Genomic DNA, 55,450 nt, shown 5'->3' with positions numbered 1-55,450 from the left:
GCCTCGGCCCGGTTGTGCACCCGCCACCGCGCCCGCACATACGCCGCGAGATCCTGCCCGGTCAACGTGGACGCATCGATCCCGTCGAGCACCCCCGCCAGCTCGGCGTCCGGCTCACGACCGTCCAGCGCCGCCGCCAGCGCGGCGCCCAGATCGTGGTCGATGCTCACACCCAGAACGCTAGAACCGACCCCCGACAACCCCGGCCCCCAGAAACCCCCCGAGACCCCCACGCCAGATCACGGATCGGTAACGATCCCCAGCTCAGCGGCCCAACGGCCGGGCGGCTCACCGGTGATGAGAGCGCAGCTCCCCGCCCCGACCTCGCCCTCGCCGCGCCAAGCAAGGCAGCCAAGGCGTCACTCGCTGCCTGCCACGCAGCGAACGACGCCCTCGCACCCCGGGAAGCGGGCGAGCGCGAGCGTCCGCCGCTACCGAGCGGTCCCGGCGCGCACCGTCTCCGGCGACGCGGCCGCCTCGTCCTCCGAGGTCTCGTAGAGGTCCCGGCGGAAGCGCTCCCGGATCGTGATCACGGCCAGGAAGGTGAGCGCCGCCGTGCCGATGATGTACAGCGACACCGACCAGGACGCCCCGGTGGCCGCGAGCAGCGCGGTCATGATGAACGGTGCCAGCCCGCCCGCGAACACCGACGCGAACTGGTAGCCCAGCGACGCGCCCGAGTAGCGGACGTCGGCGGGGAACATCTCGGCGTAGAGCGTGGCCTGCGGGCCGTACATCGTCGCGTGGATCGTGAAGCCGACCAGCAGGGCGAGGAAGACCAGCGGCACCGAGCCCGTGTCGATCAGCCAGAACAGCGGGAACGCCCAGATCGCCATCCCGACCGTGCCGGCGAGGTAGAGCTTCTTGCGCGTGCCCATCCTGTCGGTGAGCGCGCCGAAGAACGGCATGGTGATCACCTGGGTGAGCCCGGCGCCCATCACGCACAGCAGGATCGCGGTCCGCGACATCCCGACCGTCTTGGTCGCGTAGTCGAGGACCCCGCTGATGAGGATGTAGAACGTCGCGTTGACGACGAAGAACGCCCCGGTCGCCTGGAGGATCTCCTTCCAGTACTTCCGCACCGCCTCGACCAGCGGCGCCTTGCGCAGCCCCGCCTCGCGCTTCGCCGCGGTCGAGCGCTCACGCAGCGCGGTGAAGACCGGGGTGTCCTCGATCCGCAGCTGCACGTAGAGCCCGATCAGCACGAGCACCAGCCCGGACAGGAACGGCACGCGCCAGCCCCAGCTCGTGAACTGCTCGTCGGTCAGCGTCGCGGTGAGGATCAGGAAGAACAGGTTGCCCGCGACGGCCCCGAGGACGGCCCCGGTCTGCACGAGGCTCCCGTAGAACCCGCGCCGCTCGACCGGGGCGTGCTCGGTGAGCAGCAGCGCCGCCCCGCCCCACTGCGCGCCGACCCCGAGGCCCTGCACCAGCCGGGCCACGACGAGCAGGACCGGCGCCCAGACGCCGATGACCGCGTAGTTGGGCAGCACGCCGATCGCGAACGTCGCCACGCCCATGACGAGCATGGCCGCCACCAGCGGGGGCTTGCGGCCGTACCGGTCACCGGCGTGGCCGGCGATGATGCCGCCGAGCGGGCGGGCGACGAAGCCGACCGCGAACGTCGCGAACGACGCCAGCGTCCCGGCCACCGGGTTCGACGACGGGAAGAACTGGGACCCGAGCACCAGCGCCGCCGCGGTGGCGTAGATCAGGAAGTCGAACCACTCCAGGGTGGTCGCGAAGACGGCGGCCGTCGCGAGCCGGCCCATGCGCGGCGGTGCTTCGGGACTGGTCTGGGTCACGGCGGCGCCCTCTCCGGTACACGAACGATCGTTCGTACCGTACGAGCGCGGTACCGCCCACCACAAGGTCAGTGCGCCAGCGGGCTCTCCAGCAGCGCGAGGGCGTACCGCGCCTGCTGCTCGGCGAGCTGGCCCCGCGACAGGCGCCCGTCCGGCCGGTACCACTGCGCCACGCCCGCGAGCCCGGAGAGCACGGTGCGGGCGGCGTCGTCCGGGTGCGGCGTGCGGAACTCCCCGGACGCCGCCCCCTGGCTGACGATCTGCTCGAACACCGCCTGCGTCGCGTCGCGGTCGACCACCAGGCGCTCGCGGTCCTCGCCGGCGAGGTAGCGCACCTCGTTGGTGGACACGACCATCGCGAGCTGGTGGTCCACGACGAAGCGGACGTACGCGCGCACGGCCTCGCGCATCCGCGACACCGCGTCGTCGCCGGCCTCGTCGACGGCCACGTGCAGGCGCGTCACCAGCTCGTCGTTGGCGTGCCGGAGCACCTCGGCGAGCAGGCGCGACTTCGACGGGAAGTAGTTGTAGAGGTTCGACAGGCTGGTGCCCGCACCCCGCGCCACGTCGCGCATCGAGGCGCCGTGGAACCCCTTGGCGCCGAACGCCTCGAGGGCGGCGTTGAGGATCGCGGCCTCGTTGCCCCGGCCGGTGTCCCCGACGAGCGTAACCGTCGAACGCGCGTTCACGTCCGCCAGCGTAGAGGCCCGCGCGGCCCCTGCTTGACGGCTCGAGGCGCCGGGTGGTGGATTGGAGCACGAACAGTCGTTCGTATGGAGGTGCCCGGGTGGCCGATCGCTGGTTCGAGGACTTCGTGGTGGGGGAGCGGTGGACCAGCCCGCCGCGCGAGGTCACCGCCGAGGACCTCGCCGCCTTCACGCGGGTCAGCGGCGACGACCACCCCCTGCACGCCGGACCCGACGCGATCCTGCAGGGGCCGTTCGGGGTCGCCGTCGCGATGGGGCTGCTGCAGGGGCTCGGCCTCCACGGCGAGGCGGTGCTCGGCCTGCTCGACACCCACTGGGCCTACCGGCGCCCGGTCCGCGTCGGCGACCTGCTGACCCTCGAGGTGACGATCGTGCGCGCCCGGCGCACCTCGGCCGGCGACCGCGGCGTCGTCACCCGGGCCATGGCCCTGACGAACCAGGACGGCGAGACCGTCCAGGACGGCACGACCGCCGCCCTGATCGCCGCCCGCGGCCCCGGGCCCGACCCGGACGGGCGCGCCTTCGGCACGGTCGGCTGGGCGGAGGCGCTCACCGAGAAGGCCGACCTCGCCGACGAGGTCGCCAGCTGGGACGGCACGGTGGGACTGCGCTGCGGGGACGACGAGGTGCACCTGCGCGTCTACCGCGGCCGGGTCATCGAGGTCGCCCGCCGCTCCCCGCGCGGGGCGACGTTCACCCTCGGCGCCGACGCGGCGACCTGGCTCGAGCTGGTGGAGGCCCCCGACAACCCGTTCATGCGCCTCGCGATGGCCGGGCGCTTCACCGTCACCGGCGACGGCTACGAGTACCTGCGGCTCACCTCCGCGCTCCACCGCCTCGCCGACGCCGCCCGGGAGATCGCCTGATGCGCGCCGACTACCTGCCGCTGGGCGGCAGCCTCGCCTTCGTCGAGCAGCACGGGGAGCCGGACGCGCCGCCGGTGCTGTGCCTGCACACCGCGGGCCAGAGCGGGGTGCAGTGGCGCCACGTCGCCCCGGCGCTCGCGGCCCGCGGGTACCGCGTGGTCGTCCCGGACCTGCCCGGCCACGGCCGCTCCGAGCCGGCCCCGGGCGGACCCGTCACCGACCTCGGCGCCTACGCCGACTGGTGCCTCGCGCTGATCGACCGCCTCGGGCTCGCGCGCCCCGGCGTCGTCGGCTGCTCGATCGGCGGCAAGATCGCCCTCGACGTCGCCGTCCGGGCGTCGGACCGGCTCGCCGCCGTCGTCGCCATGGCCGCCGACGCCCACACCGGCGGCCGCCCCTCGGTGCGCGGGCTGCGTCGCGAGCTCTCCGACGTCGCGGCGCCGAGCCGCACCGACCGCACCTACCTCGGCACACTGGCGGTCGTCGGCCGCGACGTCCCGCGCGAGCGCGCCGAGCTGATCGCGACCATGCACCGACGGGAGGACCCGGCCGTGTCCACCTCCGACCTCCTGGGCTGGGCGACCCACGACCTGCGCGACGCCCTGCCGGGCATCACCTGCCCCGCCCACCTCGTCGTCGGCGACGACGACCTCTGGCTCGACGTCGCGCGCGTGCGCGCGGCCGCCGCGAGCATCCCCGGCGCACGCTGCACGGTCCTGCCGGGAATCGGGCACTACCCGATGGAGGAGATCGCCGACTTCGACGCCGTCCTCGACGACTGGCTCGCCGAGCTCGGGGCGGTGCGGGCGTGAGCGACCGACCCACGGTGACCCCGCACCCCGTCGCCGCCTTCCCCGCGCCCGGCCCGCTGCCCGCCGACCTCCCCGACCTGCTCGGACGCCTGGCCCACCGGGACCCCGACGCCACCGTCGTCCTCGACACCGCCCCCGACGGCACCACCCACCCCGTCACCCGCGGCGAGCTGTGGCGCCGCGTGCGCGCGCTGGCCGAGGAGCTGCACGAGCACGGGATCGGCCCGGGCGACGCGGTGGCGGTGTGGATGCCGAACTGGAGCGACGCGCTGGTCTGGCAGTTCGCGGTCGCCGCCCGCGGCGCGCACGTGGTCGGCGTCAACACCCGCTACGGCACCGAGGAGTCCGGGCACGTGCTCGGGCGCGCCCGGCCGAAGCTGGTCGCCCTGGCCCACGGCTTCCACGGGCTCGACCTGCTCGAGCGCCTGCGCGCCGCCGTCGAGCACTCGGGCGTGGTCCCCGAGGTCGCCGTCGTCACCGGGCCGTTCGGCGCGGCGTCCGACGGTGCCGAGCCCGACCCGGCGGCCGGCGACGTCGGGGCCGGCGCGTGGACCCCGCGGCGCCACGACGGCCCGGAGCCGGCGCGCTGCGACCCCGCCGCGCTGGCGGTCGCGTTCACGACCTCCGGCTCCACCGGGCTGCCCAAGCTCGCCGCCCACAGCGGCACCGCGGTGCTCACCCACGCCGCGGCCGACGCCGCGGTGCTCGGGCTCGCCGAGGGCGACGTGGTGCTCGGCGCCCTGCCGCTCTCGGGGGTCTACGGCTTCAACGCGGTCATGGCGGGCCTCGCCGCCGGCGCCGTCGTGCTCCTCGAACCCACCTTCGACGCCGACCGCGTGCTCGACCACATCGCCGCCCACCGCGTCACCCACGTCGGCGCCGGCGACGACCTGGTGCTGCGGCTGCGCGAGGCCCACGAGCGCCGCCCGCGGGACCTGTCGAGCTGGCGCTGGTGGGGCGTCGCCGACTTCCAGGGCCGCAGCCACGAGCTCGCGGCGTGGCTCGGCGACGAGGCCGGGACGCAGGTGAGCGGGGTCTACGGCTCCTCGGAGGTCTTCGCGCTCACCGCCGCCTGGCCCGCCGACGAGCCCCCGCCCACGCGGTGGATCGGCGGGGGGCGGGTCGTGCACCCCGACATCGCCGTGCGCGTCGTCGACCCCGACACCGAGGCCGTCCTCGGGCCGGGACGCGAGGGCGAGATCCAGTTCCGCGGGCCCAACGTCGTCGACGCGTACCTGGGGGCCGACTCCCCGGACGTGTGGACCGCCGACGGGTGGTTCCGCAGCGGCGACCTCGGCGTGCTCGTCGACGACGGCGCCTTCGCCTACGTCTGCCGGCGCGGCGACGCCCTGCGCCTGCGCGGCTTCCTCGTCGACCCCGCCGAGATCGAGCTGCGCCTCGCCGCCCACCCCGACGTCGGCACGGCGAAGGTCGTCGGCGTGGAGGGCGCGGACGGGGCCACGACGGCCGTCGGTTTCGTCGTCGGCGCGGCGGGACGGACGCCGGCGGGGGACGATCTGGTGGCGTGGTGCCGTGCGGCGCTCGCGGGGTTCAAGGTGCCGGCGGCGGTGCACGTCGTCGACGCCATGCCCACGACGTCCGGCACGAACGGCACGAAGATCAAGGCGGCCGAACTGCGCCGGTGGGCGACGGAGTGGGCGCCCGAGAGGAGCTGAGGTGCGCGGCGTGTACCTGCCCGGCGGGCGCCGGGTCGACGTGCGCGAGGTGCCCGACCCGGAGCCCGGGCGGGGCCAGGTCGTGGTCGAGGTGCGCGCCTCGACGATCTGCGGCAGCGACCTGCGGGCGATCTACCGCGAGCACCTCGGCGAGGGCCCCGAGGCCTACCAGGACGTCATCGGCGGCCACGAGCCGTGCGGGCAGGTCGTCGCGGTCGGCACCGAGGTCGAGCGCATCCGCGTCGGCGACCGCGTCGTCGTGTACCACATCAGCGGCTGCGGCCAGTGCGACGAGTGCCGCCGCGGCTACCAGATCAGCTGCACCTCACCCCGGCGCGCGGCCTACGGCTGGCAGCGCGACGGCGGGCACGCCGACCTCCTGCTGGCCGAGGAGCGCGACCTGGTCCCGCTGCCCGACAGCCTGACGTTCCTCGACGGCGCCTGCGTGGCCTGCGGGTTCGCGACGGCCTACGAGGCGCTGTGCCGTGTGGCGCTCGCGGGCGGTGAGCAGGTGCTGGTCACCGGGCTGGGTCCGGTCGGGCTCGCGGCCGGGATGCTCGCGTCGGCCATGGGCTCGCCGTGGGTCGTCGGCACCGACCCGTCGCCGGAGCGGCGCGCGCTGGCCCGTGACCTGGGCGCCGTGGACGTCGCGGTCGAGGGGCAGGACGGCGAGCTGCACGAGCTCCTCGGGGACGGCGCCGAGGTCACCGTCGACTGCTCGGGCGCCGGCGTCGCCCAGCTGACCGCCCTGCGCCACACCCGCCGCCACGGCCGCTGCGCGCTCGTCGGCGAGGGCGGGACGCTGACCGTCGACGTCAGCGAGGTCCTCATCCACCGCCAGCTCACCGTCCACGGCTCCTGGGTGGCGCCGACCTGGCGAATGACCGAGCTGCTGGAGCGCCTCGCGCGGTGGGACCTGCACCCCGAGCGCGTGGTGACCGACCGGTTCGCCCTCGCCGACGCCGCCCGCGCCTACGAGGTCGCCGACGCGGGCGCGCGGGGCAAAGTCGGAATCGTCCGGGACTGAACCTGTACCGCGCGCACTCGCTCGCCTACGCTCCGTCGCGCAGGAGGCCACGACAGGAGGACCGATGAGTCAAGCTGCCGGGACGGCGAGCACCGAGCGCCACCAGTTGCCCGTGCGGACGCTCGTCGCCGCGAGCATCGGGAACGCGGTCGAGTGGTTCGACTGGACGATCTACGCAACGTTCGCGGTCTACTTCTCGTCGCAGTTCTTCGACAAGTCGTCGCCGACCCTCGCGCTCATCGGCACGACGAGCACCTACGCGCTGGCGTTCTTCTTCCGCCCGCTCGGCGGGGTGTTCCTCGGGCGCCTGGCCGACCTGCGCGGCCGCCGCTTCGCGATGCTCGTGACGATCCTGCTGATGGCCGGCGGGTCGCTGGTCATCGCCGTGCTGCCGACCTACCAGGCCGTGGGGTGGCTCGCGCCGATCCTGCTGCTGCTCGCCCGCATCGCGCAGGGCCTGAGCCTCGGCGGGGAGGTCTCCAACGCGAGCGCGTACCTGGCCGAGATCGCCCCGCCGAACCGGCGCGGGCGGTACTCCAGCTTCTTCTACATCTCCACCGGCACCGCACTGCTGGCCGCGAGCCTCCTGGGGCTGCTGCTGACCAGCACGCTCACCCGGCCCCAGCTGGAGTCGTGGGGCTGGCGCATCGCGTTCGTCGTCGGCGGCGTGCTGGGCCTCGTCGGGCTGTGGCTGCGCCGCACGCTGGCCGAGACCGAGCAGTTCGAGGCCAACGTCGAGACGGCCCGGGCCACGAAGAACCCGCTGCTCAAGACGCTGACGCACTACCCGAAGTCGGTGCTGCAGCTCTTCGGGTTCACCCTGCTCTCGACGCTGTGCTACTACACCTTCTTCAGCGCCCTGACCCCGTTCGCGGTGCAGTTCCGCGACGCCGCGGGCAGCGACGTGTTCCTGGCGCTGTCGATCGGCACCGTTGTGTTCATCATCGGCCAGTACCCCATGGGAGCCCTCGCCGACCGGTTCGGGCGCAAGCCGCAGATGCTGGTGTGGTCCGGGGCGTTCGTGCTGCTCACCGTCCCGCTGAGCCTGCTCATCACCGACCGGCCACCGCTGATCAACCTGATCATCGTGTTCGCGGTGGGCCTCGGGCTCTACTCGGTGTTCTCCTCGATCGCGCCGGCGATCATGAGCGAGATCTTCCCGACCGAGCTCCGGGCCCTGGGCATCGGCGCCTGGTACAACCTCACCGTCGCGATCTTCGGCGGGACCGCGCCGCTGCTCATCGCCGCGCTGTCCGGCGCCGGGCGTCCCGACCTCTTCTTCTGGTACGTGTCCGGCGGCGCGCTGATCGCCTTCCTGATCATCCTGACGCTGCCCGAGACGAAGGGCCGCGAGCTGACGTAACGGACGAACCACGTCGGCGGTGGCAGGCTGGGTGGCATGAGCCTGCTGCGGACCCTGCTCAACCTCGTCTGGCTCGTGCTGGCGGGGGTGTGGATGGCGCTCGGCTACGTCGTCGCGGGCATCATCTGCTGCATCCTCATCGTCACGATCCCCTGGGGGATCGCGTCGTTCCGGATCGCGCTGTTCGCGCTGTGGCCGTTCGGCAGCAGCATCGAGCGCCGGGCCGACGCCGGGGTGGGCTCGACGCTGGGCAACGTCGTCTGGTTCGTCGTGGCCGGGTGGTGGCTCGCGATCGGGCACGTCGTCACGGCGATCGCCCTGGCCGTGACGATCATCGGCATCCCGTTCGCCTGGGCCAACCTCAAGATGATCCCGGTGTCGCTCACCCCGCTGGGGCGCCGGATCGTCGACGTCGACGACCCCCGCGCGTTCGGCGTCGACGGGCACCGCGCGGCCCCGCCGGTCGGTGCCCGCCCCTGATCGACCCCCTGATCAGCCCCGCACCGGCAGGTCGTAGCGGCGCCGGATGCTCGACCCGAGCCTGCGGACGTCGACGCCGTAGACGTGCAGCGAGATCGTCGTGGTCGGCGCGGTGTTGGTGACCTTGTGGATGTCGCCGGGCGGGAGCAGGCCGGTGACCGTGCCCGGCCCGGCGACGTCCTCGCCGTCGACGACGAGGCGGTCGGCGACGCGCAGGTAGCGGGTCTCGTGCTCCTCGCCGGCGTGGACGCCGACCACGCACCACGAGAGGTGGTCGTGGATCGGGGTGGTCTGCCCGGGCAGCCACACCAGCGCGACCAGCGAGAACGCGCCGTCGTCGGCGACGTGCAGGAGGTGCTGGCGGTAGTGCTCCGGGTCGCCGACGCACTGGGCCGGCGACAGCAATCGTGGATCACCGAGGTACGGGGCCAGGGCCTCGCCGACGGCGTCGACCCGCGCGAGGCCCGGCGCGGACTGCCGGACCGCGGCGTCGAGGTCGGAGGTCAGCGCGGCCATCGGGGTGATGATCTGGGGGACGGGCGGGGTGGTCATGGCGGTCTCCTCGGTGACGGGCCGGTCGCTCAGGCGGCGACGAAGGCGGGGGTGCCGGCGCGCAGGTCGGCGGTGAGGGTGGTCTCGTGGCCGTCGGTCTCGACGGTCAGGATCGGCAGCACGGAGGCGAGCAGGACCCGCATGCCGGTGTTCACGGTCAGCACGTCGGCGACGAGGCGCGAGTAGCCCTGCTCGCGGCCCAGGACGGCGACGGCAGCGAGCAGCCGGCGTCCGATGCCCCGGCCCTGCCAGGCGTCGACGACCTCGATGGCGAGCTCCGCCTCCCGCAACCCCAGCCCGATGAGGCGGGCGATGCCGATCGGCTCGCCGTCCGGGCCGACGGCGGCGACCGCGATGTGGCGGCGCCCGTCGACGGCGGCGAGCGTGCGGCGCACGGCCCCGCGCAGGCGCGGCGTGGCGCCGTGGAAGCGCAGGTAGCGGCTGTGGTCGGACAGGCCGGCGAACACGGTGTCGAGGACGTCGGTCTCGTCGGGGCCCAGCTCGCGCAGGGTCACCCCGGGCGAGCGACCGCGGGGGCGGGACGTCGGTCTCTCGTCCGCCGGGGTGGTCGCGGTGCCGGGGACGAGGTGCAGGGCAGCCATGGTGGATCCCTCCGTGGAGCCGGACCCCGTGTCCGGCGACGTCACCGAGCGTGCTCCGCGCGGCGGGCCCCCTCGTCGGTGAGCGCTCCCCATCTCGCGCGCCGGCGGTACCTACGCCGGTCGCCGTGTCGGGAGGTGGGCAGGGCAGTGGCCCGGGATGGGCAGGCGACGCCGATCCGGCGGGCGTCCGGTCTCCCTAGCGTCGACGAGCACCGACGAGCAGGGGAGAAGACCATGGACGCAACCACGGACGTCGTCGTGATCGGCGCAGGTCAGGCGGGTCTCGCGATGAGCCGGTGCCTGACCCGGCGCGGCGTCGGGCACGTGGTGCTCGAGCGCGGCCGGGTCGGGGAGCGGTGGCGTCGCGAGCGCTGGGACTCCTTCACGCTGCTGAGCCCGAACTGGCAGACCCGCCTGCCGGAGCGCACCTACGCGGGCTCCGACCCGGACGGCTTCATGACCGGCCGCGAGGTCGCCGCGATGCTGGCCGACTACGCCGCGCACACGGGCGCGGAGGTCCGCGAGGGCGTCACCGTGCGCGCCGTGGACCGCGACGCGCGGGGCTGGCGGGTCACCACCGACCACGGTGAGCTGGTCGCCCCCGCCGTCGTCGTCGCGACCGGCGACCTCGACCGCCCCGCGGTGCCCGCGCTCGCCGCCGACCTGCCCCCGGGCGTCGTCCAGCTGCACACCCGCGACTACCGCCAGCCCGGCGCGCTCCCGCCCGGCGGGGTGCTCGTCGTGGGCGCCGGGCCCTCGGGCCAGCAGATCGCGGGCGAGCTCGCCCGCGCCGGACGGACCGTGCACCTGGCGGTCGGGCGCCACAAGTGCCTGCCGCGCCGCTACCGGGGCCACGACACCTACTGGTGGATGGACCGCATGGGCACCCTGTCCCGCACCCGGGACTCGCTGCCCGACCCGTCGGCGACCCGCACACCCAACGCGGTGCTCACCGGCGGCACGCGGGACCTGGACCTGCACCGTCTCGTCGCCGAGGGCGTCGTGCCGCACGGCCGGCTGGTCGGGGTGCGCGCGGGCGTGGCCGCGTTCGACGACACGCTGCCGGCGGTGGTCGCCGAGGCCGAGGACAACGCCGTGCGGTTCCGGGCGAAGGTCGACGGCTTCGTCGCCCGCACCGGGCTCGCGGCGCCGCCCGAGCCGGCCCGGCTGCCCCGCCCGGCCCCGTGGGCGCACGACGCCGACGCCACGCTCGACCTGGCGGGCATCGGCACCGTGATCTGGGCGACCGGGTTCCGCCGCGACTTCTCCTGGGTGCACGCCCCGGTGCTCGACGCGGCCGGCGAGCCCGTGCACGACCGGGGCGTCACCGCCGCCGAGGGCCTGTCCTTCCTGGGCCTGAAGTGGCTGCACCGCCGCTCGTCGAGCTTCCTCGACGGCGTGGGCGCGGACGCCGAGTACCTGGCCGATCAGCTCGCCGAGGCATCGCGGATCCGCTGGCGCACCCGCGCGGCCTCGCGGGTGAGGTGGTCGCGCTCGGGCACGCTGGCGGCGGCGCCCGCGGCCTCGGCGTAGAGGTCGGCGGCGCGGGCCAGGTCGCCGGCGTGCTCGTGGAGGTGGGCGGCGACCGCGGCGTGGCGGGGCACGTCGGGGGCGACCTCGGCGAGGGCCGCGAGGCCGGCCGCGGCGCCGTCGGCCTCGCCGACCGCCACCGCGCGGTTGAGGCGCACGACGGGGCTGTCGGTGATCGCCAGCAGCTCGTCGTACCACCCGACGATCTGCACCCAGTCGGTCTCGGCGGCGCTCGGGGCGTCGGCGTGCAGGGCGGCGATCGCGGCCTGCGCCTGGTACTCGCCGAGCCGGTCGCGGGCCAGCGCGGCCTGCAGGACCGCGACGCCCTCGGCGATCAGCCTCGTGTCCCAGCGTCCGCGGTCCTGCGCGGCGAGCGGGACCAGGCGCCCGCCCGGGCCGGTGCGCGAGTCGCGGCGCGCGTGGTGCAGCAGCATCAGCGCGAGCAGGCCCGCGACCTCGGGCTCGTCGGTCAGCGCGGCGAGCTGGCGGGTCACGCGGATCGCCTCGGCGGCCAGGTCGGTGTGGTCCGGGCTGTCGCCGCCGTAGCCCTCGTTGAACACGAGGTAGAGCACCCGGAGCACGGTCGCGAGGTCGCCGGGCTGGTCGAGCGGCAGCCCCGCGATCCGCTTCTTCGCCCGGCTGATGCGCTGCGCCATCGTCGCCTCGGGCACGAGGTAGGCGGCCGCGATCTGCCGGGTGGTCAGGCCGCCGACCGCGCGCAGGGTCAGCGCGGCCGCAGCGCTCGACGGCAGCGTGGGGTGCGCGCACAGGAAGTACAGGCGCAGGGTGTCCTCGGTGCCCGGGACCGGCTCGGCGGGCGGCTCGGCGTCGACGGCGACCTCGCGCCCCCGCCGCGAGGTCTCGGAGCGGGTGGCGTCGAGGAACTTGCGCCACGCGACCTGGACCAGCCAGCCCTTGGGGTCGCGCGGCGGGTCGTCGGGCCACGTCTCCAGCGCCCGGATGAGCGCCTCCTGCACCGCGTCCTCGGCCGACGCGAAGTCCGCGCCGCGCCGGCCGAGGACCGCGATCACCGCGGGCACGAGGTCCCGCAGCTCGGCCGCGTCGACGGGTGGGGTCACACGAACTTCCCCGGCGCGGCGGTGAGGAACGGCCGGACCTCGAGCCACTCCCGGATCGGCCGCCCGCCGGCCCCGGGCGCGGCGGACAGCTCGCCGGCCAGCTCGAGCGCGCGGTCCCACGACTCGACGTCGATGATCATCCAGCCGGCGATGAGGTCCTTGGTCTCCGCGAACGGGCCGTCGGTGACCGGCGGCCTGCCCTCGCCGTCGTGGCGCACGAAGGCGCCCTCGGCCGACAGCGCCTGGCTGTCGACGAACTCCCCGGTGTCCTGGAGCCGGCGGGCGAAGTCGGACATGTACTGCATGTGCGCGTCGACCTCCTCGGGCTGCCACTGGTCCATCGGCGTGTAGTCCATCCCCGGGTGTCCGGGGCCGCCCTGGTAGTGCTTGAGGATCAGGTAGCGCATGTCGGTCTCCTCCGTCGTCCGTGCGGTTCCTGCCCCGGGGACGGAGCCGCCCGCGCGTTCTCGACAGCTTCCCGTCACGAATCCCGGAATCTCCGCGCGGCCTCCTCCCGCGAGCCGACGCCGAGCTTGGCGAGCACCGCCGAGACGTGGTGGTCGACAGTGCGCACGGAGAGCACGAGGCGGTCGGCGATCTGCGCGTTGGTGAGCCCGTCGGCCACCAGCGCGAGGATGTCGGCCTGGCGCGGGGTCAGGCCCTCCGGGTGGGCGCGCGTCCCGGCCTGCGGCCCGCGCGGGATCCGCCGCACCCCCAGGGCCTGCAGCCGACGGCGCGCGTGGCGGGCGGCCGGCGCCGCGCCGAGGTCGTCGAGGATCCGCAGCCCCGCGGTCACCGACTCCTCGTCGTCGCCGTCGACGAGCTCGAGCGCCTGCTCGTAGGAGCCCGCGGGCCACGCCGCGGCGGCCCCGCGGTGGTCGCCGGCGAGGGCGAGCGCGTGGCGGGGCCACAGGTCGCCGACCGGCTCGTCGGTGGCCACCGGCAGCCCGGCGCGCAGGCCCTGGCGCAGCAGGTCCCCGCGCGCCCCGGCCAGGCCCGGGCGCCGCGAGCGCGCGAGCAGCGCGCGGATCCGGTCGTGCTCCCGCGAGCCGTCGCCGGCGAGCCACGCCTGCTCGGCGAGGCCGGCGGCGGTGGTCAGCAGCACCGGAAGGCTGTCCGAGCGCGTCGCGAGCTCCCACGCCCGGGCGAGGACCGCATCGGCGTCGGGATCGCCGCGGCGGGCCAGCAGGCGCCCGAGGGCCGGCAGCGTCTCGCGGGCGAGGATGCCGGCCTCGGGCACGGTGTCGACGAGCCGGCGCAGCCCGGCCTCGGCGGCGTCCCAGCGCCCGTCGTCGACCATGAGCTGCAGCCCGAACGCCTCGAGCGAGTAGCCGTGGGACAGGAAGTCGCCGGAGCGCGTGCTCTCCAGCCCCTCGGCGACCACGGCGGCGACCTCGTCGTCGCGGCCGAGACGGCGCAGCGCCTTGACCAGGCTCGTCCAGCCGCGGGCGGCGTGCTCGCGGTGGCCCGCGGCCCGCGCGGCGTCCAGGCCCGCGCGCACGATGTCCGGGCCGTCGGCGTGGCCGAGGAACGCCCGTCCGAGCCCCCGGTAGACGGTGCCGAGCGCGGTCGGGGGCGCCGCCGCGAGCTCGGCGAGGCCCGCCTCCTCGTCGTCGGCCAGCACGCGCAGGACCCCGCGGTGGGTGTGGGCGAGCGCGTCCCCCGGACCCAGGTCCACGGCGCGGTCGAGCGTCGCGACGGCGTCGGCGACGTCGCCGCGGATGTAGAGGTGGCGCGACAGCCCGACCAGCGCGCGGACGGTGGCGGCCGGGTCGTCGCCCGCCTCCCGCAGCGCCACGGCGTGCCGTGCGGTGGCGACGGCCTCCTCGACGCGGTGCGCGGTGTAGAGCTCCCAGGCGTGCTCCTCGGCGATCGCGGCCTGCTCGGCGGGCGGCAGCATCGCCGCGTGCGGCGCGAGCTGGGCGTACCAGGCGAGCGACTGCTGGTGGGCGCCCGCCGCGGCGGCGGCCCGGGCGGCGGCCGGGGCGTGCGTGAGCACCGCGTCGACGTCGCCGCAGCGGGCGGCGTGGTGCAGGATGCGCGCCCGGTCGGGCGGGTCGTGCGCCAGCAGCGCGGCGAGCACCGCGCGCTCCAGCCCGAGCCGGCGGATCGGCGGCAGCGCCTGCTCGACGGCCTGGCGGGCGAGCTCGTGGCGGAAGGCCACCGTGCCACCGTCGAGGCCGCCGGTCAGGCCGACGATGCCGCGGCGCTCCGGGACCTCGACGTCGTCGCGCCACGCGGGGCGCAGCGCCTCGAGCAGGGCGGCGTCCGCGTGGCCGGGGATGACGGCGAGCAGCTCGAGCAGCTCCCGGGCGGGGCGCGGGAGGTCGGCGACGCGGGCGAGGACGGCGTCGCGCACCGACACCGGCAGGCCCTCGCTCTGGGCGGCGAGGAGCTCGGTGACGAGGAACGGGTTGCCCAGCGTCGCCGCGTGGACGCGCAGGCCGGCGGCCCCGGCGAGCTCGGTGACCGCCCCGACCGTGAGCGGGCGCAGCTCGGGGCGCCGCGTCGAGGCGGCGGGCAGGCCGCCGAGCAGGCGCTGGAGGTGCGACCCCGGGTCGACCTCGTCGTCGCGGTAGCTGAGCACGAGCACCGCGGGCAGCCGGGCGACGCGGCGGGCGGCGACGGCGAGGACGTCGAGGGTCGCCTCGTCGGCCCAGTGCACGTCCTCGACGACGAGGACGGTGACGTCGTGGGCGAGCTCGGCGAGCACCGCGTCGTACACCGCGTCGGTCCCGCCCGCGGCGAGCGCGGCCCGCAGGTCGGGCGCGTCGAGCGCGGCGTCGTGGAAGGGGCCGAGGGTGCGGGAGGTGACGAGGTCGTCGCAGGCCCCTTCGAGGAGCCGGACACCGGCCAGCCCGGCGGTCCAGGTGCGCAGCACGGTCGTCTTGCCGAGCCCGGCCTCGCCGGCGAGCAGCACCGTGCGGCCCTCGCCGGCGCGCGCGGCGGCCAGCGCGGCGTCGAGCTCCGCGAGGACCTCGCCGCGCTCCAGCACCCGCCCCACGAGACCACGGTAGGCCGGTGGGGCGCTCATCAGGCGATCGTGCGCGCGCTGTCGAGCAGGTCGAGCGCCAGCGAGAGCCGCCGCCCGAGCCGGCGCAGGTCGTCGACGCGCGGCGTGCCGGTCCGCCCGGGGTCCGGGCCGGCGTGGTCGAGCTGCCAGTGCGTGGCCAGCAGCGCGGCGAGCCGGGCGCGCTCGGTGGGCAGGGGCGGGACCAGGGCCAGGGCGTCGACGACCTCCGCGGCGTCGGCGGCGACGTCGCGGCCCACGGCGCGCCAGTGCAGGCCGCGGGCGACGTCGAGGGCGTCGGCCTGGCTCAGCCGGCGCCACAGGAAGGCGGCGGTCGCGTACCGGCGGACGCGGTCGGTCTCGGCGGCGTCCAGGACGCCGAGGCGCAGGCCGAGCTCGGGGTCGGTGATGGCGTTCACGGTGGTCTCCTCAGGCGGCGAGGCTGGTCGGTGGGTCGAGGGCGCGGAGGGCCTCGACCTCGGGGCGCATCGCGCGGCTGAGCGCGGGCAGCAGCTCGCGCAGCTCGGCGAGGTCCCAGCGGTAGGAGGCGATCCGCTCGGTGAGGGCGGCGAGGTCGGCGGAGAGCCGGTCGCGGGTGTCCTGGTAGTCGCGCAGGGCGTCGGCGCGGGTGCGGTCCGACGAGCCGAGCAGCGCGCGGGCGAGCAGCTCGGCGTCGCGCAGCGCGTCGGTGATGCCGTGCGCGGTCAGCGGGTCCTTGAAGTAGCCGGCGTCCCCGACCAGCGCCCACCCCGGCCCCCCGGCGGTGCGGACGAATCCCGGGACGCCGGGGAAGCCGCGGACGCGCAGCGGGCCCGGCCCGAGCTCCACGTCGGGGGCGGCCTCGGTCAGCAGGGCGCGGTAGCCGCCCTCGAGGTCGCCGCGCAGGGCGTCGAAGCGCGCGGTCGGCACGCCGGCCCAGACGCAGGCCTCCCCGCCGGTGGTGGGGATGACGCCGGCGGTGAGGCCGGGCCGGTAGTGCCAGCGGTACCGGTCGTCGGGCAGCTCGGGCACGTAGGAGTAGAGGACGGCGCTCGACGCCTCGCCGGCGTGCTCCACCGGGGCGTCGACGTCCTCGGCGACCGTGGAGCGCCGCCCGTCGGCGCCGACGACGACCGCGGCGTGCGCGCGCACCGGGGTGCGGGTGCCGCGCTCGACGTACTCGACGCCGGTCACCCTGCCGCGCCCGTCGCGCAGCAGCCCGGTCACCCGGGCGCCGAACACGATCTGCGCGCCGGCGGCCCGGGCCGCGTCGGTGAGGATCGGGTCGAGCACCGTGCGGCGCGGGGCGCGCAGCGGCGTCGTCCCCGGGCGCGCGGCGACGCTCACGACGTCGTCGCCGTAGTGGAACTCGGTGGTGGTGACGGCGGGTGCGCCGGCGGCGACCACGGCGGGCAGCAGACCCCAGCGCTCGAGCTGGACGACCGCGCCGCGCATGAGCGCGTGGGTGGACAGGGTGTCGGTACCGGGGCGGGCGGACTCGAGGACGAGGACGTCGTGGCCGCCGCGGGCCAGCAGCATCGCGGTGGCGGCGCCGGCGGGGCGGGCGCCGACGACGATCGCGTCGCGGCGCCGGAGGGGGGTGCTCATGGGTGTCTCCTGGCGGTGGTGGCCGCCGGGGGCCGGGCGGATCGCGTCCGGCCCCCGGGCGGAACTCCGGGGCGGGGGCTCAGTCCGTGACGACCTCGACCGACACCGGCACGCCGCGCGTGATGCTGTCGAACACCACGGAGCGGTCGGTGCCGCGCGCGACGACCTCGCGGAGCTTCTCCGGGGTCGCCTCGCCGGCGATGTGGACGGTGATCCGGATCTGCTCGAAGCCGTTGCGGATGCCGTCGTCCAGGCCCATCGCGCCCTGCACGTCGAGGTCGCCCTCGAGGGTCGAGGAGACCGCGGTGAGCTTCACCTTGCGGGCCGCGGCGGCGTAGACGAGCGAGGTCGTCACGCAGGCGGCCAGGGCGTGCAGCAGGAACTCGGCCGGGTTGGGGCCGTCGTCCTCGCCGATCAGGATCGCGGGCTCGCCGGCGTCGAGGGTGAACGCCGCCGCGCGGGAGGTGTCCTCGCCGCCCGCCGCGTAGAAGTCCTTGATCGTGCTGCGGTTGTGCGAGCCGCCCATCCACTGGTTGCGGGCGCGGAAGCGGAACCGCGCGAGCTCGGGCTGGGCCTTCAGCACGTCGAGGGTGGCGAAGAGGTTGGTGGTGTCCACGCCGTTGCGGACGGTGTGGGTGATCGTCTCGGTCATCGTGTGCTCCCGGTGTCGGTGGGCTGTTCGGCTCCACCACGGTCGGCCGCGGGCACCGGTCGCGGCATCGGCAGCGCATGCCCAAGCCGGGCCGGCGGCTGCCCAGGTCGCCCACCCCGGTCACCGGGGCCGACCCGCGCGGGCACCGGTGGTCACGGCGCTTCACCGCGGCCCGCGACCGGCCTGCCGTCGTGCGCGGGGGAGTGCGCGATGGGCGGGGACCTGCTGGAACGCGCGGCTGAGATGGGCACCGGGGGCACCCGGGATGGGCAGGCGGCGCCGACGCCGGCACGCCCCCGCCGTTCCTAGCGTCCGGTGCGACACCGACCGGACCAAGGAGGCCACGGTGAGCACCACCCCCACGGCCAGCTCGACCACGGACATCGTCACCCGACTCATGGACCTGTGGTCGACCCCGCTGCCCGACGACGACGCCGCCGCGCTGGCCGCGTTCGCCGGGCTCTACACCGACCCCGTGACGATCAACGGCACCTCGGTGTCGCTCGCCGACCTGCTCACCCGCGCCCGCGGCGTGCAGGGCGCCTACGGCGGGCTGGACCGGGAGATCCTCGAGCAGGTGGAGGCGCCCGGCAAGGTCGTCGTCGCGTTCCGGATGCTCGGGACCCACACCGGCCCGCTGGCGACGCCGCTGGGCACCGTGCCCGCCACCGGCGGCCCCGTCGACCTGCGCGTCATCGACGTCCTGACCCTCACCGACGGCCGGATCAGCGGGATCGTCATGGTCGCCGACGAGCTGGGGAACCTGCACCGCCTCGGCGCGCTCGCCCTCGTGACGGGCGACGACCGGTGAGCGCGGCGCTCGAGGACCCGCGGAGCCCCCGGGTGGGACAGCGGGCCGGCCGGTCCCGCACGGTCACCTCCCGCGACATCGAGCTCTTCACCGCGATCTCCGGCGACCGCAACCCCCTGCACTACGACGAGGACTTCGCCGCGGCGACCCGGTTCGGCGGCGTCGTCGTGCAGGGCGGGGTGACCACGGCCGTGCTCAACGCCGTGGTCGCCGAGGACCTGCCCGGGCCCGGCAGCGTGTTCCTGCAGCTCGACCTGCGTTTCCTCGCCCCGGTCCGGCCCGGTGACGTGATCACCGGGTCGGTGGAGGTGACGGCCGCGCGGACCGACAAGCCGATCACCACGCTCGCGGTGCGGGTGACGCGCGACGACGGCGTCGTCGCCGTGGAGGGCACGGCGGTGTGCTGGACCGAGGGTCGGCCCGCGGCGGCGGACGTGCGGCGACCCGTGTCCCGCGGGCACGGGGAGCGGGAGGCCGGCTAGCCGGTCGGGTCCTGCCGCTCGGACTCCGGCTCGCCCTCGGTCTCGGCGCCGAGGTCGGGGATCGCCGGGCCGACCAGGTCGTCGGCGTCGACGATCCGGTAGGCGTAGCCCTGCTCGGCGAGGAAGCGCTGGCGGTGGGCCGCGTACTCCGCGTCCACCGAGTCGCGCGCGACCACCGAGTAGAAGTGCGCCTGGCGTCCGTCGCCCTTGGGGCGCAGCAGGCGCCCGAGGCGCTGGGCCTCCTCCTGGCGCGACCCGAACGTGCCCGACACCTGGATGGCGACCGAGGCCTCGGGCAGGTCGATGGAGAAGTTCGCGACCTTCGACACGACCAGCACCGGGATCTCGCCCCGGCGGAACCGGTCGAACAGGACCTCGCGCTCCTTGTTCTTCGTCGAGCCCTGGATGACCGGGGCGTCGAGCGCGACGCCGAGCTCGTCGAGCTGGTCGAGGTAGGCGCCGATGACCAGCGCCGGCTCGCCCTCGTGGCGGGCGAGGATGCTCTTGACCACCGGCATCTTCGTCTTGGCGCAGGCGCAGAGCCGGTAGCGCTCCTCGGCCTCGGCGGTGGCGTAGATGATCCGCTCGTTGTCGGTCATCGTGACGCGGACCTCGACGCAGTCGGCCGGCGCGACCCAGCCCTGGGCCTCGATGTCGCGCCACGGGGCGTCGTAGCGCTTGGGGCCGATGAGCGAGAAGACGTCGCCCTCGCGGCCGTCCTCGCGCACGAGCGTGGCGGTGAGGCCGAGCCGGCGGCGCGACTGCAGGTCGGAGGTCATGCGGAACACCGGCGCGGGCAGCAGGTGGACCTCGTCGTAGATGATCAGGCCCCAGTCGCGGGTGTCGAACAGCTCGAGCGCCCGGAACTCGCCCTTCGTCCTGCGGGTCATCACCTGGTAGGTCGCGATGGTGACCGGGCGGATCTCCTTGCGCTCGCCGGAGTACTCGCCGATCTCGTCCTCGGTGAGCGACGTGCGCGCGACGAGCTCGCGCTTCCACTGGCGCCCGGCCACGGTGTTGGTGACGAGGATCAGCGTCGTCGCGCCGGCCCTGGCCATCGCGGCCGCGCCGACCAGGGTCTTGCCCGCGCCGCAGGGGAGCACGACGACCCCGGAGCCGCCGTGCCAGAACCCCTCGACGGCGTCGGCCTGGTAGTCGCGCAGCTCCCAGTCGGACTGGTCGAGCTCGATCGGGTGCGCCTCGCCGTCGACGTAGCCCGCGAGGTCCTCGGCGGGCCAGCCGACCTTGAGCAGCGCCTGCTTGAGCCGCCCGCGCTCCGAGGGGTGCACCGCGACGGTGTCGTCGTCGATGCGCTCGCCGAGCATCGGGGCGATCTTCTTGTTGCGCAGCACCTCCTCGAGCACCGCGCGGTCGGTGGAGAGCATGACCAGGCCGTGCACGGGGGAGTTGGTCAGCTGCAGGCGCCCGTAGCGGCCCATCGTGTCGACGACGTCGACGAGCAGGGCCTGCGGGACCGCGTAGCGGGAGTACTGCACCAGCGCGTCGACGACCTGCTCGGCGTCGTGGCCCGCGGCGCGCGCGTTCCACAGCGCGAGCGGCGTCACCCGGTAGGTGTGGACGTGCTCGGGCGCGCGCTCGAGCTCGGCGAACGGCGCGATGGCCTGACGAGCGGCGGGGGCCGCCTCGTGGTCGACCTCGAGCAGCAGGGTCTTGTCGGACTGGACGATGAGCGGTCCGTTGCCGGGCTGACTCAACCTCTCGACCTCCGGGCGCGTCGGCGGGTGGTCCGTCCCATTGTCCTCCGGGGGACCGACACGCCGTCGGGCGGAGCAGGGACACCGCTCGGGGAGCGCTGCAGGCGCGCCGGGCATTCCCCGTCACCGGACGGCTACAGTGGGCCCGCTCGACCCCGCCCTGGAGGAGTGACCACCGACCCGCTCGAGCCCACGCGTCCGCGCCTGGGCTCGCCCGCCGCGACGTCCCCGTGGACCCGCGCCGACCGCTCTGGACACCTGACAACGCTGATGCGCTCGCCCGCCAAGCTCCCCGATCGTCGGACCGACGTGTCTCCGCGTGGCCGCACGGTGTCACCCACGTGCCTTCCCGCGGACCGGACGGTCGCGACCCTAGCCCATCCCTGGTCACCGAGCGTCGACCAGGGACGCGTTCGGCGTGGGGCGACGCCGGGCGATGTCCGACCGACCGGCGGAACCGGGAGGACCCGTCCGTGACCACTCCTGAGCGAGCACCCGAGCGCACGCCGGTGCGGTACCACGATCCGCAGGACGGCCGCCCCGGTCCGGACGACCGCTCCGGCGGCGACTGGACCGAGCGGCTGGCCCTGCGCAACTGGAGCCTGCCGGTCAAGCTGACCGCGGTGCTGCTGGTGCCGACGATCTTCGTGCTGACCCTCGGCGTGCTCCGCATCGTCGAGCAGACGCAGGAGGCCGCGTCCTACGACAGCGTCCAGCAGGCGGTGGCCCTGGAGGACAGCACGGCGCGCGTGCTCGGCGACCTCGCCGACGAGCGCTCGGCCGCGGCGGTCTACGTGGCGGCCAACCGCGCCGGCGGCTCCGGGCCCGTCGAGCAGCGCATCGATGCGACGCGCGACGCGACCTCCGAGCTGCGCCGCTCGGCCGGCGCGGCCGACTCGCTCGACCAGCAGACGATCACGGCCTTCGACCAGGCCGACGGCGAGATCGACCAGCTCGACCGGCTGCGCGACGACGTCATCGACGGCCGCGTCGACGCCGCCGGGGCCATCGCGCGCTACACCGAGACGATCGACACCCTCGAGGTCTTCGACCGCTCGCTCTCCCGCGAGGCCGCCGACCCGAGCGTCGCGGGGCTCTCCTCCGGGCTGTACTCGCTGTCGGTGGTCCGCGAGGAGGACGCCTACGTCCAGGCCGTCGTCGCGGCCGGGATCGCCGCGGGCCGCATCGACGCGCCGTCGATCGACCAGGCGCGCAACGCGACGCTGCGCCGCTCGATCGCCGTCGACGACTTCCGCTCGGCGGTCGGCACCGACAACGCCGCGCTCGCCGACGCCGTCGTCGGCCCGGACGTCGACAACCGCGACCTGCTGGCCCAGGTCGTGCTCGGCCGCGGGGCGGCGGGCCTCCCGCTGCAGGTGGCGGGCCCGGACTGGGAGCGCGCGTCCGCCGCCGTCGAGGACCGCGACGCCGCGACGTCCGAGCAGCTGCGCGGCCAGCTCCAGGAGCAGGCGGGCGCGCTGCAGGCCGCCGCCCGCAACGGTGCCGGCGTCGCCTCGGTGATCCTGCTGCTGGCCCTGATGGCCGGCGCCGCGGTGGTTTTCTTCGTGACCCGCTCGCTGCTGCGCCCGCTGCGCCTGCTGCGGCGCACCGCCCTCGACGTCGCCGAGCGACGGCTGCCGCAGGCCGTCAAGAGCCTGCGCGAGGGCGAGACGCCCGACACCACGATCGTCCCGACACCGATCAACACGCGCGAGGAGATCGGGCAGGTCGCCCGCGCCTTCGACCAGGTGCACGAGCAGGCGGTCCGCCTGGCCGCCGAGCAGGCCGGTCTGCGCTCGGCGTTCAACTCGATCTTCGTCAACCTGTCCCGGCGCTCGCAGGCGCTGGTCGAGCGCCAGCTGCGGCTGATCGAGCAGCTGGAGAACTCCGAGGAGGACCCGGAGGCGCTCTCCAACCTCTTCCAGCTCGACCACCTCGCGACGCGCATGCGCCGCAACTCCGAGAACCTCCTGGTGCTCTCGGGCACCGACCTCTCGCGGCGCGGCAGCCGTCCGGTGCCGCTGGTCGACGTGCTGCGCGCCGCCGCCTCGGAGGTCGAGCAGTACCAGCGCATCGACCTCGCGCCGCCGCCGCAGGCCCAGCTGCTGGGCCGCACCGCGAGCGACGTCGTGCACCTCGTGGCCGAGCTGCTCGAGAACGCGACCACGTTCTCGGCACCCGACACCCGCGTGCGGGTGCAGGCCACGCAGAACGGCGACGGCTCGGTGCTCGTCGAGATCCTCGACTCCGGCGTCGGCATGAGCGAGGACGACCTGCACGAGGCCAACGTGCGGCTCGACTCGCCGCCGACGGTCGACGTGTCGGCGTCCCGGCGCATGGGCCTGTTCGTGGTCGGCCGCCTCGCGACCCGCCACGGCATCACCGTGGAGCTGCGCAACCGCGACGACGGCGGCGTCGCCGCGACGGCGCTGGTCCCGGCGTCGGCGGTGCTCGCAGGCACGACCGAGGGCCGGCCCGCGCTCGGTGCCGGGTCCGCGCCGCGCCGGCCCGAGGCCCCGGCCGGCACCGGATCGGTCCCCGAGCAGGCGCGCGGCACGAACGGCCTGCCCCAGCGCGAGCGGCGCACGGCCGGCGCACCCGGGGCGTTCTTCGCGCCCGGCGGCGACCCCGCCCCGGAGCAGGGCCGCCCGCCGGCCCCCGACGGCGGGTCGGAGCGGCGCCCGATGCTGCCGCGGCGCGGGGTGGCGAACGGCGCGCCGGCCGGCAACGGGCACGGGGGCAACGGGCACGGCAGCAACGGGCACGCGGGCCCCGGTGGCCCGGGTCTGCCCGGACGCCCGGGCGGTCCTGGCGGCCCGGCGGGCCCCGGACGGCCGCCCGAGCGCGGACCGGTCCCGGAGCCGGCCGACGGCGCGGAGGAGCCCGCGACCGTGCAGGGCGAGGCCGCCGACCAGCGGGCGACGGCGTTCGCCGGGTCCCCCGCCGACGCCGACGGCCAGCAGGCCCCCGAGCAGGAGGAGCAGGGCCGCCACGGCTTCGTCGGCGGTGCCGCGGTCGCGGGCGGCGCGGCCGCCCTGATCGGCGCGGCCGCCGCGCGCCGGCGCAGCCGTCGTGCCGAGGAGCCCGGCGACGACGGGGTCCCCGCCGAGCCGGTGGAGCCCGCCGAGCCGGTCGAGCCCGTCGACGAGGACGAGCCGGTCGACGAGGACGACGAGGACCTCTCGTGGAAGCGGGAGGACGCCGAGGGGCCCGAGGAGGCCCCCGACGCCCCGCAGGACGGCCAGCAGCAGGGTCAGCAGGGTCGGCCGCCCCGGCAGGGCCGGCCGCAGGGTGCGCCCCACGGGCCGCTGCCGGGTCTGCCCGGCCAGCCCGGGGGGCCCGGAGGCATGGGCGCGCCGACCGGACCCGGAGGCTTCGGCGGTGGCGGCGGCGCGACCACGCCCGGCGCGCCCGGCCGTCCCGCCGGCCCGGTCTGGGGCCCGCCGCCCGGCGGCCCGGGTGCTCCCGGCCCGGTGCCGCCCCCGGGATGGCGGGGTGCCCCGCCCGGACGCGGCCCCGCCGGGCCGTACGGCCCGTCGCCCGGTGGCCCGCCGCGCGGGCCTGCCGCCGGCCCGCCGATGTGGAACGGCGCGCCCGTCGTGCCCCCGCCCGGGCCCGTGCCCGGCGAGGAGACGGCCGACGAGGTCGAGGAGCGCGCCGAGGACCCCGCCGTCGAGGCGCCGGCCGAGGACGTCGTCGCCGACGAGGTCACGGAGGAGCAGGCGCCGGAGCAGGACGAGGCGCCGGCCCCGGAGGCGCTGCCGAACCGCCGCGGCATGCTCCCGCTGCGCCCGCGCGTGGTGCGCCCGCAGGCCCGCCCGGCGTGGCCGGCGGGGTCGCCGGAGAGCGCGTCGTCGGCGACACCGGAGGCGCCCGCCGCCGACGAGCCCGTGGCGAGCACCTCGGACACCGCGACCGAGGCGCCCTCGGTTCCCGAGGTCGCGGAGACCGAGGTGCCCGAGGGCGCGGAGACCCCGGAGACCCCGGAGACCCCGGAGCAGGAGTCGCCGCAGGCCCCGGGCGAGCCCCGCGGCATGCGGCCCTCGGGTCGCCGCCTGCCGCCGACCGGGGCGAGGTTCTCGCCGGGGACGGCGCCGCGGCTGCGTCCGCGCCGCACGACCGGTGAGACGGACGAGGCACCGGAGACCGTCGAGGCCCTCGAGCCCGCCGACGCCACCGAGCCCGCCGAGGCCACGGAGGTCACGGAGACGCCGGTGGCGTCGGAGAGCTCCGAGGTCGCCGCGCCGGCCGAGCCGGTGACCCCGCCCGAGCCGTCGGCACCGCAGGCCCCGCCGGTCCCGGACGCGCCGCAGCGTCCGGCCGCGGGCCCGCAGAGCCCCGGCGCCCTGCCGCGGCGCGGTGCACCCCAGGGCCCGCAGCGTCCCGGCCCTCCGGGCCCGGCCGCGCCGCTGGTGCCCGCCGGCGCCGCGCCGGGCGGGCCACCGGACCGCCTCTTCGACGCGACGCCGCCGGCCGAGGGCAACGGGCACACCCGCAACGGGGGCGGCGGTGTCGGCGCGCCCGCGCGGGCGGTGCCGGAGCGCCTGCCCACCCGGGCCGGACGGCCGCAGCGGGAGCGGACGCCGATCTACGACGAGGTCGCGTCCGCGTGGTTCCGGGAGGCACCGCCGGCGGCGGGACCGGACGAGGCGGAGTGGGCCTCGACCTCGGGCGACGAGGGCTGGCGCGCCGCCGCGGCGACCGCCGACGCCCTGGACGCCGGGGTGAGCCCGGGCGGCACGACCGAGGCGGGCCTGCCGAAGCGCCGGCCGCGCGCGCAGCTCGTGCCGGGCGCCGCGCGTCCGGGCGAGGGCCCGACGACCGCGGGGCCGGCCCCGCGGCGCAGCGCCGACGCCATCCGTGGCCGTCTCGCGAGCTATCAGCAGGGCGTGGCCGACGGGCGGTCCACCCGCCGCGGCCGGCCGGGGGAGACCGAGGGCGCGCCGCAGGACGCTCGCCCCGGGGATGAGGAGGAGCAGTGACCGGAGCCCAGTCGCAGCCGAGCCGCTTCGGCTGGTTGGTCTCGAACTTCGCCGAGCGGGTGCCGGGGGTGGCGCACGCGGTCGTGGTGTCGGCCGACGGGCTGCTGCTCACGGCGTCCAACCGCCTGCCGCGTGACCGCGCCGACCAGCTGGCAGCGGTCGCGTCCGGCCTGGTCAGCCTCACGCAGGGCGCCGCGCGCTGCTTCGAGGCCGGCGACGTCGTGCAGACGGTGGTGGAGATGGAGCGGGGCATCGTCCTGCTCATGTCGATCAGCGACGGTTCGTGCCTCGCGACGCTCGCCGCCCCGAACTGCGACATCGGCCTGGTCGGCTACGAGATGACCCTCCTGGTCGACCGGGTCGGGCAGCTGTTGACCCCCGAGCTCCGCGCCGAGCTCCAGGGGTCGGCGGTGCGATGACGTCACGAGGGGGTGACGACCGGTGAGCGATGACTCCGGCGAGTCCTTCGCCGACGTCCTCAACGGCATCAGCGGTCCGGTGAAGCCGCGCGGCGAGCGCCGCGGGCTCTTCCGGCGACGCCGCAACGCCGAGGAGCCGGCGGAGACGTCGCCGCCCGCCACGCCGGCGCCCGGCGAGGTCGGCCCGCCGACCGAGGGCGCCGTCGCCCCCGACGGTTACCTGTACGGCGAGGGCGTGCCCGACGGGGCGCACGCCCTGGCGCCCGGGGAGCCCCAGACGGCCCCCTACGGCGTGCCCCAGCCCGGTGGCCCGCCACGGCACGAGCTCCCCGAGCCGGAGCCGCCCGCCGAGCGCGCCGACGACGTCGCGATCGTGCGTCCCTACGCCTGGACCGGCGGGCGGACCCGCCCGGTCTACGACCTCGCCGTCGAGACCCTGGTCTCGGTCGGCACCGCGGGCCGCGACCCGTCGCGGATCCCCCAGTACGAGCACCGTGCCGTGGCCGAACTGTGCGCCGAGCCCCGGTCCGTCGCGGAGGTGGCGGCGATGCTGAAGCTGCCGCTCGGCGTGGCCCGGGTCGTGATCGGCGACATGGCGTCCCAGGGAACCGTCGTGGTGCACCAGACCGCCTCGACCTCGGGCGACGTCCCGGACATGGCATTGATGGAAAGGGTGTTGAGTGGACTACGACGGCTCTGACGCAGCGGTCGCCGAGCCGGTCCCGACCACCACCTCAGCCAAGATCGTCGTGGCCGGGGGGTTCGGGGTCGGCAAGACCACGTTCGTGGGCTCGGTCTCCGAGATCGACCCGCTGACGACCGAGGCCGTGATGACCGACGCCAGCTCGGGCGTCGACGACCTCTCGGCGGTGCCCAACAAGCGCACCACCACGGTGGCCATGGACTTCGGCCGCGTCTCGCTCGACTCCGACCTGATCCTCTACCTGTTCGGCACGCCCGGGCAGGACCGGTTCTGGTTCATGTGGGACGACCTCGTGCGCGGCGCCATCGGCGCGGTGGTGCTCGCCGACACCCGCCGGCTCGCCGACTGCTTCGCCGCGGTCGACTTCTTCGAGGACCGGCGCCTGCCCTACGTGCTCGGCGTGAACTGCTTCGACGGCGTCCTGCGCCACGAGCTCGAGGACGTCCGCGAGGCGCTGGCGATCGACCCGTCGGTGCCGATCCTCACCGTCGACGCCCGCGACCGGGAGTCGACGAAGCAGGCGCTCATCGCCCTCGTCGAGCACGCGATGCAGGTCTGGGCGGTCGGCGCGCGAGCCTGACCCGGCGCTCGGCCCAGCCCGGGCAGCCGTCAGCGGTCGGCGAGCACGCTCACCGAGGTGATCCGGTGCAGGGCGAAGGACAGGGCCGCGCCGCCGACCGGGGCGCCGTTGCTGTCGCCGTCGTCCTCGACACCCTCGAGCACGCCGCCGCCGACGCGCAGCGGGCGCACGACGCGCTGGGACGCGGTGCCGTGCGAGTCGACGTAGCCGATCCACACGCTGCGCCCCGTGCGGGCCGCCTCGGCGAGGACGGCGACGGTGGCCGAGGTGGCCGTGCGCCCCTGGCCGGCGCCGGTCGCGCGGCCCCGGGGCGCGGTGGCGGCGCGGTCGCCGGCGCGGAGCTGGGCCACGAGCGCGGTGATCTGGTCCTCGGAGAGCGTCGGCGTGGTGCCCACGGCGCGCTCGGGCCGCTTCGCCGGGGTGCGCCGCCCACGGGGGCGCAGGTCGAGCACCCCGCCGACCTCGTCCTCGGCGACGGGTGACAGGCCGGCGGCACGCAGCGCCTCGAGCACGTCGACCAGCGGCTGGGTGCTGACGAGCACGGTCGGCGCGATGCGGCGCAGCTCGAGGCGCTCGGCCTCCGGGTGCACCATCACCTCGGCGATGAGGGCCTCGTCCTCCGAGCGCAGGAACGCCGCCGCCGCCCCGCCGCGCAGGCGACCGTGGCGGCGGGCGACGTCGTCGACGAGGTAGGTCAGGCCCTGGGGCACCGGGGTGGCCGAGCGGGTCGCGAACAGCTCGTGCAGGTCGGCGGCGGTCTGCCCGAGGTCGAGGGCGCGCCGCACGGTGGCCTCGGTGATGCGGTACACCGACGCCGCCCCCGAGGACTCGACGTCGGCGACGCGGTCGAGCGCGGCGGCCAGCTCGGGCTCCAGGCGCCCGGGGGCGACCGCGGTGAGGTCGGCCTGCAGGAGCACGTGGTCGACGGGATCGGGCAGCGCCCGCCGCAGCGCCGCGGCGGCCGCGCCGTCGGGGTCGTCGCCGGGGCCGCGGGCGGGCACGAGCAGCTCGCGCGCCGCGGAGGTGATCGCGTCGTGGGCGACCAGGCCCATCACCGTCGCCTCGCGCAGCACCGTGCGGATCATCTCGTCGCGCCGGCTGCCGCCCTTGCGCGGCGCGCGCCACGCGAGGGACGCGACGAGGTCGTCGGCGCTGGGCGGGCCCGCGCCGTCGTCGAACTCGCGCAGCCGGTCGAGCACCCGGCGGCGCAGCGCCGGCGCCCAGGGCCGGCGGGCCTCGTCGGAGAGCGGGCCGATGAGCTTGTCGCCGACGTCGCGCGCCCCGACCAGCGACGGCGCGCGGGGCGTGTCGAGCCAGCCGCGGGCGAGCACCACCCAGCGCACGTCGGGCCCCGCGGCGAACCAGCGGTCGACGGTGACGGTCGGCGTCCACGTCGGGTCGCCGCCCTCCGAGACCGCGATCAGCCCCGCCCCCGCGAGCACCTCGACGAGCAGGGCCGCGTCGGCCTCGGTGAGCTGCAGGTCGCGGGCGACCCGGCGCAGGTCGCGCACCCCGAGCCCGCCGGAGCGCAGGACCGCGGGCGGGGTGTCCGACCACGACGTCAGCACGACCTCCGCGCGCCGCACCAGCTCGAGGATCTCGCCGGCGGCGGTCGCGTCGACGTCGGCGGGCGCCCGCACGCGGGGGGCCGGCATGGGGTCGGCGAGCGCGACGTCGCCGAGCGGGCGGTCGCCCCGCACGCCGAGGGCGGCCTCGCGGGTGAGCTCGACGGTCTCGTGGTCGACGCGGTGCAGCAGGCCCGCGGCGAGCAGCCGGCCGACCGGGCCGTCGTCGGGGCCCTGGGCACGGCTGCGCCCGACCGGCCCGTCGGCGGACAGCGCCTCCACCACGGCGCGCTCGTCGGCGGGCAGGGCGTCGACGACCGCGCGGAAGTCGTCGGCGGTGGCGATCGCGGAGAACTCCGGCGCCGGGCGGCCGAGGCCGCCGGGGTAGCGCACGGAGACGTCGCGCAGCGCGGGCACGGCGCGCAGGCCTGCGCGGGCGTCCGGGTCGGCGGTCGGCAGGTCCGGGTCGAGCGTCGAGCCGTCGGGCCAGCACAGGGCGCGGCTCTCGAGGTCGGCGAGCGCGGCGCGGCCGGCCCCGGCGCGGTCGGGACCAAGCAGCGCGAGCACGTCGCCGACGGCGACGGGCGCCTCGTCGGCGCGCATCACGAGCAGCGCGTCGACCACCTGCAGGGTGAAGGCGTCGAGGTCCTCGCACGCCCGGCCGACCGACATCCGCACGCTCGCGCGGGTGGCGACGACGCCGGTGTCGGCGGGGGCGGGCAGGGCCAGATCCGGGCGGGCACGCAGCAGCGCGCCCAGGGTGTCGTCGTCCTGGGCGCGCAGGTGGTCGAGGAGGGTCCGGCCGGACATCGACGTCCACGGTAGTCGGGCCTGGGGGCGCACACCCCCGAGGTGCGGCAGACTGGTGCTCCGCCGACCGGGAGGACAGGGAGAGATGGCCGACGACCACGCGACCGGAGCAGACCCGCAGGCCGGGGACGAGACGCCGCCGCGCCAGGATCCCTGGTGGCCCGAGGTCGAGGGCGGCCACCCGATCACGGAGCTGATGGCGCCCACGCAGGGGTCGCCGTCGCCGTTCGGCGAGACGGAGTTCCCCCTGCCGGCCGACCAGCTCGGCTACGAGCACCCGGTCACCGAGATCAACCGCTAGAGCCGGGACGCGCAGCGAAGCGGAGCCGGACCATCGAGAAGACGCGCAGCGAAGCGGAGCCGGACCATCGAGAAGGTCACCGCGGTCGCCGGCCTGCTGCTCGCCGCGGGCGGGGGGCGGCGGATGGGGCGCCCCAAGGCCGCCGTCGAGCTCGACGGCGAGCCCCTCGTGCGCCGCGGCGCCCGGGCCCTGCGCGAGGCGGGGCTCGCCCCGGTGGTGGTCGTGCTCGGCGCCGGGCTGCCCGACACGGCCGCCCTGCTCGACGACGGCACGCGCTGGGTTCCCGCGCCGGGCTGGGACACCGAGGGCCAGGCCGCCTCGCTGCGCGCCGGGCTGGAGGCGCTCGAGCCGAGCGACGCCGTGGCGGTGCTGGTCGCGCTCGTCGACACCCCGGGCATCGGGCCCGACGCGCTGGCGCGGGTCGCCGCGCGGGCCCGCGACCCCGAGGTGCTCGCCCGCGGCGCCGTCGGCGGGCGCCCGGGCCACCCCGTGCTGCTCGGGCGGGCGCACTGGAAGGCTGTGCACGCGGCGGCCAGCGGCGACGCCGGCGCGCGGGGCTTCCTGCGCGGCCGGGACGACGTGGTGGCCGTCGAGATCGGTGACGTCGCGGTCGAGGACGACCTCGACACCCCGGACGACCTGCAACGGTGGCAGGCACGAGAGGAGACCCCACGGTGACCGTCCCGGGACCCGGTTACGCGATCACGGCCCGCGTCGAGGCGCCGGCGAGCGCGACCGCGGCGGGTGACCTCGCCGTCGCCGTCGGGCGCGTGGGCGGCGTCATGACGGCGTTCGACGTCGTCGAGTCGCGCACCGACTCGATCATCATCGACATCAGCTGCAACGCCCTGTCCGAGGAGCACGCCGAGCAGATCACCGGCGCGCTCGACGGCCTCGACGGCGTCCGGGTCCGCAACGTCTCCGATCGCACCTTCCTCGTCCACCTCGGCGGCAAGATCGAGGTCACGGCGAAGGTCGGCCTGCGGACCCGCGAGGACCTCTCCCGCGCCTACACGCCCGGCGTCGCCCGGGTCTGCCAGGCGATCGCCCGACGTCCCGACGACGCCCGCAGCCTGACCATCAAGCGCAACACCGTCGCCGTGGTCACCGACGGCTCGGCGGTGCTCGGGCTCGGCAACCTCGGCGCGGCCGCGGCGATGCCGGTGATGGAGGGCAAGGCGGCCCTGTTCAAGCGCTTCGCGGGCGTCGACGCCTGGCCGGTGTGCCTCGACACCCAGGACACCGAGGAGATCATCCGCACCGTGGAGGTCCTCGCCCCGGCCTACGGCGGGATCAACCTCGAGGACATCGCCGCGCCGGCTTGCTTCGAGATCGAGGAGCGGCTGCGCGAGAAGCTCGACATCCCCGTCTTCCACGACGACCAGCACGGCACCGCCGTCGTCGTCCTCGGCGCCCTGCGCAACGCGCTGCGCGTCGTCGGCAAGGAGATGAACGACTGCCGGATCGTGGTCTGCGGGGTGGGCGCGGCCGGCTCGGCGATCATCCGGCTGCTGCTGCCGCTCGCGCCCGCCGACCTCATCGCCGTCGACGTCGAGGGGATCATCCACCCCGAGCGCCCCGGCCTGCACCCCAGCCTCGAGTGGGTCGCCGAGCAGACCAACCGCGAGCGGCGCACCGGGACGCTGCGCGACGCGATGCCCGGCGTCGACGTGTTCATCGGGGTCTCGGCGCCGAACCTGCTCCACGAGTCGGACATCGCCGCGATGGCGGACAAGGCCGTCGTGTTCGCGCTGGCCAACCCCGACCCGGAGATCGACCCGTCGCTCGCCCAGCGGCACGCGGCGGTCGTGGCCACGGGCCGGTCGGACTACCCGAACCAGATCAACAACGTCCTCGCGTTCCCCGGCATCTTCCGCGGGCTGCTCGACGCGCAGGCGCGGGCGATCACCGACGACATGCTGCTGGCCGCGTCGGCCGCGATCGGGGACGTGGTGGCGGAGCCGAACCCGCTGTTCATCGTGCCCAGCGTCTTCGACAACACCGTCGCCCCCGCCGTGGCCGGGGCGGTCCGCAAGACCGTGGAGCGCGCCCGCGAGCGCGGGACCGGGACCGTCGACGTCGGCGCCGCGCTGGCCCTCGGCGAGGAGACGGCGCAGGCGGTGGAGGGCGCGGATGAGTGAGAGCTCGGGGCTCACGCACGTCGACGCCACCGGGGCCGCGCGCATGGTGGACGTCGGCGACAAGGAGGTCACGCGCCGCACGGCGACCGCGACGGGCGTCGTGCGCACGACGGCCGAGGTCACCGCCGCCCTGCGCGACGACACCGTCCCCAAGGGCGACGCGCTGGGCGTCGCGCGGGTCGCGGGCATCATGGGCGCCAAGCGCACGCCGGACCTCGTCCCGCTGTGTCACCCGATCCCGCTCGCCGGGGTGACCGTCGACCTGGAGGTCGGCGACAACCACGTCGCCATCACCGCCACCGCCCGCAGCGCCGATCGCACGGGCGTGGAGATGGAGGCGCTGACCGCGGTCGCGGTGGCCGGCCTGACGCTGCACGACATGATCAAGGCACTGGATCCGGCGGCGACGCTGGACGCGGTGCGCCTCGAGCGCAAGGAAGGGGGACGCTCCGGTGTCTGGACCCGGCCCGAGGGCCGCTGACCCCACCCGGCGGGCGCGCGTCGTCACCGCGTCCAACCGCGCCTCGTCGGGCGTCTACACCGACCGCGGCGGCCCGATCATCGTCGAGTGGCTGCGCGGGCAGGGCTTCACGACGCCCGACCCGGTGGTGGTGCCCGACGGCGAGCCGGTGGCCGCGGCGCTGCGCGAGGCCGTCGCCGACGGCGACCACGTGGTCGTCACCACCGGCGGCACGGGCATCTCGCCCACCGACGCCACCCCCGAGGCGACCCGCGCGGTCCTCGACTACGAGATCCCGGGCCTCGCCGACGCCGTCCGCCGGGCCGGGGCCGACAAGGTCCCCACGTCGGTGCTCTCCCGTGGCGTGGCCGGGGTCGCGAAGCGCACCCTGGTGGTGAACCTGCCCGGCTCCCCGGGCGGGGTGCGCGACGGCCTGGCCGTGCTCGAGCCGGTGCTGGCCCACGCCGTCGACCAGATCCTGGGAGGGGACCACACATGACCGCTCGGGTGCTCCGGGCCACCGTCACCGAGGAACCGATCAGCGTGGACGAGCACGCCGTGCTGGTCGACGACGCCGCCGCCGGTGCGGTCGTCACGTTCGCGGGTGTCGTGCGCGACCACGACCACGGCCGCTCGGTGACCGCCCTGGACTACGAGGGCCACCCGAGCGCCGCGACCGTCGTGGAGAAGGTGGCCGCCGAGGTCGCCGCGCAGTTCGCCGGTGTGCGGGCGCTCGCCGTGACCCACCGCGTCGGCGCGCTGGGGATCGGCGACGTCGCCCTGGCCTGCGCCGTCGCCGCCGAGCACCGCCGCGAGGCGTTCGACGCCTGCAGCGAGCTCGTCGACGCCGTCAAGCGCGAGCTGCCGGTGTGGAAGCGCCAGGAGTTCACCGACGGCACCGAGGAATGGGTCAACTGCCCCTGACCGGCTGACGGGCGGGTGGCGCGCCTGCCCGGGGGAGCGAGGGAGTCCCTGGGTGCGTGGGAGGCAGCGAGGGACGCCCTCGCTGCCTCCGTGGTCGGCGAGCTGTCGGTCTGCCCGGTCCTGCGCGAGCAGGTCGGCCGGGCGCCCGTGCCCTGCGCGGTCGTGACGCGCTCGGCGACCTGGGTCTGCCCCACGTGCTGAGGCGCTGTGACCCGGCTCCTCCCACACGACGGCCCCGGCTCCGCGAGGGGAGCCGGGGCCGTCGGGCGCGCGGACGCGGGATCAGCGCAGGGCGAGCTGCTGCCCGACGCTGAGGCTGTCCGGGTCGGCCAGCGCGTTGCGCTGGGCGACGGACTCCCAGGACACGCCGTTGGCGGCGGCGATGGAGCTCAGGGTGTCGCCCGCCGCGACCGTGTGGCTGGCGCCGGGGGCGGCCGGGGCCGCCGGCTGGGCCGGCTTCCCGGTCGAGGCGGAGGACCGCACGCCCTCGGCGTCCGAGGAGCCCGAGGAACCCGAGGAGCCCGAGCTCGACGAACCGGAGTCGGACTCGGTGTTCGCCGAGTCGTCGGTGTTGCCGGTCTTCTGGGAGCACGTCGGCCAGGCGTTCATACCCTGCTCGGCCTTGACGCGCTCGGCGACCTGGATCTGCTCGGCGCGGCTGGCGTCCTCCGGCTGACCCGAGCCGCCGAAGGCGCGCCAGGTCGAGTCGGTGAACTGCAGCCCGCCACCGAAGCCGTTGCCGGTGTTGATGCTCCAGTCGCCGCCGCTCTCGCACTGGGCGAGCTCGTCCCAGTCCGTGTCGGCGGACGCCAGGCCCGTGGTCAGGGCCATCGGGGTCGCGGCGACCGCGCCCACGAGGGCGATCTGGGCGGCGCGCCGTCCGAGGGCGCGCGCCAGCGACTGATCGGTGTTCCGAGCCATGACCTCTCTCCGTACCGCGCCGCGTGGGCGGGGCCTCGCGAGCGGGTCGACGACCGGTTCCACGCGGTCTCACCGCCCGTGGGTGCTCAGGGGGCACCCGGGGGCCCTGCAGTCCTCACGCCCGTCCGGTCCGCCACTTTCGTTTCGGGGCTGGTCACCCGGGAACGCTGGACGAGCGTCGGCGCGGCGGTCCCGGGGGTGTGCGGCCCTCGCACCGGTCGGTGCAGGAAGAGGGCCGCCAGGGACGGTACGGAGCACACGCGGTCTTTCAACCGGGCCTCATGCGACCGCCGTCACCGGCCCGTGACCGGTTCGTGATCGAGGAGTGTGCAGATTCCCTGCTCCAGGCCCGAGTCGATCAGCGAAGCAAGCGCTTTCGCGGCCGGTTGCGCAGATCCGATCTGTGCGTGGCCTCACGGTGTCAACACGGCCGTTCGGCCCAATACATCTCAGGCGCGCCCGCCGTCACATGGCCGCCCGGTGGCTACCCCACCGGCAGTGGGACATGCTGGACAGGTGAGCGTGACCACCGAACCCACCAGCCCGGACGACCTGGCGCGCGCCCTCGACGGCACCGGCTACCTCGCCGACGACGGCCTCGCGTCGGCGGCGTTCCTGGCGCTGCGCATGGGGCGCCCGCTCTTCTGCGAGGGCGAGCCCGGGACGGGGAAGACCGCGCTCGCCCACGCGCTGTCGGAGTCCCTGGGGCTGCCCCTCGTGCGCCTGCAGTGCCACGAGGGCATCGACGCCTCGCAGGCCCTCTACGACTGGGACTTCCCGCGCCAGCTGCTGCACCTGCGCGCGCTCGAGGCGTCCGCGAGCGCGTCGCACACCGAGCTCGACGTCGACGCCGTCGAGTCCTCCCTCTACGACCGCCGCTTCCTCCTGGCGCGTCCCGTGCTCCAGGCGCTGCAGGACGCGCCGTGCGTGCTGCTCGTCGACGAGGTCGACCGCGCCGACGACGAGTTCGAGGCGTTCCTGCTCGAGGTGCTCGCGGAGAACTCGGTGACGATCCCCGAGATCGGCGTCGTCCGCGCGAAGACGCCGCCGCTGGTCGTGCTCACCTCGAACCGCACGCGGGAGGTCCACGACGCGCTCAAGCGCCGCTGCCTCTACCTCTGGCTCGAGCACCCCGACCTCGCCCGCGAGACCGCGATCCTGCGCCGGCGCCTGCCCGATCTCCCGGAGGAGCTCGCCGAGCAGGTCGCCCGGGCCGTGCACGGGCTGCGCGGGCTCGACCTGCTCAAGCCGCCCGGGGTCGCCGAGTCGATCGACTGGGCGCAGGCGCTGCAGCTCGTCGGCGCCCGCCACCTCGACCTCGCGTCGGCGACGGCCACCCTCGGCGCCGTGCTGAAGTACCGCGAGGACGCGGACCGGGCGCGCGACAAGCTGGACGCCCTGCTCGCCTCATGAGCACGGGGGACCGCGGCGGGAGCAGCGACGGGCCTGCTCCCCGCCCGCACGCCGGCGCGGTGCTGGCCGGCGACGTCGTCGAGGCGCTCGGCGGGAGCCCCGTCCCCGACGGCGACGCCGTGCTCGAGGACTTCGTCGCCTTCACCCGCCTCGTCCGCAACGCGGGCGTGCCGGTCACCACCGACCGCGTCGCCGCGTACCTGCAGGCGCTGCGCCTGTCCGACCTGACCAGCGAGGTCTCGACCTACTGGGCGGGCCGGCTGACGCTGTGCGCCGACCCCGACGACGTCGTCCGCTACGACCACGCCTTCGCCGCCTGGTTCTCGGCCGACCCGCGCGACCAGCGGATGGGACGGCCCGCGCAGCCCAAGCCCCGCGTCTCGACGATGGCCGCGCTCACCGAGCCGCCGCCGGGCACCGGGGAGGGTGACGAGGAGGAGACCCCGGAGCTGCGGGTCGCCGCCTCCGGCGAGGAGATCCTGCGCGACCGCGACATCGCCGAGCTCTCGATCGGCGAGCGCGAGCACCTCAAGCAGCTGCTCGCCCTGCTGCGCCCGGCCCCGCCGAAGCGCCGGGCCCGGCGCCGCCGGGCCGCGCGGCGCGGCGAGCCCGACGCGCGGCGCACGCTGCGCGCGGCGCTGGCCAACGGCGGCGAGATCGGCGACCTGCGCCGCCGCGCCCGCCGCGAGCGCCCGCGCCGGCTGGTGCTGCTCATCGACGTGTCCGGCTCCATGAGCCCGTACGCCGACACGCTCCTGCGCTTCGCCCACGTCGTCACCCGGCGCACGCCGATGGCGGTCGAGACGTTCACGCTCGGCACGCGCCTCACCCGGGTCACCCGCGAGCTGCGCCAGCGCGACCCCGAGCGGGCGCTCACCGACGCCGGGCGCGCCATCCCCGACTGGTCGGGCGGCACCCGGCTCGGCGAGGTGCTGCGCGCGTTCCTCGACCGCTGGGGACAGCGCGGCGTCGCCCGCCGCGCGGTCGTCGTCGTGTTCTCCGACGGCTGGGAGCGCGGGGGTGCGGAGCTGCTCGGCGAGCAGGCCGCGCGGCTGCGGCGCCTGGCGCACAAGGTCGTCTGGGTGAACCCGCACGCGGGCAAGAGCGGCTACATGCCGGTGCAGGGGGGAATCGCGGCGGCCCTGCCGCACGTTGACCGGTTGCTGGCGGGCCATTCCCTGACGACGCTGGCCGAGCTGCTGGAGGTGCTGCGGGATGCGTGACGTGCTGCCGACCCTGGAGTCCTGGTGGGACGCGGGGCGTCCGACGGCGCTGGCCACGGTGGTCGGCACGTTCCGGTCCGCGCCCCGGCAGCCCGGCGCCTCGATGCTCGTCGGCGACGACGGGCAGGCCGTCGGGAGCGTGTCGGGCGGCTGCGTCGAGGGGGCGGTCTACGAGCTCGGCTCGGGGATCCTCGAGGGCACCGACGAGGCCACCCTGCAGCGCTACGGCGTCTCCGACGACGACGCGTTCGCCGTCGGGCTGACCTGCGGCGGCATCCTCGACGTCTACGTCGAGAAGGTCGACCGCGAGTCGTTCCCCCAGCTCGGCGCCATCGCCGCGGCCGTGCGCGAGCACCGCTCGGTCGCCGTCGCCACCGTCGTCTCGGGACCCGCGGACCGGCTCGGGCGCCGGCTGGTGGTGTGGCCGGAGGAGGTCGAGGGCAGCACGGGCTCGGCCCGTCTCGACGACGCGCTGCGCGACGACGTGCGCGGCCTGCTCGCCGCCGGCCGCTCCGCGCTCGTGTCCTACGGCACCGACGGCGAGCGCCGCGGCGAGGGCCTGCAGGTCTTCGTCGAGTCCTTCGCCCCGCCGCCCCGGCTCATCGTCTTCGGCGCCATCGACTTCGCGGCCGCCGTCGCGCGGATGGGCACCTTCCTCGGCATGCGGGTCACCGTGTGCGACGCCCGTCCGGTGTTCGCGACGTCGAGCCGCTTCCCCGAGGCGCACGAGGTGGTCGTCGAGTGGCCCCACCGCTACCTGGCCAAGGAGGCCGAGGCGGGGCGCATCGACTCCCGCACCTCGCTGGCCGTGCTCACCCATGACCCCAAGTTCGACGTGCCGCTGCTCGAGGTCGCGCTGCGCCTGCCCGAGATCGGCTACATCGGCGCGATGGGGTCGCGGCGCACGCACCTCGACCGCCGGGAGCGGCTGATCGAGGCCGGCGTCACCGAGGCCGAGCTGGCCCGGATGTCGAGCCCCATCGGCCTCGACCTCGGCGCCCGCACCCCGGAGGAGACCGCGGTGTCGATCGCCGCGGAGATGATCGCCCAGCAGTGGGGCGGACGGGGCACCCCGCTCTCGGATCGCGAGGGCCCCATCCACTCCGAGTCCAACGTCGAGCCGGCCGTGTCGGCGGCCTCGCTGCAGGCCACTCCCTAGGGAAGGCCTTAGACCACGCGCGCGGTCATCAGCAGGTACTCCCAGTCCATCGACCCGTCGCCGCGGTCGTGGCGCTCGGCGACGCCCGCGATGTCGGCGTCGAGCGCGGCCGTGCGCTCGGCGTCGTCGGCGACGTTGCGGTAGGCCACGATTGTCGGCCCGTAGGTCTCCTTCCAGTACGTGCGGAAGGTCGCGGGCGTGTCGAACGCCGACACCCGCACGGTCGCCACCTGCGTCTCGACGTCGGTGACGCGGTCGCCGAGCAGGTCACGGACGTGGCCCTCGTCGCCCCACAGCGGCGGGGGCTGCGCGCCCGGCGGCGGCGGCGGCGCGTAGGGCTTCATGGTCTTGAACAGGTCGCCGACGAAGCCCGACGGCGTCCAGCTGATGAGCGCGATCCGCCCGCCGGGGCGCACGACGCGCACGAGCTCGTCGGCGGCCTGCTGGTGGTGCGGCGCGAACATGATGCCCACGCACGAGGTGGCGACGTCGAACGTGTCGTCGTCGTAGGGCAACGCCTCGGCGTCGCCCTCCTCCCAGCGCAGCGTGACGCCCTGGCGCTCCGCGAACGCGCGGCCGGCGACGAAGAGCTCCGGGGTGAGGTCGGAGGCGACGACGTCCGCGCCGGCGAGCGCGGCGGGCACGGCCACGTTGCCGGTGCCCGCGGCGATGTCGAGCACGCGCTCCCCGGGACGGATGTCGGCGGCGGCGACGAGCGTCGGGCCGAGCTCGGCGATGAGCCGGGTGGCCACGTCCGGGTAGTCACCGAGGCCCCACATCGTGCGGTGGCGGGCCTTGAGGGCGGCGTCGGCGGCGGCGGCGTCGGTGAGGGGCGTGGTCGTGTCGGTCATGGAGGGTCTCCGTCCTGCGGGTCCGGCGCGGTCGCCGGTCCGTGTCCTGCGGTGTCGGGGAGTACGGTCCGCTCACCGAGAGCGCCGGTCATCGGGAGGACCTCCCTACGTTTCCCGGGACGACTGGGCCGTTCGGGACGTTCCGCGGCTGAAGTCGATCACGTAGTGTCACGGAGATGGGCCTGCTCGAGCGAGAGGACGAGCAGCGCCTCCTCGCGCGCGCCTGGCAGGAGGCGCGCGCCGGCGCGGGCTCGGTCGTCCTGCTCGCGGGGGAGTCGGGCATCGGCAAGACCTCGCTGGCGCGGGAGTTCGCCGCCGAGGTCACCGGCGGCCCCGATGACGCGCAGGTCCTCTGGGGTGTCTGCGACCCGCTGCGCGTGCCCCGGCCGCTCGGCCCGCTGCACGACGTCGCGGCCGACCTCGGCGAGCCGATCGCCCGCCTGCTGCACGCCAGCGCGCCGCCCCACGAGATCCACCGGGTGCTGCTCGACGTCCTGACCGCGCGCCCGCTCCTGCTCGTCGTCGACGACCTGCAGTGGGCCGACGAGGCGACGATCGACCTGCTGCGCTTCCTGCTGCGCCGCATCGCGGGCACGCGGTCGCTGGTGCTCGCCACCTACCGGGCCGACGAGCCCGACCCGCAGCCGGCGCTGCGCGCCCTGCTCGGCGACGTCGCGCGCACCCCGGCCGCGACCCGCCTGGAGCTCGGCCCGCTCTCGGTCGCGGCGGTCACCACGCTGGTGGGCGGGCGCGCCATCGACGTCGCCCACCTGCACGCGCTCACGCGGGGGAACTCGTTCTTCGTCACCGAGGTGATCAGCCAGGGCGGCCCGGGTGGTGGCGGGGACCTCCCCGTCTCCGTGCGCGACGCGGTCCTCGCCCGCACCGCGGGGCTCGACGCCGAGGCCCGCGACCTCGCCGACCTGCTCGCCTGCGCCCCGGGCCCCGTCCCGGACACCCTGCTCCCGGCGCTGGGCGTGGGCATCGGGCCGCTGCGCACGCTCGACTCGGCGGGGCTCCTCGCGCGCGACCGCCGCGGCATCGCCTACCGCCACGACATCTGCCGGCTCGCGATCGCCGGCGCCATCCCGCCCGGCGGCGAGATCGCCCTGCACCGGCGCATGATCGACGCTTTGGAGACGCTCACCGACCCCGACCCGACCGTGCTCGCCCACCACGCGCTGGCCGCCGGCGACGACGGGCGCGTGTTCCGGTACGCGGCGCGCGCGGGCCGGGTCGCCGCCACGGCGGGGGCGCACACCGAGGCGGCCCGGTTCTTCACGACGGCCCTGGACCATGCTCCGCGGGACGCGCTCGGCGCGCGGGCCGGGCTCTGCGAGCTGCTCGCCCACGAGCTCTTCCTCACCAACCGCCTCGCCGAGGCGATCGCCGCCTGCCACCGCGCGATCGGCTGGCGGCAGGCGGAGGGCGACCTCGACGGCGTCGGCGCCGGGCACCGCTCGCTGGCCTCGTTCGAGTGGTACCACGGCGACCGCGAGCGGGCCGTCGCGCACGCGGCCACCGCCATCGAGGTGCTCGGGCCCCGGGCCGCCCCGGGCAGCCCCGCCGCCGCGCTGCTGGGCCACGCGCTGGCGGCCCGCGGGTTCCTGGCGATCCAGGACAACGACCTCACGTCCGCCCGCGAGCTCCACGCCCGCGCCCGCGCCGTCGAGACCGACGGGACGGACGACGCCCTCGAGGTCCGGCTCATGCTCGTCGAGCTCGTGGGCGCGATCCTGGAGGGCGACCCCTCCGCGCGGGACCGGCTCCTCGCCGCGCTGGAGGCGGTCGGCGACGCCGTCAGGGTCGAGCACTCCACCTGCTGGACCCAGATCGCGAACCTCGACGTCGAGCAGCGGCGCCTCGACGCCGCCGAGAAGGTCCTCGACCGGAGCCTGCCGCTGACCGTGCAGTGGGAGTACCCCATCTGCGAGCACTGGCAGCGCGGCGTGCGCGCCCGCCTGCGCACCATGCGCGGCGCCTGGGACGAGGCCGTCCACGACGCGCGCGGGGTGCTCACCGACAGCGGGTCGCTGCTGACCCACACCTGGCCCTCCCTGGTGCGGGGACTCGTCGCGCTGCGCCGCGGCGACGACGAGGCCGACACCTACCTCGAGCAGGGCTGGGACATCGCGGCGCGGTTCGGCGAGCCGCTGCGGCTGCTGCCCGCGGCGTCGGCGCTGGCCGAGCGGTGGTGGGTCACCGGTGCGCCCGACGCCCGCCTCGACGACGTGCTCGCGCTGCTCGCCGAGGTCGGCGCGCGCCCGGGCACCGAGTGGTCCGCCGCCGAGCTCGCCGTGTGGCTGCGCCGGCTCGGGGAGCCGGCCCTCGCCGCCGCCCGGCCGCCCACCGCGGCGCCCGACGGCCCGTACCGGCTGCTGCTCGACGGCGACCCCGCGGCGGCCGCGCGCCGGTGGGCCGCGCTGGGCTCGCCCTACGAGCAGGCCCTCGCGCTCGTCGACACCGGCGAGCCCGCCGAGGCGTTCGCCGCGCTGGAGCTGCTCGACCGCCTCGGGGCGGACGCGGTGGCCGCCAAGGTGCGCCGGGACCTGCGCGGACGCGGGGTCACCGGCGTGCCCGCCCGGCCCCGGAGCACGACCCGCACCAACCCGGCGAACCTCACCGCGCGCCAGGTCGACGTCCTGCGCCTGCTCGCCGAGGGCCTGACCAACGCCGGCATCGCGGCGCGGCTGTTCATCTCCGAGAAGACCGCCGACCACCACGTCTCGGCCATCCTCGCCAAGCTCGATGTGCCCACGCGGCGCGAGGCCGCCGCGGCCGGCCGGGCGCTCGGCCTCGTGCCCGACCGCCGGGTCGCGCAACGCACGTAGGCGCGTCCCTCGTCGCCGGGACGGCGTAGGCCCCGGGGCCGCCGGGGTGGGTGGCCACGGAGAGCAACATGGGGAGGCGGCACCGATGTAGGTGACCGGCTCCGGGCGGCACGGTCCTCCCATGTCCATCACCGTGCGTCACGTCCTCGGTCACATCTTCTGGGGAGGCGAGGTCCGGACGGCCGTGCGCGACCTGGCGCCGGTCGTCCTCGGGCTCACGCCCTTCGCGCTGCTCATCGGCGTCACCGCCGTCCGCTCGGGCGTCGGGGCCGCCACCGGGATCCTCAGCGCCCCGCTGCTCTACGGCGGCAGCGGGCAGCTCACCGCGCTCACGCTGATGGCCGGCGGCGCCGGCCTCGGTGCCGTGCTCGCCGCGGTCGGTCTGGTCAACGCGCGCTTCCTGCTCTACGCGGCGGCGCTCGAGCCGGGGTTCCGCGGGCAGCCGCGCTGGTTCCGCTGGCTCGCCCCCCACTTCGTCGTCGACCCGACCTACGCCATGGTCACCCGGCGGCGCGAGCTCCCCGGTGTCGACCTCGACGACCCCGTGGCGTTCCGCCGCTACTGGACGACCGCCGGCGTGGGACTCGGGGTGGCCTGGACCGCGCTCACCGCGGTGGGCGCCCTGCTCGCCCCCGTGCTGCCGGCCTCGTCGGCCCTCGACGTCGCCGCACCCGCGATGTTCCTGGCGATGCTCGTCCCGCAGCTGCGCGCCCGCCCCGCCCGGGCCGGCGCCGCGGCCGCGGCCGTCACCGCCGCCCTCACCTCGTCCCTGCCCGCCGGGCTCGGCCTGCTGTGCGGCATCGCCGCCGGCGTGGTCGCGGCGACCCTCACCGACCGGAGCGCGTCATGACCCTCCTCGTCTCGGCCGCCGCGACGTACGGCCTGCGGATCGTGCTGATCACCCTCGTCCCCGCGCACCGGCTGCCCGCCGTCCTGCGCCGCGGCCTGCCCCACCTCGCCCCGGCCGCGCTCGCCGGCCTGGTCGCCGTGGCCGTCGTGGCCCACGTCGGCCCGCAGGCGCCGGGCCCGGCCCACCCGGGCTTCGTCGCCGCCCTCGCGGTCGCCGGCCTCGTGGCCTGGCGCTTCCGCAACCCCGCCCTGCCCGTCCTGGCCGCCGTGGCGGTCGCGATCGTCGTGGAGGTCCTGTCGTGACCGGCACCCTGCTCGGGGTCTGGGCCCACCCCGACGACGAGACCTTCCTGTCCTCCGGCCTGATCCTCGCGGCGCACGAGCGCGGCGACCGGGTCGTCCTCGTCACCGCGACCCGCGGCGAGCGGGGCACCGACGACCCGGGCACCTGGCCGCCCGAACGCCTCGGGCGCCTGCGCGAGCGCGAGCTCGAGTCCGCGCTCGCCGTGCTCGGCGTCGACGAGCACCGCTTCCTCGGCCACGGCGACGGGACGTGCCACGAGGCCGCCGAGCCGCTGGCCGCGCGAGCGGTCGCGACGGTCATCGAGGACGTCCGGCCGGACACGATCGTGACCTTCGGCCCGGACGGCGTGACCGGCCACGCGGACCACCGGGCGGTCGGGCGCTGGGCCACCCGCGCGCGCAACACCGTCGCGCCGGAGGTGGAACTGCTGCGGGCCGTCCTCGCGCCCGGCTTCACCCGCCGTTTCGCGGCGGTCAACGCGCGGTTCGGCGTGTTCATGGACGACCCCGCCGAGGAGGTCGTCGACCCCGGCCTGCACCTGCGGCTCGAGGGCGCCCGGCTGGACCGCAAGATCGAGGCGATGCTGGCGCAGGACAGCCAGACCCGCCGCCTGGTCGAGGGCGTGGGTCTCGCGGCCTTCCGGAGCTGGTGGGCCGAGGAGGCCTTCCTCGTCGATCGCCCCGCCGCGGCCCGGGCCGCGTGATCGTGTGACCTGGGTTGCGACGTGCTCCGATCGGACGCGACCGAACCCGTCCGTCACCCTGCCGTCGCCCGCTGTCCCTCTGTAACGTGGGCTACATCGTCGTGCGGATCGGCCATTCGGCCGGTCGGCAGAGAGGGGGCAGCGTGGTCCTCGCCGACAGCGTGACCCGTGCCGGGGGGTCGGTCATCGCCCATCGGCGCTCGGAGGAGCCGGTGGGCGGGGCCGTCGCCCCGCCGCGGAGCCCGGCCGAGCGGGCGAGCACGCGGTCGCGCACGGGGACCCCCCGCCTCGCGAAGTTCCACGTCCCGGAGATCCTCTTCGGCCCCGGCTCCCTGTCCGAGGCGGCCCACGCCGCGGTGCGCCTCGGGGCGCGCCGCCCCATGCTCGTCACCGACCCCGGACTGTGCGCCGCCGGGTGGCCGACGCAGCTGTGCGCCCACCTCGCGGAGGCCGGCCTGCGCCCCACGGTGTGGGAGGGCGTGACGCCCAACCCCAAGGACCACGAGATCGCGGCGGGCCACGTCGTCTACCGCGAGCAGGGCTGCGACGTCATCGTCGCGCTCGGGGGCGGCTCGGTGATCGACGCGGCGAAGGGCATCGCCCTGCTGGCGGGCAACGGTGGGCTCATCACCGACTACGAGGGCGTCGACCGGATGGCGCTGCCCATTCCGCCGATGGTCATGGTGCCGTCGACGTCGGGCACGGGCGCGGACGTCTCGCAGTTCTGCATCGTCACCGACACCGCGCGCAACACGAAGATCACGATCCTGGGTCGCGCGCTGGTCCCGGACATGTCGATCGTCGACCCGCACCTGCTCACCACGATGCCCGACTGGCTGAACGCCGCCACGGGTCTCGACGCGCTCACCCACGGCATCGAGGCCTACGTCTCGCGCGCCCACAACCCGCTCACCGACCACCACGCGCTGCAGGCGATCGCGCTGGTCGGCGAGCACCTCGAGCGCACGATGGACCACCCGGCCGAGGAGGCCGCGCGCACCTGCATGGCGCAGGCGGCCCTCGAGGCCGGGCTGGCGTTCACCAACGCGATCCTCGGCGCCGCCCACGCGATGAGCCATCAGGTGGGCGGGCTGCTCGACCTGCCGCACGGCGTCATCAACGGGGTGCTGCTGCCGCACGTCATCCGCTTCAACGCCGAGCCCGACCCGCACCGGTTCGTGCCGATCGCCCAGGCCCTCGGCCTGCCCGGCCGGGTCGCGCCCGACTCGACCGCGGGTGCGGCCGAGGCCGCCGAGTGGGCGGCCGCGGAGGTGCGCCGCATCGCCGACGAGCTCGGCGTGCCCACGGGGCTCGGCGAGATCGGCGTGACGGAGGACGACGTGCCGCTGCTGTCGACGATGACCCTCGCCGACGCCTGCCTGTCGACCAACCCGCGCGAGGCCGACCAGTCCGACATCGAGACGCTGTTCCGGGCGGCGCTGTAGATGGGACGCGTCGCGCCGCGGAGCCGGACCGGGTAGAGCCGTGTCCGTCGACCACCACGATCTGGACCAGCTCACCGGCATCCGGTCGGGCAAGCCGTCCTTCTACATCGAGTACCTGGCCTCGGCCGAGCGGCTGCGGCGGGTCATCCACGCCCTCGACCGGATCTCCCGCGCGCTGGTGCGCACCACCGAGGGGCCGGGCACGCTCGTGCGCTCGGTGGCCGAGGCCGCGGCCGACCACCTCACCGCCCACTGGGTGGTGTTCGCGCTCGCCGACGGCGCCCTGCCCGAGGCCGCGCCGCGCCACCTGGTGCTGGGCCCGGCCGGCGACGAGATCGACGCCGCCGACCCCGAGCTGCCGCCGTGGGTCGTCACCCACCTCCAGGCGGTGCGCTCGGGCCGGGGCCACCGCCACGAGGACGGCGGCGCCGCATCGGCGGAGCGTGCCGACAGGGGCACGGACGTCGAGCACGACCCCCACCACCTGCACGTCCCGGTGCACCTCGACGGCGACGTCGTCGGCGAGATCGTGGCCTGGACCGGCGCCGACCGGGCCATCGACGCCACCGACGCGTCGGTGCTGCGCGTCCTCGCCGGCCAGACGGCGGCGGCGCTGCAGAACTCGGCGCTGCACCAGCGCACGATGCGCCTCTACGGCGAGACCAGCCGTCACGCCGAGGACCTCGCCGCGCGCAACGAGCAGCTCCAGCGCACCCGTGACGCGCTGACCGTCGCCCGCCAGCGCGAGGTGCTCGACTCCGAGCGCCACCGCATCGCGCGCGAGCTGCACGACTCGGTCACGCAGTACGCGCTCTCGGCCGGCATGCAGATCGAGGTGGTGCGCTCGGAGATCCGCGACGAGCGCCAGCGCGAGCGCCTCGAGACCGCCAAGGCGCTGACCCGGCGGGCCGTCGAGCAGCTGCGCAGCGCGATCTACGCGCTGAACCACTCCGGCGACCGCGGCCCGCAGAGCCTGCCCGCCATGCTCGAGGAGCTCTCGACGGTCCACATGCCCTCGGACCTGCGCGTCGAGGTGCGCATCGAGGGCCGGCCGGTCGCGCTGTCGTCGGCCGCCGAGCGCTCGCTGTTCCGGGTGGCCGGCGAGGCCCTGTTCAACGCCGCGGTGCACGCCGAGGCGAGCGTGGCCGTCGTCCGCCTCGCCTACCGCAAGGACCGCCTGGTGCTCTCGGTGTCCGACGACGGCACCGGCGACCCCGAGCACGTCCGCCGCTCGTTGCGCGTCGCCGCGGCCGGCGACCTCAACGGCTCCCACCGCGGCCTGGTCAACATGGCCGAGCGGGCCCGCGAGATCGGCGGCAGCCTGCGCATCCGCCGCGCGCCGCAGGGCGGAATCCGGGTCGAGGTCGGGGTGCCGCTGGGTGCCGCCGGTGCCTGCCCGGGGCCGGTGGCGCCCGCCGAGACCACCTCACACAACCCCGAGGAAGCCGGGAGCCGGTCATGACCGAGATCCGCGTGCCCGCCCGCACCACCGCCAAGCGCGGGGAGGTGCGCATCGTCCTGGTCGACGACCACGCCATCGTCCGGCAGGGCCTGCGCTCGGTGCTCGAGCGCGAGCCGCAGTTCGCCATCGTCGGCGAGGCGTCCAGCGCCGCCGAGGCGCTCGCGGTCGTCGCCCACCAGCGCCCGACCATCGTGCTGCTCGACCTCAAGCTCTCGACCAGCTCCGATTCCGAGGGCCTGCAGCTGTGCCGCCAGCTCACCCAGGCACACCCCGGGGTCGGCGTGCTCGTGCTGACGACCTTCCTCGACGACCGCCTGGTGGTCGAGGCCGTCCACGCCGGCGCGCGCGGCTACGTGGTCAAGGACGTCGACACCACCGAGCTGACCTCGGCGATCCGCGCGGTCTCCCGCGGGGAGTCGGCGTTCGACTCGCGCTCCGCGGCCGCCGTGGTGCGCTCGCTCAACGGCCAGCAGCCCCACGGCGACCCGCTGACCGGCCGCGAGCTCGACGTCCTGCGCCTGCTCGCCCGCGGCATGTCCAACCGCACCATCGGCCGCGAGCTGTTCATCTCCGAGACGACGGTGAAGTTCCACGTCGGCAACCTCATGCGCAAGCTCGACGTCACCCGCCGCGCCGAGGCCGTCTACGCCGCCTCGAAGATGGGCCTTATCTAGGAGATCGGCACGTCCCGGTGCGAGCGATGCGGCATCGCTGGCGTCTCACGCCAGGATCGCCACATCCTCACCGGCGCGACACGCCGGTTCACCCCAGCTCGACCTCCAGGCCGGCGAGCACGTCGGGGTCGGCGATCATCTCGATCGCCGCGATCCGCCCGTCCACGACGACGATGTCGAACGCCGAGAACACCCGCCCGCCCGGCGCGTACACGGCGCCGAGCAGGCCGTCGAGCAGCGCCGGCTGGGCGGCGCGGGCGCGCCCGCTGAACACGCGCGCCACGGCCTCGGCACCGTGCATCGACGCGGCGACGTCGGGGGCGCCGCGGTCGCGGTAGGCCTCCGCGGCGGCGACGGCGACGCGGTCGGCGCGCAGCTCCACGTCGGGGTCGAGGACGCTGAGCAGCCCGGCGAAGTCGCCCTCGCGCGCGGCGGTGAGGAAGGCCTCGACGACCTCGCGGCGCCGGGCGGGGTCGGCCTCCGCCTCGGCCGACCCGCCGCGCACGCGCCGGCGCGCCCGGCTCGCGAGCTGGCGGGCCGCGGCGGGGCTGCGCTCGACGACCGTCGCGATCTCGTCGAACGGCACCGCGAACATGTCGTGCAGCACGAACGCCAGGCGCTCGGCCGGATCGAGCCGTTCGAGCACGACGAGCAGCGCGGCGCCGAGCGCGTCCGCCTGGGCCGCGCGGGCCTCGGGGTTCGGTTCGGGGTCGGCGGCGTCCGCGGCGTCGTCGATCGGGGCCTCGGCACGCGTGCCCCGGCGCCGCAGCATCGACAGCGCCACCCGCCCGGCGACCGTGGTCAGCCAGGCGCGCAGGTTCTCGACGTCGGAGGTGTCGGTGCGCGCCAGGCGCAGCCACGTCTCCTGCACGGCGTCGTCGGCCTCGGCGGGGCTGCCCAGCAGGCGCAGCGTCACCGCGCGCAGGTGCGGGCGGTGGGTCTCGAAGGTCTCGGCGAGCTCGTTCTCGTCCATCGGTCACATCCCTGCGTTCGGGGGCGTCTCCCTGATGACCGCCAGGCACCGGCGGATGTGACCAGGGACGAGGAGAGTGTCATGACCGGACGACTCGAGCACTTCACCCGCGCGCTGCCCGGTTTCGGCGAGGCCGTCGGCTCGATGATCGGCACCATCCAGGCCGCGGGCGTGCCGGACGGCCTGCGCGAGCTCGTGCACCTGCGCGTCAGCCAGATCAACGGCTGCGCGTTCTGCGTGGACTCGGGCACGAAGACGATGCGCAAGAACGGCGAGAGCGAGGACCGCCTGGCCATGCTCGTCGTGTGGCGCGAGGCCCCGGGCTTCACCGACGCCGAGCGGGCCGCGCTCGCGCTGGCGGAGGCGGCGACGCGGATCGCCGACCGCCCGGACCCCGTGTCCGACGAGGTCTGGGCCGAGGCCGCCCGCCACTTCGACGAGACCGCGCTGGCCGGTCTCGTCGCACAGATCGCCCTGACCAACCTGTTCAACCACGCCAACGTCGCCATCCGCCGGCCGGTGGGCGCCTGGTGACACGTGAGCGGAATTCCCGGCCATAGCCGGGAATTCCGCTCACATGGGGCCGGTCAGGGCAGCGGCGTCAGGAGACGGTGGGGACGGCGCAGGGAGAGGCTGACGGCGTCGTCGCGCGGCGTCTGCCCGGTGCCGTCCAGCAGCCGCGTCTCCAGCGACGACGGCGCCGGGAGCGTCCCGCACGCCGGGCAGACGGCACCCGCGGCGAGGTCGGCGCCGCCGGCGGGGCAGTCGGCGTGCCGGAACCGGCGCCGCCCGCCGCCCGGCCCCACGAGGTGACGGTCGCCGAAGCGGGCCAGCGAGAACACGGCGGGCCACAGGTCGAGCCCCGTGTCGGTGAGGACGTACTCGTCGCGACCCGGGGCGTAGTTCCGCCGCTCGAGGACACCGGCGTCGACGAGCATCGCCAGCCGCTCCGACAGCACCGCGCGCGGGATGTCGAGGTGGGCGCGCAGGTCGGCGAAGCGGCGCACGCCGAAGAAGCAGTCGCGCAGCACGAGCAGGGTCCAGCGCTCCCCGACCACCTCAAGCGCGCGGGCGAGCGCGCAGTCCTGGCGGTCGTAGTTCTGCCCCAGCGGCACGGTGACCAGCCTAGCAGTTCGGTTCAATCACCGAACCGAACCTGCTAGCGTCCCGGCACGTGACCCCGGTCGAATGCCCCCGCGCCGTACTCGCCGTCGCCGGGGTCGCCACCTTCCTCGCGCTGGTCGTGTTCACGACGCCGCTGGCGACGCTGCCGTCGACGGCGACCGCGCTCGCCGCCGGCCCGGAGGCGCAGGCCTGGATCCTCAGCTCGATGAGCATCGGGCTCGGCGTCGCGCTGCTCTCGGTCGGCGCGCTGGGCGACGACCTCGGCCGCCGCCGGGTCCTCGTGCTCGGCGCGCTGGTCCTGGCCGCGTCCTCGGTGCTCGGCGCGCTGGCCCCGAACGCGCTCGTGCTCGTCGTCGCCCGCGTGCTGCAGGGCCTCGGGGCGGCGGCGCTCGTCGCGTGCAGCCAGGGCCTGCTCGGCCACGCGTTCCCGGCCGGGACGCCCGGGGCGCGCACGGCGGGCAGCGTCTGGGGGGCGAGCCTCGGCGCCGGCATCGCCGCCGGACCGTTCCTCTCGGCCGGCCTCGACCGCGTCGTCGGCTGGACCGGCGCCTACTGGGCGGCCGCGGCGGGCGCGGTCGTCCTCGCGGCGGTCGCCCGGCGCACGGTGCCCGAGTCGCGCGCCGACGTCCCCCGCCCGATCGACCTGCCCGGCGTCCTGGTGCTCGCCGCCGGCCTCGCGGCCCTGCTCGCGGGCCTCGTCGAGGGCCGCTCGGGGTTCACCCGCCCCGGCGTGCTCGCCCTCCTCGCGGTCGGTGTCGTGCTGCTCGTGGTCTTCGTCGTCCTCGAGCGCCGTCGCGCCGCCCCGATGCTCGACATGGCGCTGTTCGCCTCGCCGGCCTTCGTCGCGGCGACGGTCGGGGCGCTCGCCACCGGGATGGGGATCATCGCCTCGACGTCGTTCCTGCCCACCGTCGTCGAGCGGGGTCTGGGCAGCACCGCGGTGGTCGGCGCGCTGCTGCTGTTCACGTGGTCGGGGACGAGCGTGGTGACCGCGCTGCTCGCCCGCCGCCTGCCCTCCGCCTGGTCCGGGCGCCTGCTGCTCGCTGGGGGCCTGCTGGTCGTCGCGGGCGGGCAGCTGCTGCTCCTCGGGCTCGCCCCGGGCGACGCCCCGCTCTCGCTGGTGCCCGGCCTGGCGGTGGCGGGCGCTGCGAGCGGCATCGTCAACAGCGCGCTGGGGCGGGAGGCGGTGGCGAGCGTGCCGCCGGGGCGCGGCGCGATGGGCGGCGGCGCCAACAACACCGCGCGCTACGTGGGCTCGGCGATCGGCACCACGGTCATCGCGGTGGTCGCGACCCGCCCGTCGCTGGGCGGGGGAGCGGCCGGACTCGTCGCGGGCTGGAACGACGCGCTGCCCGTGCTCATCGCGTTCTCGCTGGTCGGCGCGGCCGCGGTGGCCGCCTGCCGACCCCGGCAGGTGCGCACGCCCGTGACGACCGGGTGACGCAGCGCCACGTCCGGGGGAGGATCAGGAGCATGGACAAGTCGCAGCTCGCCGAGAGCCAGGGCCCGCTCAAGTCGCAGTACAAGGAGGACCCCGCATCGGCCGTCGTGACGCTGAAGGCCGACGGGGACGTCGACGGCTCGGGCATCGCCTGCCGCGTGCAGACCTCGCAGGCGCTGGTCGAGGCCGGCCTGCACCCCGCCACCGGCGGTGACGGCACCCAGCTGTGCTCCGGTGACATGCTCCTCGAGGCGCTCGTGGCCTGCGCGGGCGTCACCCTGCGCGCCGTGTCGACGTCGATGGGCGTCGAGATCCGCGGCGGCAACGTGCACGCCGAGGGCGACCTCGACTTCCGCGGCACCCTGGGCGTCGCCAAGGACGCGCCGGTCGGCTTCCGCGAGGTCCGCCTGCGCTTCGACCTCGACACCGACGCCGACGCCGAGACCCTCGCGACGCTGCACAAGCTCACCGAGCGCTACTGCGTCGTCTTCCAGACCCTCGCCAAGCCGCCGGAGCTCTCGGTGGAGATGACCCCGCGCCAGGCCGCGACCGCCTAGAACCCCCGCGACGAAGGACGCCCTCGCTGCTCAGCAGGCAGCGAGGGCGTCCTTCGTGCTCCGGGACCCGGGTCAGTCCGTGTGGTACGGGTCGTAGTGGATGTTGAGGAACGGGGTGCCCGCGTCGAGCAGCGCGTTCACCGTCGCGCGCACCATCGCCGGGGAACCGCTGACGGTGATCTCGCGGTCGGCCCAGGCGCCGTAGCGGGCGACGACCTCGCCGACCGTCCCCGTCTCGGCCCCGTGCTGACGGCCGTCGTCCTCGACCACCGGGATGACCGACAGCCAGGGGTTCTCCTGCGCGCTGCGCCGGAGGGCCTCGATGTCGTAGAGGTCGCTCCACGTGCGGCCGCCGACGAACAGGGCGACCTTGCGGTCGGTGCCCTCGACGATCAGCTGCTCGATGATCGAGCGGGCCGGCGCGAGGCCGGTGCCGCCGGCGACCATGAGCAGGTCGGAGCGCGAGCGCGGGTCGAGCGTCATCTGGCCCATGGGCGGGCCGATGCGCCACACGTCGCCGACGCGGGCGTGCGACACGATCGCGCGGCTGACCCAGCCGCCGGGCACCGTGCGCACGTGGAACTCGAGCACGCAGTCGGGGCCGGGGGCGTTGGCCGGCGACATCGAGCGCCACATGCGCGGGCGCTGCGGGGTCTCCACGCTGACGTACTGGCCGGCGACGTAGGGCACCGGCTGGCTGGTCTGCACCCGGACCACGGCGAGGTCCTGGGAGATCCGGCGGTGCTCCATGATGCGGCCCATCCAGACCGCCGGGCCGCGCTCGGCGTCGGCCGCGTCGCGCATGATCTGCGCGACCAGGTCGTAGGCGCCCGTCCAGGCGTCCTCGACCTCGCGGGTCCACGCGCTCGGGCCGGCGATCTCGCGGATCGCCCCGAGGAGCGCCTCGCCGACCTTGTCGTAGTGCTCGCCGATGACCCCGAACTTGCGGTGGTCACGCCCGAGCTGCCGCAGGAAGATCGAGAGCTCGTCGGGGCGGTCGACCATCTGGACGACGTGCACGAGCGCGCGCAGCAGCCGCGTGCGCTGGAGCTCCATCGTCACCGGGAACAGTTCGCGCGTCTCCGGCGCGATCCGGAAGAGCCACCCGTAGAACAGGCTGCCCAGCTCGTCGGAGCGGTGCGCGACGGCGGCCCAGCTGGAGCGGATCAGTGACACCATCTGGTTGACGTCGTTCGACGACGACGCCTCGCGCGGGGCGGGCAGACCGACGCCGTCGGGCGACCAGGACGCCGTGGTCGCGGGCTCGGGCTGCGGCGGGGGCGGCGGCGGGGGCGCGGTCGGGATCGGGCCGAACGGACCGGATCCCGAGGACGAGCCCGAGTGGCGGCCGCCGGAGAACGGCGGGGGCGGCGCGGCCGCCGGAGCGGATCCCGGGTAGGGAGACCGCCCACCGGACGACGGACCGGGCGGCCCGGGCGGGTAGGTCATCGAGCTCCCCTCGGACGCGGAGCGGTAGGGACCCGTGCGGTCGTGCCCGGGTGTGGACGGCGGGTACGAGCGGTAGGGCCCGTCTCGGTGGTCGTCGGCGATGTCGAAGACCGAGCTGTCGGACTCGTCGGGGCCGGTGGGTCGACCGCCGTCGAGGGGATGGGGGAGAGGTCCCGAGGACGTCTCGTCGCCGTCGGGCCCGGACCGGGTGCCGTAGCGGGCGTCGGCGCGGTGGGCGTCGTCACGGCCGGCGCCGGTCGCGTGGGACCGGCCGAGCGGTCCACCGGCCAGGGATCGGTCGTCCCTCGCTGCGGTCACGTCTGGTCGACTCCTCGTCCCGGATGACTGGCCTCCCCCGGCGTCGCGCCACCCTAGCGGTTGTCTTCGACCTACGAACGCTACTCCCGGTGGAGCGGCCCACCGCTCCGACGTGTGTCCGTGCGGTCAGCGTAAGGCCACGCCCGGTGAGCGGAGTCCGACGACGCCCACATCGGGTGACGGGGCCGAACGGACGCGTCACCCGGCCTCGTACGACGACCGTTCCCCGTGTTCGATCTCCGCGCCCGACGGGCCGCCGCGGGGCGGGTCGCCGGACGGGCCTCATCCGGCGGTGGTGGCCTGATCGTCGCCGGGGGAGGCCGTCGCCTGCCTCCCGGAGCCGCTCCCGAGATCCCGGAGGCCCCGGCTCCCGGCGGGTGTCCCGCCGTCGGTCCCGCTGCTCGCGCCGGTGTCGGCGCGGGGGCTCGGGCTCGGCGTGGTCGACCGCGGGGTCCGCGAGGAGGTCGTGGTCGAGCGGTCGGGGGTCGTGGACCGCGCCGTCGTGGAGGTCGGGCGCGGGCGCGGGGTCGCGGTGGTGGCGCGCGGCGGGGCCGCGGGCTGCGGGGCGCGCCGCGCGGAGGCGGCCACCGAGGAGGGCTCGGGGGCCCGCCCCGCGGCGTCGGGGTCGAGCGCCTCCTCGACGCTCGTGTCGACGGTGACGACGGTGCCCTCGGGCGTCTCCGGGACCGGCGTCTGGTCGGCGGGCACGTCCGGGATGTCCGGCAGCGCCATCTCGGCGTTGGTGCGCTGGGCGTCGAGCCCCAGGGCGATGCCGACGCCCCCGACCGCGACGGCGGCCATCACGGCGGCCGCGGCGGGCAGCGACGACAGCCCGCGCCGGCGGGGTTCCGCGGGTGCCGCGCGGGAGAGCAGTCGCGCCATCTCGTCGGCGCGGGCGCGCATGTGCCGCGAGGGGCGCGGGCGACGGGGGGTGGCCGGCTCCTCGGGCGCGACGACCGCGTCGACGTCCGGGCGCCCGGGCGCGGCGATGTCCGCGATCGCCGGGACCTCGGGCACGGCGGGCGGCGGGCGGCCCCCCGGGGCCTGCGGGGGGATCGCGGCGGCGACGGGCAGGACGACGGTCTCGGCGGCGTCGGCGGACAGGCCCGCCGGAGGGTGGCCGGGCGCGCGCATCCCACCGCCGCCGTCGGGCTCCTGGCCCCCGGGCCACGGGGCTCGCGTCACGGTGCACCTCCCGGGCCCGCCGGCGCGTCGTCCCCGACGACGTCACGCGCTGTGTACGAGGCCATCACACGTTGTCGACCGGACAGCGTGCCAGACGCGATCGACCGGCGACGGACGACCCGTGCGCTGCGACGATCCCGGAGGCCGCCGGGGCGGGCCCGGGGCTGCGCTGGGTGGTCGGGCCACCCTCTACAGTGGCTCCTCGTGGAGCCGTCTCGGTGCGCCGGCACGCGCGTGCGCTCGCGGACGGGACGCCCCGTGGTGGGCCCCGCCGGCACGGACCCGTTCGTGGTCATCACGCCCGGCCCCGTGCTCGCGGGCGCGCTCCTGCGCCGAACAGGCCATCACGGTTCGGACGTCCTCCGGGGAGATTGATCCGAACAGCGAGATCCGTTCCCGGGGACGGGGCGGCAGAGTGGATCGGCGGTGGCCGCGCGGGGACGGCTGGAGACACGGAGGTGGCATGACGCGCGGCCCAGCGATCGAGGTCGTCAGCACCGGGGACCGGACGTCCCCCTCCCCGCCGCCCCCGGAGGGTCGGACGCCACCACCGGCCCCCGCGCCCCACCCGGCCGACCCCTCGGGGCCCCCGACCGGGCCGGCGCTGCCCGCCTCCGCCGGCGGCTGGCCCGTCGGCGCGCGCGGCCACGGACGGCCGTTCGTGGCGGCCGCCGGGACCGCCGCCGTCACGCGGGTGAGCGCTCCGGTCGCGCCGCCCGACGCCACGCCGGTCCCCGTCCGGCCGGCCGACGTCCCCGCGGTCGTTCCCGCGGCCGGCCCGATGGTGGCGCCGCCGGTCCCGGCCGCACGGGTCGGCGGGCAGGAGCGCGAGCAGCCCGCGGGCCGCGCGGGCGTCGACCCCGCCGAGGCCGAGGAGTTCGTCCGGCTCTTCCACGCCGAGGACCCGGAGGCGGGTCCGGTGGAGC

General features: G+C 76.1%; 48 protein-coding genes and 2 pseudogenes. 32 read left to right on the top strand and 18 right to left on the bottom strand.

What is annotated here, in order from left to right; genetic code table 11:
* Window positions 1–431: 431 nt before the first annotated feature.
* Both PHK61_RS28425 and PHK61_RS28420 read right to left on the bottom strand, forming a co-directional pair.
* Complete coding sequence (locus PHK61_RS28425) at window positions 432–1,805, bottom strand: MFS transporter (protein WP_274284394.1); 1,374 nt, start codon at window positions 1,803–1,805, stop codon at window positions 432–434.
* A 68-nt stretch (window positions 1,806–1,873) separates the two neighbouring features.
* Complete coding sequence (locus tag PHK61_RS28420) at window positions 1,874–2,494, bottom strand: TetR/AcrR family transcriptional regulator (protein WP_274284393.1); 621 nt, start codon at window positions 2,492–2,494, stop codon at window positions 1,874–1,876.
* 98 nt (window positions 2,495–2,592) lie between these two features.
* Between PHK61_RS28420 and PHK61_RS28415 the strand changes: the two genes are divergently transcribed.
* The 6 genes from PHK61_RS28415 to PHK61_RS28390 all read left to right on the top strand — a co-directional run bounded on the left by PHK61_RS28415 (window position 2,593) and on the right by PHK61_RS28390 (window position 8,736).
* Window positions 2,593–3,378, top strand: coding sequence for a MaoC/PaaZ C-terminal domain-containing protein (locus tag PHK61_RS28415; RefSeq protein WP_274284392.1), 786 nt, complete (start codon window positions 2,593–2,595; stop codon window positions 3,376–3,378).
* On the top strand, window positions 3,378–4,190 hold the full coding sequence (locus tag PHK61_RS28410; protein WP_274284391.1) for an alpha/beta fold hydrolase: 813 nt from the start codon (window positions 3,378–3,380) through the stop codon (window positions 4,188–4,190). The genes PHK61_RS28415 and PHK61_RS28410 overlap by 1 nt, the downstream gene beginning before the upstream one ends.
* Entirely contained in the window at window positions 4,187–5,866 is a 1,680-nt protein-coding gene (locus PHK61_RS28405; protein ID WP_274284390.1) for an AMP-binding protein, read from the top strand. The genes PHK61_RS28410 and PHK61_RS28405 overlap by 4 nt, the downstream gene beginning before the upstream one ends.
* 1 nt (window position 5,867) lies before the next feature.
* On the top strand, window positions 5,868–6,893 hold the full coding sequence (locus tag PHK61_RS28400; protein WP_274284389.1) for a zinc-dependent alcohol dehydrogenase family protein: 1,026 nt from the start codon (window positions 5,868–5,870) through the stop codon (window positions 6,891–6,893).
* A gap of 64 nt (window positions 6,894–6,957) precedes the next feature.
* Window positions 6,958–8,256, top strand: coding sequence for an MFS transporter (locus PHK61_RS28395; protein ID WP_274284388.1), 1,299 nt, complete (start codon window positions 6,958–6,960; stop codon window positions 8,254–8,256).
* 45 nt (window positions 8,257–8,301) lie between these two features.
* Entirely contained in the window at window positions 8,302–8,736 is a 435-nt protein-coding gene (locus PHK61_RS28390; protein WP_274284398.1) for a YccF domain-containing protein, read from the top strand.
* A 12-nt stretch (window positions 8,737–8,748) separates the two neighbouring features.
* Here the strand turns inward: PHK61_RS28390 and PHK61_RS28385 are convergent, their stop codons facing one another.
* Together PHK61_RS28385 and PHK61_RS28380 are read right to left on the bottom strand one after the other, a co-directional pair.
* Window positions 8,749–9,288 carry a cysteine dioxygenase family protein gene (locus PHK61_RS28385; RefSeq protein ID WP_274284387.1) on the bottom strand — a complete coding sequence of 180 codons (540 nt, stop codon included), beginning with the start codon at window positions 9,286–9,288 and terminating at the stop codon, window positions 8,749–8,751.
* Window positions 9,289–9,317: 29 nt separating this feature from the next.
* Window positions 9,318–9,890 carry a GNAT family N-acetyltransferase gene (locus tag PHK61_RS28380; protein ID WP_274284386.1) on the bottom strand — a complete coding sequence of 191 codons (573 nt, stop codon included), beginning with the start codon at window positions 9,888–9,890 and terminating at the stop codon, window positions 9,318–9,320.
* A 234-nt stretch (window positions 9,891–10,124) separates the two neighbouring features.
* Between PHK61_RS28380 and PHK61_RS28375 the strand changes: the two genes are divergently transcribed.
* The gene (locus PHK61_RS28375; protein WP_274284385.1) at window positions 10,125–11,423 is read left to right on the top strand and encodes an FAD-dependent oxidoreductase; all 1,299 of its coding nucleotides are present in this window, start codon (window positions 10,125–10,127) and stop codon (window positions 11,421–11,423) included.
* Here PHK61_RS28375 and PHK61_RS28370 read toward each other — a convergent pair.
* The 6 genes from PHK61_RS28370 to PHK61_RS28345 all read right to left on the bottom strand — a co-directional run bounded on the left by PHK61_RS28370 (window position 11,318) and on the right by PHK61_RS28345 (window position 17,748).
* Window positions 11,318–12,499: an RNA polymerase sigma factor gene (locus tag PHK61_RS28370; RefSeq protein WP_274284384.1), complete on the bottom strand. Its 1,182-nt coding sequence runs from the start codon at window positions 12,497–12,499 to the stop codon at window positions 11,318–11,320. The genes PHK61_RS28375 and PHK61_RS28370 overlap by 106 nt on opposite strands.
* Complete coding sequence (locus PHK61_RS28365) at window positions 12,496–12,906, bottom strand: YciI family protein (RefSeq protein WP_274284383.1); 411 nt, start codon at window positions 12,904–12,906, stop codon at window positions 12,496–12,498. Before PHK61_RS28365 ends, PHK61_RS28370 begins: the two co-directional genes overlap by 4 nt.
* A 74-nt stretch (window positions 12,907–12,980) precedes the next feature.
* Entirely contained in the window at window positions 12,981–15,533 is a 2,553-nt protein-coding gene (locus tag PHK61_RS28360) for an ATP-binding protein (RefSeq protein ID WP_274284382.1), read from the bottom strand.
* Window positions 15,533–15,928 (bottom strand): hypothetical protein, encoded by a 396-nt coding sequence (locus PHK61_RS28355; protein WP_274284381.1) that lies wholly within the window; start codon window positions 15,926–15,928, stop codon window positions 15,533–15,535. The genes PHK61_RS28360 and PHK61_RS28355 overlap by 1 nt, the downstream gene beginning before the upstream one ends.
* Before the next feature lie 10 nt (window positions 15,929–15,938).
* The gene (locus PHK61_RS28350) at window positions 15,939–17,096 is read right to left on the bottom strand and encodes an NAD(P)/FAD-dependent oxidoreductase (RefSeq protein ID WP_274284380.1); all 1,158 of its coding nucleotides are present in this window, start codon (window positions 17,094–17,096) and stop codon (window positions 15,939–15,941) included.
* A gap of 79 nt (window positions 17,097–17,175) precedes the next feature.
* Complete coding sequence (locus tag PHK61_RS28345; protein ID WP_274284379.1) at window positions 17,176–17,748, bottom strand: OsmC family protein; 573 nt, start codon at window positions 17,746–17,748, stop codon at window positions 17,176–17,178.
* Between the two features lie 346 nt (window positions 17,749–18,094).
* Between PHK61_RS28345 and PHK61_RS28340 the strand changes: the two genes are divergently transcribed.
* Window positions 18,095–18,559: an ester cyclase gene (locus PHK61_RS28340; protein ID WP_274284378.1), complete on the top strand. Its 465-nt coding sequence runs from the start codon at window positions 18,095–18,097 to the stop codon at window positions 18,557–18,559.
* A 32-nt stretch (window positions 18,560–18,591) separates the two neighbouring features.
* Entirely contained in the window at window positions 18,592–19,041 is a 450-nt protein-coding gene (locus tag PHK61_RS28335; RefSeq protein ID WP_274284377.1) for a MaoC family dehydratase, read from the top strand.
* Here PHK61_RS28335 and PHK61_RS28330 read toward each other — a convergent pair.
* On the bottom strand, window positions 19,038–20,756 hold the full coding sequence (locus PHK61_RS28330) for a DNA repair helicase XPB (RefSeq protein WP_274284376.1): 1,719 nt from the start codon (window positions 20,754–20,756) through the stop codon (window positions 19,038–19,040). The genes PHK61_RS28335 and PHK61_RS28330 overlap by 4 nt on opposite strands.
* Before the next feature lie 473 nt (window positions 20,757–21,229).
* On the opposite strand from PHK61_RS28330, the gene PHK61_RS28325 reads away from it, so the two are divergent.
* Genes PHK61_RS28325 through PHK61_RS28310 form a run of 4 tightly spaced genes read left to right on the top strand, consistent with a single transcriptional unit; the run spans window position 21,230 to window position 27,440 of the window.
* A complete protein-coding gene (locus tag PHK61_RS28325) occupies window positions 21,230–25,738 on the top strand; it encodes a sensor histidine kinase (protein ID WP_274284375.1) in 4,509 nt (1,502 codons plus the stop codon).
* A complete protein-coding gene (locus PHK61_RS28320; protein WP_274284374.1) occupies window positions 25,735–26,157 on the top strand; it encodes a roadblock/LC7 domain-containing protein in 423 nt (140 codons plus the stop codon). Before PHK61_RS28325 ends, PHK61_RS28320 begins: the two co-directional genes overlap by 4 nt.
* 22 nt (window positions 26,158–26,179) lie before the next feature.
* Window positions 26,180–26,857: a DUF742 domain-containing protein gene (locus PHK61_RS28315; RefSeq protein ID WP_274284373.1), complete on the top strand. Its 678-nt coding sequence runs from the start codon at window positions 26,180–26,182 to the stop codon at window positions 26,855–26,857.
* Entirely contained in the window at window positions 26,838–27,440 is a 603-nt protein-coding gene (locus PHK61_RS28310) for a GTP-binding protein (RefSeq protein ID WP_274284372.1), read from the top strand. The genes PHK61_RS28315 and PHK61_RS28310 overlap by 20 nt, the downstream gene beginning before the upstream one ends.
* A 29-nt stretch (window positions 27,441–27,469) precedes the next feature.
* On the opposite strand, the gene PHK61_RS28305 is transcribed toward PHK61_RS28310, so the two are convergent.
* Window positions 27,470–29,815, bottom strand: a complete 2,346-nt coding sequence (locus PHK61_RS28305; protein WP_274284371.1) for a helicase-associated domain-containing protein — start codon at window positions 29,813–29,815, stop codon at window positions 27,470–27,472.
* An 85-nt stretch (window positions 29,816–29,900) separates the two neighbouring features.
* Here PHK61_RS28305 and PHK61_RS28300 point away from each other — a divergent pair, with 85 nt between their 5' ends.
* The 5 genes and pseudogenes from PHK61_RS28300 (at window position 29,901) to PHK61_RS28280 (ending at window position 33,641) form a co-directional block, all read left to right on the top strand.
* Complete coding sequence (locus PHK61_RS28300; RefSeq protein WP_274284370.1) at window positions 29,901–30,116, top strand: hypothetical protein; 216 nt, start codon at window positions 29,901–29,903, stop codon at window positions 30,114–30,116.
* A gap of 123 nt (window positions 30,117–30,239) precedes the next feature.
* Window positions 30,240–30,794 carry a nucleotidyltransferase family protein gene (locus tag PHK61_RS28295; RefSeq protein WP_420791452.1) on the top strand — a complete coding sequence of 185 codons (555 nt, stop codon included), beginning with the start codon at window positions 30,240–30,242 and terminating at the stop codon, window positions 30,792–30,794.
* On the top strand, window positions 30,791–32,257 hold the full coding sequence (locus tag PHK61_RS28290) for an NAD-dependent malic enzyme (RefSeq protein ID WP_274284369.1): 1,467 nt from the start codon (window positions 30,791–30,793) through the stop codon (window positions 32,255–32,257). The genes PHK61_RS28295 and PHK61_RS28290 overlap by 4 nt, the downstream gene beginning before the upstream one ends.
* The gene (moaC, locus tag PHK61_RS28285; RefSeq protein WP_274284368.1) at window positions 32,250–32,738 is read left to right on the top strand and encodes a cyclic pyranopterin monophosphate synthase MoaC; all 489 of its coding nucleotides are present in this window, start codon (window positions 32,250–32,252) and stop codon (window positions 32,736–32,738) included. Before PHK61_RS28290 ends, moaC begins: the two co-directional genes overlap by 8 nt.
* Window positions 32,710–33,641, top strand: a pseudogene (locus PHK61_RS28280) (molybdenum cofactor biosynthesis protein MoaE). The gene moaC and the pseudogene PHK61_RS28280 overlap by 29 nt, the downstream one beginning before the upstream one ends.
* 282 nt (window positions 33,642–33,923) lie before the next feature.
* Here the strand turns inward: PHK61_RS28280 and PHK61_RS28275 are convergent.
* Window positions 33,924–34,562 (bottom strand): LysM peptidoglycan-binding domain-containing protein, encoded by a 639-nt coding sequence (locus tag PHK61_RS28275; RefSeq protein WP_274284367.1) that lies wholly within the window; start codon window positions 34,560–34,562, stop codon window positions 33,924–33,926.
* A 522-nt stretch (window positions 34,563–35,084) separates the two neighbouring features.
* Between PHK61_RS28275 and PHK61_RS28270 the strand changes: the two genes are divergently transcribed.
* From PHK61_RS28270 to PHK61_RS28260, 3 genes are read left to right on the top strand one after another with little or no spacing between them, the layout of a single operon-like run.
* Complete coding sequence (locus PHK61_RS28270) at window positions 35,085–35,975, top strand: AAA family ATPase (RefSeq protein ID WP_274284396.1); 891 nt, start codon at window positions 35,085–35,087, stop codon at window positions 35,973–35,975.
* The gene (locus PHK61_RS28265; protein ID WP_274284366.1) at window positions 35,972–37,198 is read left to right on the top strand and encodes a vWA domain-containing protein; all 1,227 of its coding nucleotides are present in this window, start codon (window positions 35,972–35,974) and stop codon (window positions 37,196–37,198) included. Before PHK61_RS28270 ends, PHK61_RS28265 begins: the two co-directional genes overlap by 4 nt.
* Window positions 37,191–38,357 carry an XdhC family protein gene (locus PHK61_RS28260; RefSeq protein ID WP_274284365.1) on the top strand — a complete coding sequence of 389 codons (1,167 nt, stop codon included), beginning with the start codon at window positions 37,191–37,193 and terminating at the stop codon, window positions 38,355–38,357. Before PHK61_RS28265 ends, PHK61_RS28260 begins: the two co-directional genes overlap by 8 nt.
* 8 nt (window positions 38,358–38,365) lie before the next feature.
* On the opposite strand, the gene PHK61_RS28255 is transcribed toward PHK61_RS28260, so the two are convergent.
* On the bottom strand, window positions 38,366–39,208 hold the full coding sequence (locus tag PHK61_RS28255; protein ID WP_274284364.1) for a class I SAM-dependent methyltransferase: 843 nt from the start codon (window positions 39,206–39,208) through the stop codon (window positions 38,366–38,368).
* 176 nt (window positions 39,209–39,384) lie between these two features.
* Here PHK61_RS28255 and PHK61_RS28250 point away from each other — a divergent pair, with 176 nt between their 5' ends.
* From PHK61_RS28250 to PHK61_RS28220, 7 genes are all read left to right on the top strand, one after another.
* Window positions 39,385–42,039 carry an ATP-binding protein gene (locus PHK61_RS28250; RefSeq protein ID WP_274284363.1) on the top strand — a complete coding sequence of 885 codons (2,655 nt, stop codon included), beginning with the start codon at window positions 39,385–39,387 and terminating at the stop codon, window positions 42,037–42,039.
* Window positions 42,040–42,160: 121 nt separating this feature from the next.
* Window positions 42,161–42,889, top strand: a complete 729-nt coding sequence (locus PHK61_RS28245; RefSeq protein ID WP_274284362.1) for an AzlC family ABC transporter permease — start codon at window positions 42,161–42,163, stop codon at window positions 42,887–42,889.
* A complete protein-coding gene (locus PHK61_RS28240; protein WP_274284361.1) occupies window positions 42,886–43,191 on the top strand; it encodes an AzlD domain-containing protein in 306 nt (101 codons plus the stop codon). Before PHK61_RS28245 ends, PHK61_RS28240 begins: the two co-directional genes overlap by 4 nt.
* Window positions 43,188–43,895 (top strand): PIG-L deacetylase family protein, encoded by a 708-nt coding sequence (locus PHK61_RS28235; protein ID WP_274284360.1) that lies wholly within the window; start codon window positions 43,188–43,190, stop codon window positions 43,893–43,895. The genes PHK61_RS28240 and PHK61_RS28235 overlap by 4 nt, the downstream gene beginning before the upstream one ends.
* A gap of 143 nt (window positions 43,896–44,038) precedes the next feature.
* Window positions 44,039–45,340, top strand: coding sequence for an iron-containing alcohol dehydrogenase (locus tag PHK61_RS28230; protein WP_274284359.1), 1,302 nt, complete (start codon window positions 44,039–44,041; stop codon window positions 45,338–45,340).
* A 40-nt stretch (window positions 45,341–45,380) separates the two neighbouring features.
* Window positions 45,381–46,802, top strand: a complete 1,422-nt coding sequence (locus tag PHK61_RS28225) for a MadS family sensor histidine kinase (protein WP_274284358.1) — start codon at window positions 45,381–45,383, stop codon at window positions 46,800–46,802.
* On the top strand, window positions 46,799–47,476 hold the full coding sequence (locus PHK61_RS28220) for a MadR family response regulator transcription factor (protein ID WP_133825781.1): 678 nt from the start codon (window positions 46,799–46,801) through the stop codon (window positions 47,474–47,476). The genes PHK61_RS28225 and PHK61_RS28220 overlap by 4 nt, the downstream gene beginning before the upstream one ends.
* Before the next feature lie 88 nt (window positions 47,477–47,564).
* On the opposite strand, the gene PHK61_RS28215 is transcribed toward PHK61_RS28220, so the two are convergent.
* On the bottom strand, window positions 47,565–48,449 hold the full coding sequence (locus PHK61_RS28215; RefSeq protein WP_274284357.1) for a sigma-70 family RNA polymerase sigma factor: 885 nt from the start codon (window positions 48,447–48,449) through the stop codon (window positions 47,565–47,567).
* Window positions 48,450–48,530: 81 nt separating this feature from the next.
* On the opposite strand from PHK61_RS28215, the gene PHK61_RS28210 reads away from it, so the two are divergent.
* Window positions 48,531–48,983, top strand: coding sequence for a carboxymuconolactone decarboxylase family protein (locus PHK61_RS28210; protein WP_274284356.1), 453 nt, complete (start codon window positions 48,531–48,533; stop codon window positions 48,981–48,983).
* Window positions 48,984–49,036: 53 nt separating this feature from the next.
* Here PHK61_RS28210 and PHK61_RS28205 read toward each other — a convergent pair whose 3' ends face one another.
* Window positions 49,037–49,564: a winged helix-turn-helix transcriptional regulator gene (locus tag PHK61_RS28205; protein WP_274284355.1), complete on the bottom strand. Its 528-nt coding sequence runs from the start codon at window positions 49,562–49,564 to the stop codon at window positions 49,037–49,039.
* A 59-nt stretch (window positions 49,565–49,623) separates the two neighbouring features.
* Here PHK61_RS28205 and PHK61_RS28200 point away from each other — a divergent pair, with 59 nt between their 5' ends.
* The gene (locus PHK61_RS28200) at window positions 49,624–51,015 is read left to right on the top strand and encodes an MFS transporter (protein ID WP_274284354.1); all 1,392 of its coding nucleotides are present in this window, start codon (window positions 49,624–49,626) and stop codon (window positions 51,013–51,015) included.
* A 32-nt stretch (window positions 51,016–51,047) separates the two neighbouring features.
* The gene (locus PHK61_RS28195; protein ID WP_274284353.1) at window positions 51,048–51,572 is read left to right on the top strand and encodes an OsmC family protein; all 525 of its coding nucleotides are present in this window, start codon (window positions 51,048–51,050) and stop codon (window positions 51,570–51,572) included.
* 72 nt (window positions 51,573–51,644) lie between these two features.
* On the opposite strand, the gene PHK61_RS28190 is transcribed toward PHK61_RS28195, so the two are convergent.
* Window positions 51,645–52,751: an FAD-binding oxidoreductase gene (locus PHK61_RS28190; RefSeq protein WP_274284395.1), complete on the bottom strand. Its 1,107-nt coding sequence runs from the start codon at window positions 52,749–52,751 to the stop codon at window positions 51,645–51,647.
* 870 nt (window positions 52,752–53,621) lie between these two features.
* Window positions 53,622–54,524, bottom strand: coding sequence for a hypothetical protein (locus PHK61_RS28185; protein ID WP_274284352.1), 903 nt, complete (start codon window positions 54,522–54,524; stop codon window positions 53,622–53,624).
* Between the two features lie 463 nt (window positions 54,525–54,987).
* On the opposite strand from PHK61_RS28185, the pseudogene PHK61_RS28180 reads away from it, so the two are divergent.
* Window positions 54,988–55,450: pseudogene (locus PHK61_RS28180) on the top strand (hypothetical protein); the annotation flags it as partial.

This window comes from Actinomycetospora lutea, assembly GCF_028737205.1.
Lineage (GTDB): Bacteria > Actinomycetota > Actinomycetes > Mycobacteriales > Pseudonocardiaceae > Actinomycetospora > Actinomycetospora lutea.
This window is presented reverse-complemented; position numbering and strand designations above follow the sequence as displayed.

Bases quoted from the DNA above. Each gene is read 5' to 3' on its own strand.
- PHK61_RS28345 (WP_274284379.1), bottom strand. From the start codon at position 17,748: ATGACCGAGACGATCACCCACACCGTCCGCAACGGCGTGGACACCACC.
- PHK61_RS28260 (WP_274284365.1), top strand. From the start codon at position 37,191: ATGCGTGACGTGCTGCCGACCCTGGAGTCCTGGTGGGACGCGGGGCGT.
- PHK61_RS28250 (WP_274284363.1), top strand. From the start codon at position 39,385: ATGGGCCTGCTCGAGCGAGAGGACGAGCAGCGCCTCCTCGCGCGCGCC.
- PHK61_RS28190 (WP_274284395.1), bottom strand. From the start codon at position 52,751: ATGGTGTCACTGATCCGCTCCAGCTGGGCCGCCGTCGCGCACCGCTCC.
- PHK61_RS28240 (WP_274284361.1), top strand. From the start codon at position 42,886: ATGACCCTCCTCGTCTCGGCCGCCGCGACGTACGGCCTGCGGATCGTG.
- PHK61_RS28255 (WP_274284364.1), bottom strand. From the start codon at position 39,208: ATGACCGACACGACCACGCCCCTCACCGACGCCGCCGCCGCCGACGCC.
- PHK61_RS28300 (WP_274284370.1), top strand. From the start codon at position 29,901: ATGGCCGACGACCACGCGACCGGAGCAGACCCGCAGGCCGGGGACGAG.
- PHK61_RS28360 (WP_274284382.1), bottom strand. From the start codon at position 15,533: ATGAGCGCCCCACCGGCCTACCGTGGTCTCGTGGGGCGGGTGCTGGAG.
- PHK61_RS28395 (WP_274284388.1), top strand. From the start codon at position 6,958: ATGAGTCAAGCTGCCGGGACGGCGAGCACCGAGCGCCACCAGTTGCCC.
- PHK61_RS28195 (WP_274284353.1), top strand. From the start codon at position 51,048: ATGGACAAGTCGCAGCTCGCCGAGAGCCAGGGCCCGCTCAAGTCGCAG.
- PHK61_RS28295 (WP_420791452.1), top strand. From the start codon at position 30,240: ATGGGGCGCCCCAAGGCCGCCGTCGAGCTCGACGGCGAGCCCCTCGTG.
- PHK61_RS28410 (WP_274284391.1), top strand. From the start codon at position 3,378: ATGCGCGCCGACTACCTGCCGCTGGGCGGCAGCCTCGCCTTCGTCGAG.
- PHK61_RS28265 (WP_274284366.1), top strand. From the start codon at position 35,972: ATGAGCACGGGGGACCGCGGCGGGAGCAGCGACGGGCCTGCTCCCCGC.
- PHK61_RS28275 (WP_274284367.1), bottom strand. From the start codon at position 34,562: ATGGCTCGGAACACCGATCAGTCGCTGGCGCGCGCCCTCGGACGGCGC.
- moaC (WP_274284368.1), top strand. From the start codon at position 32,250: ATGAGTGAGAGCTCGGGGCTCACGCACGTCGACGCCACCGGGGCCGCG.
- PHK61_RS28380 (WP_274284386.1), bottom strand. From the start codon at position 9,890: ATGGCTGCCCTGCACCTCGTCCCCGGCACCGCGACCACCCCGGCGGAC.
- PHK61_RS28385 (WP_274284387.1), bottom strand. From the start codon at position 9,288: ATGACCACCCCGCCCGTCCCCCAGATCATCACCCCGATGGCCGCGCTG.
- PHK61_RS28305 (WP_274284371.1), bottom strand. From the start codon at position 29,815: ATGTCCGGCCGGACCCTCCTCGACCACCTGCGCGCCCAGGACGACGAC.
- PHK61_RS28245 (WP_274284362.1), top strand. From the start codon at position 42,161: ATGTCCATCACCGTGCGTCACGTCCTCGGTCACATCTTCTGGGGAGGC.
- PHK61_RS28210 (WP_274284356.1), top strand. From the start codon at position 48,531: ATGACCGGACGACTCGAGCACTTCACCCGCGCGCTGCCCGGTTTCGGC.
- PHK61_RS28220 (WP_133825781.1), top strand. From the start codon at position 46,799: ATGACCGAGATCCGCGTGCCCGCCCGCACCACCGCCAAGCGCGGGGAG.
- PHK61_RS28350 (WP_274284380.1), bottom strand. From the start codon at position 17,096: ATGAGCACCCCCCTCCGGCGCCGCGACGCGATCGTCGTCGGCGCCCGC.
- PHK61_RS28365 (WP_274284383.1), bottom strand. From the start codon at position 12,906: ATGCGCTACCTGATCCTCAAGCACTACCAGGGCGGCCCCGGACACCCG.
- PHK61_RS28375 (WP_274284385.1), top strand. From the start codon at position 10,125: ATGGACGCAACCACGGACGTCGTCGTGATCGGCGCAGGTCAGGCGGGT.
- PHK61_RS28215 (WP_274284357.1), bottom strand. From the start codon at position 48,449: ATGGACGAGAACGAGCTCGCCGAGACCTTCGAGACCCACCGCCCGCAC.